32 protein-coding genes, 1 pseudogene and 1 riboswitch are annotated in these 41,981 nt (G+C 42.9%); of the genes and pseudogenes, 28 read left to right on the top strand and 5 right to left on the bottom strand.

Features of this window, described 5'->3' with window-relative positions:
* Window positions 1-171: 171 nt before the first annotated feature.
* Entirely contained in the window at window positions 172-366 is a 195-nt protein-coding gene (locus FTV52_RS11620) for a DUF3565 domain-containing protein (RefSeq protein ID WP_070155853.1), read from the bottom strand.
* A gap of 116 nt (window positions 367-482) precedes the next feature.
* Here FTV52_RS11620 and gshB point away from each other — a divergent pair, with 116 nt between their 5' ends.
* The 8 genes from gshB (at window position 483) to lpxC (ending at window position 9,842) form a co-directional block, all read left to right on the top strand.
* Window positions 483-1,427, top strand: a complete 945-nt coding sequence (gene gshB / locus FTV52_RS11615) for a glutathione synthase (protein WP_004974228.1) — start codon at window positions 483-485, stop codon at window positions 1,425-1,427.
* 319 nt (window positions 1,428-1,746) lie between these two features.
* Window positions 1,747-2,850, top strand: a complete 1,104-nt coding sequence (murG, locus tag FTV52_RS11610; protein WP_179990853.1) for an undecaprenyldiphospho-muramoylpentapeptide beta-N-acetylglucosaminyltransferase — start codon at window positions 1,747-1,749, stop codon at window positions 2,848-2,850.
* Window positions 2,851-2,853: 3 nt separating this feature from the next.
* Complete coding sequence (gene murC, locus FTV52_RS11605; RefSeq protein WP_179990852.1) at window positions 2,854-4,302, top strand: UDP-N-acetylmuramate--L-alanine ligase; 1,449 nt, start codon at window positions 2,854-2,856, stop codon at window positions 4,300-4,302.
* A 56-nt stretch (window positions 4,303-4,358) separates the two neighbouring features.
* The gene (locus FTV52_RS11600; protein WP_104852724.1) at window positions 4,359-5,288 is read left to right on the top strand and encodes a D-alanine--D-alanine ligase; all 930 of its coding nucleotides are present in this window, start codon (window positions 4,359-4,361) and stop codon (window positions 5,286-5,288) included.
* A 2-nt stretch (window positions 5,289-5,290) separates the two neighbouring features.
* A complete protein-coding gene (locus FTV52_RS11595) occupies window positions 5,291-6,145 on the top strand; it encodes a cell division protein FtsQ/DivIB (protein ID WP_004974235.1) in 855 nt (284 codons plus the stop codon).
* Between the two features lie 67 nt (window positions 6,146-6,212).
* Window positions 6,213-7,475 carry a cell division protein FtsA gene (gene ftsA, locus FTV52_RS11590; RefSeq protein ID WP_004974236.1) on the top strand — a complete coding sequence of 421 codons (1,263 nt, stop codon included), beginning with the start codon at window positions 6,213-6,215 and terminating at the stop codon, window positions 7,473-7,475.
* 159 nt (window positions 7,476-7,634) lie between these two features.
* Window positions 7,635-8,816, top strand: a complete 1,182-nt coding sequence (gene ftsZ / locus FTV52_RS11585) for a cell division protein FtsZ (protein WP_004974238.1) — start codon at window positions 7,635-7,637, stop codon at window positions 8,814-8,816.
* A 123-nt stretch (window positions 8,817-8,939) separates the two neighbouring features.
* Window positions 8,940-9,842, top strand: coding sequence for a UDP-3-O-acyl-N-acetylglucosamine deacetylase (gene lpxC, locus FTV52_RS11580; RefSeq protein ID WP_004974240.1), 903 nt, complete (start codon window positions 8,940-8,942; stop codon window positions 9,840-9,842).
* 97 nt (window positions 9,843-9,939) lie between these two features.
* Here lpxC and FTV52_RS11575 read toward each other — a convergent pair whose 3' ends face one another.
* Window positions 9,940-10,380, bottom strand: a complete 441-nt coding sequence (locus FTV52_RS11575; protein ID WP_004974242.1) for a DciA family protein — start codon at window positions 10,378-10,380, stop codon at window positions 9,940-9,942.
* A gap of 106 nt (window positions 10,381-10,486) precedes the next feature.
* Between FTV52_RS11575 and FTV52_RS11570 the strand changes: the two genes are divergently transcribed.
* The 10 genes from FTV52_RS11570 (at window position 10,487) to recJ (ending at window position 24,236) form a co-directional block, all read left to right on the top strand.
* Window positions 10,487-11,170 carry a M23 family metallopeptidase gene (locus FTV52_RS11570; protein WP_004974246.1) on the top strand — a complete coding sequence of 228 codons (684 nt, stop codon included), beginning with the start codon at window positions 10,487-10,489 and terminating at the stop codon, window positions 11,168-11,170.
* A gap of 368 nt (window positions 11,171-11,538) precedes the next feature.
* Window positions 11,539-14,241: a pyruvate dehydrogenase (acetyl-transferring), homodimeric type gene (aceE, locus tag FTV52_RS11565; protein ID WP_096901655.1), complete on the top strand. Its 2,703-nt coding sequence runs from the start codon at window positions 11,539-11,541 to the stop codon at window positions 14,239-14,241.
* 2 nt (window positions 14,242-14,243) lie between these two features.
* Complete coding sequence (locus FTV52_RS11560) at window positions 14,244-16,223, top strand: 2-oxo acid dehydrogenase subunit E2 (RefSeq protein WP_179990851.1); 1,980 nt, start codon at window positions 14,244-14,246, stop codon at window positions 16,221-16,223.
* Between the two features lie 98 nt (window positions 16,224-16,321).
* Window positions 16,322-16,481: riboswitch (yybP-ykoY riboswitch) on the top strand.
* Window positions 16,482-16,553: 72 nt separating this feature from the next.
* A complete protein-coding gene (locus FTV52_RS11555) occupies window positions 16,554-17,129 on the top strand; it encodes a TMEM165/GDT1 family protein (protein ID WP_004974251.1) in 576 nt (191 codons plus the stop codon).
* Between the two features lie 185 nt (window positions 17,130-17,314).
* Window positions 17,315-18,112 carry an MBL fold metallo-hydrolase gene (locus FTV52_RS11550; protein WP_179990850.1) on the top strand — a complete coding sequence of 266 codons (798 nt, stop codon included), beginning with the start codon at window positions 17,315-17,317 and terminating at the stop codon, window positions 18,110-18,112.
* A gap of 106 nt (window positions 18,113-18,218) precedes the next feature.
* Window positions 18,219-18,584 (top strand): YkgJ family cysteine cluster protein, encoded by a 366-nt coding sequence (locus FTV52_RS11545; RefSeq protein WP_004974255.1) that lies wholly within the window; start codon window positions 18,219-18,221, stop codon window positions 18,582-18,584.
* A gap of 328 nt (window positions 18,585-18,912) precedes the next feature.
* Entirely contained in the window at window positions 18,913-20,379 is a 1,467-nt protein-coding gene (guaB, locus tag FTV52_RS11540) for an IMP dehydrogenase (protein WP_179990849.1), read from the top strand.
* A gap of 142 nt (window positions 20,380-20,521) precedes the next feature.
* Window positions 20,522-21,853, top strand: coding sequence for a phosphoglucosamine mutase (glmM, locus tag FTV52_RS11535; protein WP_131261207.1), 1,332 nt, complete (start codon window positions 20,522-20,524; stop codon window positions 21,851-21,853).
* Window positions 21,854-21,865: 12 nt separating this feature from the next.
* Window positions 21,866-22,522, top strand: a complete 657-nt coding sequence (gene pdxH, locus FTV52_RS11530) for a pyridoxamine 5'-phosphate oxidase (RefSeq protein ID WP_096901662.1) — start codon at window positions 21,866-21,868, stop codon at window positions 22,520-22,522.
* Between the two features lie 13 nt (window positions 22,523-22,535).
* Window positions 22,536-24,236, top strand: a complete 1,701-nt coding sequence (gene recJ, locus FTV52_RS11525; protein WP_179990848.1) for a single-stranded-DNA-specific exonuclease RecJ — start codon at window positions 22,536-22,538, stop codon at window positions 24,234-24,236.
* A gap of 58 nt (window positions 24,237-24,294) precedes the next feature.
* On the opposite strand, the gene FTV52_RS11520 is transcribed toward recJ, so the two are convergent.
* Window positions 24,295-25,173, bottom strand: a complete 879-nt coding sequence (locus FTV52_RS11520; RefSeq protein WP_179990847.1) for a putative porin — start codon at window positions 25,171-25,173, stop codon at window positions 24,295-24,297.
* A gap of 173 nt (window positions 25,174-25,346) precedes the next feature.
* Entirely contained in the window at window positions 25,347-26,129 is a 783-nt protein-coding gene (locus FTV52_RS11515) for a putative porin (RefSeq protein ID WP_179990846.1), read from the bottom strand.
* 571 nt (window positions 26,130-26,700) lie between these two features.
* Here FTV52_RS11515 and prfB point away from each other — a divergent pair.
* From prfB to FTV52_RS11490, 5 genes are all read left to right on the top strand, one after another.
* Window positions 26,701-27,796, top strand: a protein-coding gene (prfB, locus tag FTV52_RS11510; RefSeq protein WP_096901669.1) for a peptide chain release factor 2 whose coding sequence is annotated in 2 segments (ribosomal slippage) — window positions 26,701-26,772 and window positions 26,774-27,796 — 1,095 coding nt in all. Because the reading frame shifts where the segments join, the coding sequence is not laid out codon by codon here.
* A 157-nt stretch (window positions 27,797-27,953) separates the two neighbouring features.
* A complete protein-coding gene (locus FTV52_RS11505; RefSeq protein ID WP_019837093.1) occupies window positions 27,954-28,253 on the top strand; it encodes a helix-turn-helix transcriptional regulator in 300 nt (99 codons plus the stop codon).
* A gap of 20 nt (window positions 28,254-28,273) precedes the next feature.
* The gene (locus FTV52_RS11500; protein WP_179990845.1) at window positions 28,274-29,353 is read left to right on the top strand and encodes an alkene reductase; all 1,080 of its coding nucleotides are present in this window, start codon (window positions 28,274-28,276) and stop codon (window positions 29,351-29,353) included.
* Between the two features lie 85 nt (window positions 29,354-29,438).
* Window positions 29,439-30,719: a 3-deoxy-D-manno-octulosonic acid transferase gene (locus FTV52_RS11495; protein WP_179990844.1), complete on the top strand. Its 1,281-nt coding sequence runs from the start codon at window positions 29,439-29,441 to the stop codon at window positions 30,717-30,719.
* A gap of 2 nt (window positions 30,720-30,721) precedes the next feature.
* Window positions 30,722-31,435, top strand: coding sequence for a 16S rRNA (uracil(1498)-N(3))-methyltransferase (locus FTV52_RS11490; RefSeq protein ID WP_154320190.1), 714 nt, complete (start codon window positions 30,722-30,724; stop codon window positions 31,433-31,435).
* On the opposite strand, the gene FTV52_RS11485 is transcribed toward FTV52_RS11490, so the two are convergent.
* Window positions 31,409-32,395: a mechanosensitive ion channel family protein gene (locus FTV52_RS11485; protein WP_131261199.1), complete on the bottom strand. Its 987-nt coding sequence runs from the start codon at window positions 32,393-32,395 to the stop codon at window positions 31,409-31,411. The genes FTV52_RS11490 and FTV52_RS11485 overlap by 27 nt on opposite strands.
* 468 nt (window positions 32,396-32,863) lie before the next feature.
* On the opposite strand from FTV52_RS11485, the gene acs reads away from it, so the two are divergent.
* From acs to FTV52_RS11460, 5 genes and pseudogenes are all read left to right on the top strand, one after another.
* Entirely contained in the window at window positions 32,864-34,807 is a 1,944-nt protein-coding gene (gene acs, locus FTV52_RS11480; protein WP_104852713.1) for an acetate--CoA ligase, read from the top strand.
* 192 nt (window positions 34,808-34,999) lie between these two features.
* Window positions 35,000-36,460: a DUF3375 domain-containing protein gene (locus tag FTV52_RS11475; protein WP_179990843.1), complete on the top strand. Its 1,461-nt coding sequence runs from the start codon at window positions 35,000-35,002 to the stop codon at window positions 36,458-36,460.
* 10 nt (window positions 36,461-36,470) lie between these two features.
* Window positions 36,471-37,304, top strand: coding sequence for a DUF4194 domain-containing protein (locus FTV52_RS11470; protein WP_167846398.1), 834 nt, complete (start codon window positions 36,471-36,473; stop codon window positions 37,302-37,304).
* Window positions 37,292-40,668: pseudogene (locus FTV52_RS14850) on the top strand (ATP-binding protein). Before FTV52_RS11470 ends, FTV52_RS14850 begins: the two are co-directional and overlap by 13 nt.
* Complete coding sequence (locus tag FTV52_RS11460) at window positions 40,661-41,857, top strand: Wadjet anti-phage system protein JetD domain-containing protein (protein ID WP_179990842.1); 1,197 nt, start codon at window positions 40,661-40,663, stop codon at window positions 41,855-41,857. Before FTV52_RS14850 ends, FTV52_RS11460 begins: the two are co-directional and overlap by 8 nt.
* The last annotated feature ends 124 nt before the right edge of the window (window positions 41,858-41,981 follow it).

Raw genomic sequence — 41,981 nt, 5'->3', positions numbered from 1 at the left:
GGATAATCTTTTTCAGATTCAATCAATAATTGAACCGCTCTTTCTCTGATTTCAGGGGTATATTTTGGTTTTGTCATTGGAACATTCTCTCAAGAAAGTTGGTCTCCGACAAACCCGGTACGGTTCATTTAAGCGTTTACACAGTTTTATTTACAGTCTCCCTAAGCGTATTCACTCAGTCTCCTCCTCACACTTCTTACACTCCAGCATCACCCCCAACTTTTCCTTGCGCCCTTGCTCTGTGATTACCCACGGGCGGTTTTGCCACGGTGGATTATGCCGCACATGCTGCCCGTGACCGCAGGCCAAATCTGCGACCCAATCATTTTCTTCATCTAAATGAAAACCAATAATTGCTTGTTGCATCGCATACTCCTAAGTGCATGATGATCGTGGATAAAGCGTTACGAAAATTGCAGCAAAACCAAAGCCAAACTCCGCTATACTTTTGCTTATTCAATTCTTCAAAAGAGCACCGAAATATGCGCGTACTTGTTGTGATGGATCCCATCGAAAGTGTCAATTTGAAAAAAGACTCAACCATGGCGATGTTATGGGCGGCAAGCCGTCGTGGGCATACCTTGGGCTATGCATTACAGCAAGACTTATATATTGATCAGGGCAAGGCATTTGGTCTGATTGCATCGCTCAAAGTCTTTGAAGATTATAACCATTATTACGAATTGGGCGAAAAACGCAAAGAATCCTTAGCTGATTATGATGTCATTCTCATGCGTAAAGACCCGCCTTTTGACATGAATTTCGTTTATACCACATATATTTTAGAGCAAGCTGAACGCGAAGGCGCATGGATCATCAACAAGCCGCAAAGCCTGCGTGACTGTAATGAAAAGCTGTTTGCGACTCAATTCCCAGAACTACAAGTTCCGACATTGGTCACTTCACAACAAAGCCTGATTCGTGAATTTATTCAGCAACATGGTGATGTGATCGTTAAACCGCTCGATGGCATGGGCGGCATGGGAATTTTCCGTTTGTACCAAGATGGGGTCAATATTGGCTCAACCATTGAAATTCTGACCAACAACGGCACTCAGCCAATCATGGCGCAGCGCTATATTCCAGAAATTGTAGATGGTGATAAACGCATCCTCATGGTTAATGGTGAGCCTGTGCCTTATTGTTTGGCACGAATTCCACAAAATGGCGAAGTGCGTGGCAACTTAGCTGCAGGTGGTTTAGGCGAAGCACGTCCATTGACTGAAAATGACAAAGCCATTGCCGCCAAAGTCGGGCCATTTTTACGTGAAAAAGGCTTGGTTTTTGTCGGATTAGATGTGATTGGCAACTATGTCACTGAAATCAACGTGACCAGTCCAACGTGTATTCGTGAAATTGATGCACAGTTTGGTACATCCATTGCCGATGATTTATTTACCGTACTTGAAGCAGGTCGTCCCAACTAAGTTTGGGCTTTATGCTCACTGTATCAATACAAAAGCCGTTTTCTATTTGAAAGCGGCCTTGTTTTTAGAGACGTGGATACAAAAAACAACTTAAACACTTTGCAAAATAGATCAATCAAAGCAGGTAAAATTGAATAAAACTTAACATTTTCCGTAGATTAATAATAAAACTAGTTTAAACTTGAAAATCTGTAGAAAAAAACAATCAAGCACTTGGTGAAAAAAAGTAAATAACCTTTCAAGCCCATGCGTTTGTGATTACAATTGATAGCTTATACAAGATTTTTATTTGCCTTATTTTGAGTTGAAGAATTAAACCGTGACTGACGCACAGCAACAACAGCCTAAACATGTCATGATGATGGCCGCAGGTACAGGTGGACATGTTTTTCCCGCTTTGGCCGTCGCAAAACAATTACAGCAACAAGGGATTCAAGTGTCATGGTTGGCGACCCCAACGGGCATGGAAAATCGTCTGCTTAAAAATCATAATATCCCAATTTACCAAATTAATATTCAAGGTGTACGTGGCAACGGTTTGATCCGTAAACTGGCTGCACCATTTAAAATTTTAGGCGCAACGCTCAGTGCTGTGCGTTACATGAAGCAATTAAAAGTTGATGCTGTTGCAGGTTTTGGTGGTTATGTGGCAGGGCCGGGTGGCTTGGCAGCACGTGCTTTGGGTATTCCTGTGCTGATTCACGAACAAAATGCAGTTGCGGGTTTTACCAACACTCAATTGTCACGTGTGGCAAAAACCGTGTGTCAGGCTTTCCCAAATACCTTTCCAAACAGTAACAAAATTGTCACCACAGGCAACCCTGTTCGTGAAGAAATCACTGCGACCTTAAGCCCTGCATGGCGCTATCAGGAACGTGAAAAAGCAGGCTTGCCAATTCGTATTTTAATTGTGGGTGGTTCACTAGGTGCACAAGCCTTAAATGAATGTGTACCTGAAGCGTTAAAGCAACTAAATGTCGCTTTAGATGTTTATCATCAATGTGGGCAAAACCATGCCGAAGCGACGCAGGCGCGTTATGCGCATAAGCCAGACAGCTTGCAGGTCAATGTACAGCCCTTTATTGAAGATATGGCACAAGCCTACAGTGATGCCGATTTAATTATTTGTCGTGCTGGTGCGTTGACCGTGACTGAGGTTGCGACTGCGGGTGTTGCGGCTGTATTTGTACCTTTGCCAAGCGCAGTGGATGACCACCAAACTGCAAACGCCAAGTTTTTAGCCGATCTTGGTGCAGCAAAAATCTGTCCGCAAGCTAGCATGACACCTGAAAGTTTAACAACATTATTAACCCCGTTAATGAATCGTCAATTGTTGTCTGAAATGGCGGTCAAAGCCCGTCAGCAGGCGCAGCCTGATGCAACTCAACACGTGGTTCGTCTTATTCAAGCATTGTTCGAGTAAAATATGTCTCCATCTACACCCGCTGATCAAGCGAAAAAATTAATCAAAGTGCCTGAAATGCGCCGTATCAAACACATTCATTTTGTGGGTATTGGTGGCGCGGGGATGTGTGGTATTGCCGAAGTCTTGAAAAACCAAGGCTATAAAGTGTCGGGTTCAGACATCAAAGCTTCAAAAACCACAGCGCAATTAGAAGAAAATGGCATCAAGGTTTATATTGGGCATGCGGCAGAGAATATTAAAGGCGCCAATGTGTTGGTGGTGTCTACTGCAATTGACCCAGAAAACCCAGAAATTAAAACAGCAATTGACACCCGTATTCCTGTGGTGCGTCGTGCTGAAATGCTGGGCGAGTTGATGCGTTACCGTCATGGTATTGCAGTCGCGGGTACACATGGTAAAACCACCACTACCAGTTTAATCACCTGTATGTTGGCCGAAGAAAACATGGATCCAACCTATGTGATTGGTGGTTTGCTAAACCGTACTGGGGTCAATGCAGCATTGGGTGCTAGCCGTTATATCGTGGCAGAAGCCGATGAATCTGATGCATCGTTCTTATTCCTAGAGCCAATGGCGGCTGTGGTGACCAATATTGATGCCGACCACATGGACACCTATGGTGGTAGTTTCGATACCTTAAAAGATACCTTTATTCAATTTTTGCACAAACTGCCATTCTACGGTTTGGCTGTGGTGTGTGGTGATGATGCCAATATTCGTGAAATCATGCCGCGTATCGGGCGCCCTGTATTGACCTATGGTTTTAATGAAGACAACGATATTCGTGCCATTGATGTCGATCAAGACGGCATGCGCACACACTTTACTGTACTGCGTAAAGACCGCGAACCGTTACGCGTGACGGTGAATCAACCAGGGCTGCATAACGTATTGAATGCCTTGGCTGCAATTGGAATTGCCACCGATGAAGGCGTTTCTGATGGTGCAATTTGCCGTGCTTTAGAAGGCTTTAGCGGTGTCGGTCGTCGTTTCCAAGTACAAGGTGAGTTTGAGGTAGCAGACGGCAATGTGAAATTGGTAGATGACTACGGACATCACCCGAAAGAAGTGGAAGCCACCATTAAAGCTGCGCGTCAAAGTCATCCTGATCGCCGTTTGGTGATGTTGTTCCAACCACACCGTTTTAGTCGCACCCGTGACTGTTTTGATGACTTTGTGGAAGTGTTGTCACAAGTCGATCAATTGTTATTGCTCGATGTTTATCCTGCGGGTGAAAAACCAATTGTTGGCGCAGATAGCCGTACTTTGGCACGCAGTATTCGTTTGCGTGGTCAGGTTGAGCCAATTTTGGTCGATCCAAATGACGGCAACCTACCGAATATTGTGAAACAAGTGTTACAGGCCAATGACTTGTTATTGACCCAAGGTGCAGGTAATGTGGGGGCGATTTCAATCGAGCTTGCACAAAACCATTTATATTTAAAATAATCACAACCTGTGATGTTTGAATTTGATCGACCAGTTTAAAGTTTAAGGATATAAACGTGTCAAATGCTTCAAAGTTCGGCAAAGTTGCCGTGTTATTGGGTGGAAAATCTGCTGAGCGTGAGGTTTCTCTAGACAGCGGTCAAGCAGTACTCGAAGCACTGCTACGTTCTGGGGTCAATGCAGAAGCATTTGATCCACAAACACGTAGCGTGACCGAATTGGTCAATTATGATCGTGCCTTTATTGTGTTACACGGGCGCGGTGGTGAAGATGGTCAAATTCAAGGTGTTTTGGAATGGTTGAATATTCCATACACGGGTACGGGCGTGCAAGGTTCAGCCATTGGCATGGACAAAGTGAAGACCAAGCAAATTTGGCAAGGTTCTGACTTGCCAACTGCGCCATATCGTATTGTTAGCAAAGATTCCAATATTGAAGACGTGGTTGTCGAATTGGGTTTACCACTCATCATCAAGCCTGTACATGAAGGTTCAAGTATTGGCATGAGCAAAGTCGAAAAAGTAGAAGACTTTGCCGATGCTGTAGCGAAAGCAACTGCACATGACGCTATTGTTATGGCTGAAAAATGGATTACAGGACGTGAATTTACCATCGTGCTGTTAAATGGTCAGGCTTTACCGATTATTCGTTTAGAACCACCGAAAGATGTGGCGTTCTATGATTATGAAGCCAAATATCAACGTAATGATGTGCAATACGGTATTCCGTGTGGTTTAAGCACTGCCGAAGAGCAACAGTTACAAGCTTTGGCATTACGTGCCTTCCAAGCCGTGGGTGCAAGTGGCTGGGGTCGTATTGATGCCATGCAAGATGAGAACGGCAATTTCTGGCTATTGGAAGTGAATACCGTGCCGGGAATGACCAGCCACTCTTTAGTTCCGAAAGCGGCAAATGCAGTCGGCTATAGTTTTGATGAGCTGTGTGTGGCAATTTTGGCACAAACCCTTACAGGTGAAGCACACTAAATATGGCTCAACTTCCTGCATCCTTGCGCCGTAAACGGGCAGCGATTACCTCGATTCATGACAAACCGCCAACAGCCAAAGAAAAGCTGATTCATTTTGGCGGTTGGGTAATGCTGTGCGTTGCGGTGCTCGTGTTGGCAGTGGGTGCGTACGGGCTATACAAAGTCATGACCGATGCACAAATTGCCAAGCTAGATGTAGTGGGTACACGTTCAGATGCGGAACACCGCCAAGTGATGACGCATGTGAACCCTGTAATGACCAAGAACTATTTCACCTCTGACCTAGAGCAAATCCGCGATACCGCTTTGGAGTTGTCTTGGGTAGATCGAGTGGTGGTTTCACGTGCGTGGCCGAATGCTATTCGTGTGCGGGTTATGCCGCGTCATCCAATTGCACGTTGGGGGACAGGTCGTTTGCTCAGTGACAGCGGTGAAGTCTTTACCGAGGTCACGCCACAAAATAATCAACATTTACCGTTATTACACGGGCCAACGCATCAATCTAAAATGATGATGCGTCGTTATAATGAAATTAACCAATTATTCTTACCCGTCAACGATCGTTTAAAAGAACTATATTTAACAGAACGTATGACGTGGTTTATGCAGTTTGATTCAGGTCTACGTGTTATTGTAGATAAAGATCAAACCATGAGTAAGCTGCAGCGCTTGGGGCATCTTGCACAAAGTGATTTGAAACCTGTATGGTCTAAAATATCCGCCATCGATTTGCGTTATCGCAATGGTTTAGCCATTCAATGGAAAAACTCAATTCCGCCAAAAATTGCAAATGGTCACTTTGTTGTAACGATTGATGACACAAGCATTGCAGAGGGAATAAGAGCAAAGCCATAATATTGGGCTTTAAAAAAATAGAGGCATTAAGCCATAAATTAAACATACTGGTAATGGTAGTGAATAAATGAGTGAAGCTGTTCCCTCGGTTGTTGCGATTGACATTGGGACGCACAAAGTTTCAGTTTTGATTGCTAAGGTCCATGCGCCAGACAATATCCAAGTCATTGGTATGGCCACCGCACGTAATCGAGGCATGAGTAAGGGAAAAATTGTCAGTCTCGATAAAGTGATTACTGCAATTAAAAATGCCGTGCAAGAAGCGGAAGATATGGCGGAATGCCGTGTGCATTCGGCATGGATTTCTATTCCTAGTGCAGAGCTAAAAAGCTTTTATGCTTCAGGTCGCACACCTATTGAAAGTAGTGATCACACCATTACCACCAGTGAAGTGGTACGCGCCTTGGACTTGGCCAAAGCCAGTCACCTCACCTCAGACCATTATTTGGTGAGTGCAGTACCACTCGGTTTCGATTTAGATGATTCGGGTGAATGGGTACAAAACCCAATTCGTATGTCAGCACATAGCATGACGGGGCATTATCAATTGATGATGTTGCCTATTAGCACCATGCAGAATTTAGACCGTGCTTTAAAAGGTGCCAATATTGGTGTCGAAAAAATGGTGGTGTCAAATTTAGCCACTGCAGAAGCCAGTCTGCTTAAAGATGAAAAAGAATACGGTGTGTGTCTGGTAGATATTGGCGCAGGTACGACCAGTATTGCAGTTTATTTAGATGGACGTTTGGCCTTGGCACACACTTTGCAGCGTGGTGGTGAGCATGTCACCCGCGATATTGCAGCGGTGTTACAAACCACAACTGAAGAAGCTGAACGGATTAAGCTATTGTATGGCTGTGTAGATATGAAAGTGGTCAAACCTGATCACATGATTCAGATTCAGGGCATTGATGGGCCGCAAACCATTAGCCGTATTGAACTGGCGGAAATTATTATTGCGCGTTATGAAGAAATTTTTGCACAAATTCGTCAGGAACTCGAAAAGAGCGGTGCCATTCATGGTTTATATCATGGTGTGGTTTTGGCGGGTGATGCCTCACAAATTGAAGGCATGATCAGCTTGGTACGTCGTATGTTGGGTGTTTCGGCACACTTGGGGAATCATCCTTCACAAGTTTATGCCGATGAACCGCATCAGGCCGCCTTACGCCGTTCACAATATGCAACAGCTTCAGGCTTATTGCTTTATAGTCAAAACTATACTCAAGACACGATTGTAGAACATGAAGACCCTGAAACCTTATCGGTTTGGGGGCGTGTCGGACGGGCATGGTCTGGCTTGAACGAAAAGTTAAAATCTATTTTTTAGTTGAGTTTTTTGGGAATATTGTTAGGAAGTTGTACGGATCATCACTGGTACTTGACAAGCGAGAAGTTGAACAGCATTCTTAAAAATAATTTTTATGAAGATCAAGGCAGTATACGGGCTTAAGTGACTGCCAATAACGTATTAGGAAATCTAAAGGTCATGGCCTCATTTGAATTTATAGATGATCAAACCGATAGCAACGGTCAAGCCCGTTTCACTGTGTTTGGTGTGGGTGGTGCAGGTGGTAACGCTGTGCAGCACATGCTTGAGTCGGATATTCAGGGTGTAAAATTTGTTTGTGCCAATACGGACAAACAAGCATTGGATCGCATGAATTCGCAATTCAAAATCCAGCTAGGTGAGCAAAGCACACGTGGTTTAGGCGCGGGCGGTGATCCTCAAGTGGGTCAAACTGCAGCGGAAGAAAGCCGCGAGCTGATCTGTCAGCAACTTGAAGGCACAGACATGGTGTTCGTGACTGCAGGGATGGGCGGTGGTACAGGTACAGGTGCTGCGCCAGTTGTGGCTGAAATTGCCAAAGAAATGGGCATTTTGACTGTTGGTGTGGTGACTACGCCATTTAACTTTGAGGGTAAGCGTCGCTTACTTTCTGCGGAAAAAGGGATTGCGGCATTAGAACAGCATGTAGACTCTTTAATCATTATTCCAAACCAGCGTTTAATGAAAGTTTACCGCGACATTTCAATGAAAGATGCGTATAAAAAAGCCGATGACGTTTTGTTGAACGGTGTACGCAGTATTTTTGATTTGGTGGTACGTCCAGGTCACATCAACCTAGACTTTGCTGACTTGAAAACTGCGATGAGTACGCGCGGTTATGCGATGATGGGTGTTGGTTCAGGTCGTGGTGAAAACCGTGCGCGTCAAGCGGCTGAACAAGCGATTCGTAGCCCATTGCTCGATAGCGTAACCATTGCCAATGCCAAAGGCTTGTTGATTAACGTAACGGGTGGTGATGATGTGACCTTCGGTGAAATCGAAGAGATCATGGACGTGATTCATCAACTTTCAGATACCGAACAAACCCAAGTATTCTACGGTACGGTATTTGATCCTGAAGCGCGTGACGAAATTAGCGTGACTGTTATTGCTACTGGTTTAGCGCGTAACACAGGCGATACACCAGAGCCTGCAAAACGCACCGTGACACAAACCACTTCTGCAGCACCAACAGCGGCAGTAGAAGAAGATGATGTGCCTGCAATTCAGCGTCAGCAGGCAGAAACTGCGCCTGCAATTAGTGCGACAACAACATCAGGCTCTGCGCGTCCAACGCCAATGAGTATTCAAGACTATTTGAAAAATCAGCAGCGTAAATAAGACAAGATCCTCAATTTCATTGTGTGATCGGGAAAAGGCAGTTTTAAACTGCCTTTTTTGTTTTTTATCAATGGCTAAATATGCTAACGTATAGCGGTTTTAAAATTTAGATGAATTGAGAACATGCTGAAACAACGTACCCTACAACGTGTCGTCAAGGCGAGCGGTATTGGTCTGCACAGTGGTCAAAAAGTATTGATCAACTTTGTGCCGCATCATGCCGATGGGGGAATTGTGTTTCGTCGTATCGATTTAAATCCGCCTGTCGATATTCCAGCCGATGCCATGCTGATTCAAGAAGCATTTATGTGCTCGAATTTGGTTCAGGATAATGCCAAAGTTGGCACTATTGAGCATGTTATGAGTGCAATTGCAGGGTTGGGCATTGATAACTTGATTATTGAAGTGTCTGCCTCTGAAGTGCCCATTATGGACGGCAGTGCAGGGCCTTTTATTTATTTGTTGATGCAGGGTGGTTTAAAAGAACAGGATGCTGCGAAAAAGTTCATCAAAATTTTAAAACCTGTAGAAGCTTTAATTGACGATAAACGTGCGGTGTTCAGTCCGCATGAAGGTTTTCAGCTCAATTTCACCATCGACTTTGATCATCCTGCCTTTAAAAAAGAATATCAGTCTGCCACCATCGATTTTTCTACAGAAACCTTTGTCTATGAAGTCAGTGGCGCACGTACTTTTGGCTTTATGAAAGATTTGGACTATTTAAAAGCCAATAATTTGGCTTTGGGTGCGAGTTTAGATAATGCCATTGGGGTAGATGATACAGGCGTGGTCAATGAAGAAGGTTTGCGCTTCTCGGACGAGTTTGTACGGCATAAAATTTTAGATGCTGTGGGGGATTTGTACTTGCTTGGACATCAAATTATTGCCAAGTTTGATGGTTATAAATCAGGACATGCCTTAAATAATCAGTTATTACGCAATGTTCAGAGCGATCCAAGCAGTTATGAAATTGTAACATTTGATGACATAAATTCTTGCCCGATCACTTTTGTGCATGTGACATAAGTCATTGTCTTTTCTTACTACGTTATAATGTAACAACAATAATATGTGAATTTCATCACAAATTTGAGCACGAGTTTTTGGTGTTTTCTGCAAACAATTATTTTTTATTGCTTGCCAAACGTAACAAAGCTTGGCTAAGCTTAGGGTCGCTCACAAAGTCAGCAGCACCTCGTAACATATCTTGAGTTTCTGGACTAAGTGTTCTTAAAGGCTTTTCGCTTTTTGGGGGCGTTTGAGATTCAACTCTTAAACGAACTTGAATTTTTTGTATGTCTTTCAGTTCATGCAGTTGTGACAGTTGAGTAATGTATTGCTTTTGCAAATAAGCAAGTTGACTGACCATCGCTTGATTCGTTCCAGTAATGGTTAAGACACCTTGTTGATAACAAACCACCTGCCATTGCTCTGGTTGCGGCAGTAAAGGTTGAATAAGTTTGCCAAGTTTCTGCCATGCAGCAACTTGGGTTGAGAGAAACGTTAGGTTTCCTGTTTTTATGTGTTTTCTTGTTTGTTGAAAGAGATTCACAGGTTCGGACATACATCATTCCTTCATGTTTATGCCCTAATCTTATGCGCTCCTTTCAGTAGATATCAAGGAAGAGATCACAAGGAACTTCAAGTAAGAACAGTTAAGAGGTTTTTTTATGCATTCGCGCCGTATTTTATTAGCGTTTTCACTGGCAGCTTCGGCAGCATCTGTCGCATTTGCTGATTTAGTTGAGTTAGATTCTCAAAATTCATCGACTGATCGTATTGAGCAATTAACCCGCACCTTGTCACAAGGTTCTTATACAGAAACACAAGACATTGATGTTCCTGCACAAACGCAGATGACCGTTAAGCTTCGTGAAAAGACTACAGAATTAAACAATGCGTCTTTAGCAAAAAAATACGGTACCAATACCAGCACCCGTTTTGCTTCTTCAAATCCTTATGCTTGGTTAGTGTCACATCCATTACCAAATGCACGTATTAGCTCGAACTATGGCGGTCGTGTCATGAGTGGTCGTGCTGAAAACCATTCTGGCTTAGACCTTGCTGCACCAAGCGGTACTCCAATTTATGCGACTGGCCCAGGTATTGTGACCAAGTCAGGCTGGGGCACAGGTTATGGTCAATATGTAGAAATTAACCACGGTAATGGTTATATCACGCGCTACGCACACGCTTCACGTTTAATTGCACGTGTGGGTGACCGTGTAGATGCAGGCGAACATATTGCCAACGTGGGTTGTACAGGTCGTTGTACAGGTCCTCACTTACATTATGAAGTAGTGAAAGATGGTCAACGTAAGAACCCTTCTACCTATTTAGCAATGTTGCCGTAATGTTTTGGCTAGAAATTCATGCTCTAGCCACACTCACTGTAAACTACACGCGAACTACAAATTAAAACATGAAATTAAAGCGGCAAAGGTCGCTTTTCTTTATACTCACGTTTTAGCTTTTAGCGAAATCTAGTGAGACATTTCAGACATCAACTTATCACCTAAAAAAATAATAACACGCAGTATCTGCTTTATTGTATAAAAAACCGCCTAAATTGGCGGTTTTTTGTTATTTGCTGTAAGAATGTGTCAATGACTATTTATTTTCTAAATAGTATGCAGGATATGCATTTAAGATTAGCCATATCTACTAAAGTCTAAATTATGATACATATAAAGCATACGATTAGGCTTAGGAATAGTGAATTATGGCGTTTTACGGTGATACGGACTCACAAGAAACCCAAGAATGGCAAGACGCCTTTGATGCTGTGTTACAACATATGGGTACTGAACGGGCAGCATTTTTACTCGAAAAACTGTACCAACGTGCAATTGCAAAGCATGTACCCATTCAGCGATTAAATACTCCTTACCTCAATACCATTTCAGTGGAAGAACAACCTGCCATGCCGGGCGATCAGGATATGGAGCGTCGTATTCGCGCCCTGATTCGCTGGAATGCGTTGGCAATGGTATTGCGTGCCAATAAAACAGGTGATGATTTAGGTGGTCACCTTGCAAGTTTCGCATCTTCAGCAACATTGTATGATGTTGGTTTTAACCATTTCTTCCGTGCCAATAGTGATCATTTTGGCGGTGATATGATCTACTACCAAGGTCACTGTGCACCCGGTATTTATGCCCGTTCATTTTTAGAAGGGCGTTTAACCGAAGATCAATTGAATAATTTCCGCCGTGAAGTGGGCGGTAACGGTTTACCTAGCTATCCACATCCTTATTTAATGCCTGACTATTGGCAGTTCCCAACGGTGTCGATGGGTCTGGGTCCAATCATGTCAATTTATCAGGCACATATTCAAAAATACTTAATGAACCGCGGTTTAATTAAAGAAGAAGACCGTAAAGTCTGGGCATATCTAGGCGATGGTGAAATGGATGAGCCAGAAAGTTTGGGTGCAATTTCACTGGCAGGTCGTGAAAAGCTAGATAACCTGATTTGGGTGGTGAACTGTAACTTACAGCGTTTAGATGGCCCTGTACGCGGTAACGGTAAAATCATTCAAGAACTTGAGTCGTTATTCCGTGGCGCAGGTTGGCGCGTGATTAAAGTGGTCTGGGGGCGTCATTGGGATGCTTTATTAGACAAAGACGACACAGGTGCATTAAGAGCCATTATGGAAGAAGCGGTGGATGGTGATTATCAGCGCTTGCAAGTGAAAGGTGGTGCATACGCTCGTGAGAAATTCTTTGGTAAATATCCTGAAGCCAAAGAATTGGTCAAAGATTTAAGCGATGAAGATATTGATAACCTGAACCGTGGTGGTCACGATCCGTACAAAGTATTTGCGGCGTATGCTGAAGCATGTAAGGCCAAAGGTCAGCCAACGGTCATTTTAGCCAAAACTGTCAAAGGTTATGGTTTGTCTGATGAAATTGAAGCGGTGAACAAAACCCACCAAATCAAAAAAATGCAGTTGGATTCTTTAAAATATGTACGTGACCGCTTCAACTTGCCATTTAGCGATGAGCAACTTGAAGAAGTGCCGTTCTATCGTCCAAGTGAAAATTCGCCTGAATTGAAATATATGAAAGCGCGTCGCGAAGCGTTGGGTGGTTATTTGCCTGCGCGTCGTAAAGACAGCGAAGCTTTACAAATTCCTGAATTATCAGTTTTCGATTCAGTCTTGGCAGGTTCAGGTGGCAAAGAACAATCGACCACTATGGTGATGGTGCGTTTGATTTCTGCCCTGCTCAAAGAAAAAGCCATTAAAGACCGTGTGGTACCCATTGTACCCGATGAAGCACGTACTTTCGGTTTAGAAGGCATGTTCCGTCAACTGGGTATTTATGCCGCACATGGGCAAAAATACACCCCTGAAGACCAAGAACAATTGATGCATTATCGTGAAGCCAAAGACGGTCACATGCTGCAAGAAGGCATTAACGAAGCAGGTGCAATGAGTGCTTGGGCAGCTTTGGGTACCAGTTATTCGACCAATAACTTACCAATGATCCCAATGTATATGTATTACTCCATGTTTGGTTTCCAACGTATTGGGGATATTGCATGGGCGGCAGGTGATGCACAGGCGCAAGGTTTCTTGTTGGGTGCCACTGCAGGACGTACCACACTCAATGGTGAAGGCTTGCAACACCAAGATGGTCACTCGCATATTTTAGCCAATACTATTCCAAACTGTGTGTCCTATGACCCATGCTTTGGTTATGAGCTTGCCGTGATTGTGCATGATGGTTTGCAACGCATGTATGTCAATCAGGAGCGCGTGTTCTATTACCTCACCGTAATGAATGAAAACTACGAGCATCCTGAAATGCCACAAGGTGTGGAAGAAGGCATTAAGCGCGGCATGTATTTACTGCAGGAAGATGAAAAAGCCACGGTTCAATTGCTAGGTTCAGGTGTGATTTTGCGTGAAGTCATCAAAGCGGCGAAAATCTTGCGTGAAGAGTATCAAATCCACTCGAATGTCTACAGTGTGACCAGTTTTAATGAATTGGCGCGTGATGGTATGGCGTGTGAAGAATACAACCGTTTGCATCCATTGGCTGAAGAAAGCAAAGAGCCGTGGATCTCACAACAGTTACGTGGCAAAGATGGCATTGTCGTGTCTGCTACCGATCACATGCGCGCCTATAGCGAGCAAATTCGCGGTTACTTGCCAGACAATCGTCCATTTGTTGCCTTAGGTACCGATGGTTATGGTCGTTCCGATACCCGCGGTAACTTGCGTAGCTACTTTGGGGTCGATGCTGCACACATTGTGGTAGCCACCTTGAAAAAACTGGCTGATGAAGGCGAAGTCGATGCGCGTTTGGTCAAAGATGCAATCTCGACATTTGAGTTAGATACAGATCGTCCTGTCGCGTGGGCACCGCAAGCGGTTCCTGAAGTACAAGCGGTTGCTGACTACAAAGAGGAGCACTGATCATGCAAATTCAAACGCCTGATATTGGTGTCGATAAAGCCACTGTTGCAGATATTCTTGTCAAAGTTGGCGACACGATTGCAGTTGATGACAGCATTGTCCTATTGGAATCAGACAAAGCCTCTGTTGAAGTACCCAGCACCGTTGCAGGGGTGGTGAAAAGTATTTTGGTACAACAAGGCGATGAAGTGACTGAAGGTGCGGTGCTGATTGAGTTGGAAACTGAAGCTCAAACGGCAGCTGCTACAGAAGTTGCTGCACCGCAAGCCCAAGTAGATGCTGCACCGAAGCAAGATGCTGAACCAGTGATCGCTGCAGAACCAAGCTCAGCGACATCAAACACTGCGCAAGAAGTAGATGTACAAGTACCTGACATTGGCGTGGAAAAAGCCGTTGTTGGGGAAATTTTAGTACAAGTCGGCGATGCGATTGATGTTGATCAAAGCATTATTGTGGTGGAGTCGGACAAAGCCACAGTAGAAGTGCCGAGTACGGTGTCGGGTACAGTTACCGCTATCCAAATCAATACGGGTGATACCGTAAAAGAAGGTGTGGTGATTCTGAAAGTGAAAACCGCCGCTGCTGCAGTCACACAGGTGGAAACACCTCAAGTGGCATCAGCAGAAGCGGCTGCTGCAACAGCGAGCGCAGCAACTGCATCGGCACCACAAACAACAGCATCAGCACAGGTTGAAGTCGCAGTGCCTGATTTAGGGGTCGATAAAGCCACAGTGGCAGAAATTTTGGTACAAGTGGGCGATACAGTCGCCGCTGACCAAAGTTTGATTGTGGTGGAATCAGACAAGGCTACGGTAGAAGTGCCAAGTACTACTGCAGGCGTGATTCAAGCGATTCATGTAGAATTAGGACAAAGTGTTGCGCAGGGCAATGCATTAGTGACGATAGTAACTGCAAGCGCAGCTGCACCAACAGCAGTTGCAGCAGCTCAAGTTGCCTCTGCACCAAGTACATCGCCAGCAGTCAGTGCTGCATCTACAGCACAAACCACAACGGTTGCAGCAAGTGCACATACGAATGTAGACAAATTGAGCAAGGCGCAAAATGAAGCCAATGCAAAAGTGTATGCAGGCCCTGCTGTGCGTAAACTGGCGCGTGAGTTAGGTGTTGTTTTAGCCGATGTAAACGCCACTGGCCCGCATGCGCGTGTACTCAAAGAAGACTTGAAGGCTTATGTTAAAGCGCGTCTTACTGCGCCGCAGACTGCTCCTGTCGCTGCTACAACACAGCAAGTTACAGGTTTGCCAAAGTTGCCTGATTTTAGTGCATTTGGTGGCGTGGAAGAAAAAGGTTTGACGCGCTTACAACAAGTGTCAATTCCGCAATTGTCCCTGAACAATTACATTCCACAAGTCACGCAATTTGATTTGGCCGATATTACTGAGCTAGAAGCGTGGCGCAGTGAATTGAAAGCTAACTTCAAAAAAGAAGGTGTTAGCTTGACCATTTTGGCGTTCATTGCCAAAGCTGTAGCGCATTTGCTGAAAGATGAACCGTATTTCGCTGCGCATTTGGCAGATGATCAAAAGTCTGTGCTGCTGCGTAAAGAAATCCACATGGGCATTGCGGTGGCAACCCCCGATGGTTTAACCGTGCCTGTACTACGTAATCCAGATCAGAAATCGATTAAACAAATTGCGATTGAACTGGGTGAGTTGAGTCAAAAAGCGCGTGATAAAAAGTTGTCGCCTAAAGATTTACAAGGTGCAAACTTTACCATCACCAGTTTAGGTTCGATTGGCGGTACGGCATTTACGCCGTTGGTGAACTGGCCGCAGGTTGCGATTTTGGGTATTTCACCAGCGACCATGCAGCCTGTCTGGAATGGTGAAGGCTTTGATCCGCGCTTGATGTTGCCATTGTCATTGTCGTATGACCATCGGGTAATTAATGGCGCAGATGCAGCACGTTTTACCCATAAACTGACCCAGTTGTTGGCAGATATTCGTAGCTTGCTGCTCTAAACTCAGAAAAGCTTTATAAAACCCTGCTGCGGCAGGGTTTTTTGTCACTGCCGTTATTCGGCTAAATTTGCTTAACCGCAGTATTCCGTTTAGAATAGCTGTACTTCATTGGGGAGTAGCCGCTTTTTACTAATTTCTGTTTCAACTGAATGTAGTAAAAAGGTGATGGTCAACATATTTGTTCCACAGAACATGGTCATCATAGCAAAGAACCAAGTCTGCTTTTTCAAGCTTTCTTTTGTTGGCAAGACCTTTGATTTATCACTCTGCAGATTTTGGCTAGCAGGAGGGATAGGTCATTGGTATGTGTGCTAGCCAGAGAAAAACATCATGTATGAATTCCTCATCTCGACTGCCATTGTCGCCTTAGCCGAAATGGGTGATAAAACCCAACTATTGGCTTTATTACTCGCGGCACGTTTTCGTAAACCTGCTCCAATCTTGGTTGCTATTTTACTGGCAACACTCATTAACCACGGACTTTCTGCAGTTTTAGGGCAGTGGATTACCACGGTACTTAGCCCAGAAATTTTATTGTGGATTTTGTCTTTAGGTTTTATTGGCATGGCGATTTGGATGCTTATTCCAGACCAGCTAGATGATGAAACTGAAAGCATCAACAAGTGGCAAAAATACGGTGTATTTGGCGCGACCTTTGTATTGTTCTTTTTGGCAGAAATTGGCGATAAAACTCAAATTGCCACAGTGGCTTTAGCCGCACGTTATGACAGCGTGTTTTGGGTCATGCTTGGAACCACTTTGGGGATGATGCTGGCCAATGCACCTGCGGTATTTATTGGCAATAAATTAGCGACCCGATTGCCAATTGCTTTAATTCATAAAATTGGTGCACTGATTTTCCTAATTATTGGTGTGTCGACTTTGGCGCAACATTATTTATTCTAAATTATTCATTAAAATGCATAAATCCTGAGCAAACTGCTCGGGATTTATTTATGTGAATGGTACTGCAATTCACTGATATTTCAGATAATCTGAGCCATTTTATTTATTGTAACTTTCCATAAATAGCTATATGTTATTCAGTGATAGAAAATCTATTTTTAAAATGAAAAAATTGGGGATTGGTTATGGCATTTGACCGTACAACATCGCAGGTCTTATTTGATAATGGGACACATAAATGTATTAGTTTTACCAGTTTGGTCAAAGGTGAAGGTGTTCAGGCCAACCAATTTCTGATCATTGATAATAACCGTGCCGCAGTGCTAGACCCGGGTGGCGACCTGACCTATGTACCACTGACCATGGAATTAAACAAATATACCCGTTTGACCAATCTTGACTATGTCATGGCATCGCACCAAGACCCAGACATCATCACTTCAATGCCACGTTGGTTGGTCTATACAGAAGCAAAAATCGTAGCATCAAAATTGTGGGCGCGTTTCTTGCCGCACTTAAGCTCATCTTTTATGAGTGATCGTATGAAAGGCAACTGGCTAGATCGTTTGGTGGAACTGCCAGATGAAGGTCAGGCAATTCCTTTGGGCGAGTCTAAAATTATTGCTGTGCCTGCGCACTTTTTGCACTCGGTCGGCAACTTCCAGTTTTATGACCCTGTTGCCAAAATCTTATTCTCGGGCGATATGGGTGCATCCATGGTGGAAGATGCTTCAATTCCACTGGCTGATTTTGCTGCGCATATTCCTGCCATGAAAGGCTTCCATCAGCGCTATATGTGTTCCAATAAAGTGATTCGCCTCTGGGTGAATATGGTACGCACCATGGACGTTGAAATGATTGTGCCGCAACACGGTACGCCATTTGTGGGCAAAGAACAGGTGAATCAATTCTTAGACTGGATTGAAACACTGGAATGTGGCGTCGATTTGATGGATGAACACGTTTTTAGCTGCCCTGAATAAGCGACAAAAAAAGCTGAAAAAACTGTAAAAAAAACTTGAGTGCAAAAACAACTTTTTTTAAGATTTTCGCCCAAAAACGATTTTTTTGATGACGAGAACTTAACGAATGTTGTCTCAAGTACCTACAGCCGATGCCTGCTTAAGCTGCGGCGCGTGTTGCGCTTATTTCCGTGTTTCATTTTATTGGGCTGAAGGCATGAATATGCCTGAGCACTACACGGAACCAGTAACAGCAGTCTATTCATGCATGTGTGGTACCAATCAGAGTCAGCCGCGTTGTGTCGCTTTAGAAGGTGAAGTTGGACAGCAAGTGAGCTGCGGGATTTATGAATTACGCAGCAGCTCTTGTAAAGAAGTGCAAATTGCCGATGATCAATGCAATAAAGCACGTCGTGCGCATAACATGATTCCATTTGTGCAAGTCGATCCAGCCATTTCTGTGAATGATGATGACTTCGATCAAGTGGTTTAATGGTGCTTTAAGTTGTTGATCGCAATCCAGATTGAAAAAGCAAAGCTGCGGCTTTGCTTTTTTTTACGGCTAATTTTGGATAAATAGCCAATCATGGTTCACATTGAAGCGGCTTTATCTGCCTGAAAAATGAAACATCGCAAGTTTTAAACCTGCACGGCTAAAAAGCAAACTAAGGATGAAAACTTCAATTTTTAGATGAAAATTACCGATTTTTTCATGTCGCATCCCCCAGAAGGGCAGAATAAAAAATATTTCTTAGAGAACAAATGAAATTTGTGCCCAGATTTGTTTATAATGGCTCACGGAAATTACCAGTGAGACTGTTATGCTGACCATCGTTCAAGAAGCGTTAACCTTCGATGATGTCTTATTACTCCCTGCCTATTCTACTGTTCTCCCAAAAGATGTCTCCTTAAAGACACGTTTTACGCGCGGCATTGACCTGAATATTCCTTTGGTTTCAGCAGCAATGGATACGGTGACTGAATCTCGTATGGCAATTGCGATGGCGCAAAACGGTGGTATTGGTATTTTGCATAAAAACATGGACATCGTTGCGCAAGCAGCCGAAGTGCGCCGTGTGAAAAAATTTGAAGCGGGTATGGTGAAAGACCCGATTACCGTAACGCCAGAAACTACAGTACGTGAATTGATTGCGCTGACTCAAGCCAATAATATTAGTGGTGTACCTGTGGTAAAAGATGGCAAAGTTGTCGGTATTGTGACAGGACGTGATACACGTTTTGAAACCAACCTTGAACAACCTGTCAGCAATATCATGACAGGTCAAGATCGTTTAGTGACAGTACGCGAAGACGAATCTAAAGAAAACATTCAAGCTTTATTGCAACAGCATCGTATTGAAAAAGTGTTGGTTGTTAATGAAAATCAAGAGCTTAAGGGCTTAATTACGGTGACCGATTTCCGTAAAGCAGAATTGTATCCAAACAGCTGTAAAGATGACTTAGGTCGTTTACGTGTGGGTGCTGCAGTGGGTACAGGCGCAGAAACACCAAGCCGTGTAGAAGCATTGGTTGAAGCAGGTGTCGATGCGATTGTGGTTGATACTGCACACGGTCACTCTGCAGGCGTAATTGAGCGTGTACGTTGGGTAAAAGCTAACTATCCACAAGTTCAAGTAATTGGCGGTAACATTGCAACTGGCGATGCTGCTTTGGCATTGTTAGATGCAGGCGCAGACGCAGTGAAAGTGGGGATTGGCCCAGGTTCAATCTGTACCACACGTATTGTGGCAGGTATTGGTATGCCGCAAATCTCTGCAATTGACGCTGTTGCCAATGCATTGAAAGAACAGATTCCATTAATTGCCGATGGTGGTATTCGCTTCTCTGGTGATATGGCCAAAGCGATTGGTGCAGGTGCAAGTACCATTATGGTGGGTTCATTGCTTGCTGGTACTGAAGAAGCACCGGGCGAAGTTGAATTCTTCCAAGGTCGTTACTACAAAGCATACCGTGGTATGGGTTCATTGGGTGCAATGGCGGGTGCAACAGGTTCTGCAGACCGTTATTTCCAAGACTCGAAAGCAGGTGCAGAAAAACTTGTACCAGAAGGTATTGAAGGTCGTGTACCGTACAAAGGCCCAATGGGCAACATCGTGCATCAGATGATGGGTGGTTTACGTTCATCTATGGGTTATACAGGTTCTTCAACCATTGAAGATCTACGCCAAAATGCTAAATTCGTGAAAATTACTGCAGCAGGTATGCAGGAATCTCACGTGCATGATGTGACGATTACTAAAGAAGCGCCGAACTATCGCGTTGGTTAATATGAACTATCGCGTTGGTTGATATTTAGTAGCATTTTCAAATAAAAGCCGTCATCAATGTGACGGCTTTTTCATTTTTGGTGTAAAGTAACTCGCAGTAAAAAAGTGATGATAAAGATCACCCCTAAGAAGTGAGAACAATATGAGTTATTTTGGTACAGACGGCATTCGAGGGAAGTTTGGAGAGTTACCAATTACACCTGATTTTGCATTAAAACTAGGTTTTGCAGCAGGTAAAGTTTTAAAAAAACACACCAAAAAAAATAAACCTATTGTGGTATTGGGTAAAGATACACGTCTTTCAGGCTATATTTTAGAAGCAGCATTACAAGCGGGTTTAAATGCCGCAGGTGTCTATGTGCATTTGCTCGGCCCATTGCCGACGCCCGCTATTGCGCACTTAACCCGCGCTTTGCATGCCAGTTTAGGCATTGTGATTTCAGCATCGCATAATCCGTATTTTGATAACGGGATTAAATTTTTCTCGGGCGAAGGGAAAAAGCTGCCAGATGCCTTGCAAGAAGAAATTAACCAAGAATTGCAGCAAGAATTAAAAATTGATGATACGGCCAACTTGGGTAAAAGTGTTCGTGTTAAAGATGCCAATGGGCGTTACATCGAGTTTTGTAAATCGACCTTTCCATATCATTTAGATTTAAATGACCTCACCATTGTGGTCGATTGCGCCAATGGTGCTGCCTACAATGTTGGCCCTGCGGTATTCCGTGAATTAGGTGCGAAAGTGATTGCCATTCACAATGAGCCAAATGGTTTAAACATCAACGAAAATTGCGGCTCAACCCATCCTGAAAGTTTGCAAAAAGCAGTGCTTGAGCATCAGGCGGATTTGGGTGTTGCATTTGATGGTGATGCAGACCGTGTGATTTTGGTGGATAGTCAAGGCAAGCAAATTGATGGTGACCACATTTTATATATTCTTGCTACACAAGGCTCGAAAAAACCTGCAGGTATTGTTGGGACGTTAATGAGCAATATGGCATTGGAATTGGCGTTAGAAAAAGCCCAAGTACCATTACTCCGTGCCAATGTCGGTGACCGTTACGTGCTACAAGGTCTGGAAGAAAATGGCTGGGTTATTGGTGGTGAGCCATCGGGGCATATTTTGACTTTGGACAAGAGCACCACAGGTGATGCAATTATTGCTGCCTTACAAGTGTTAACGGTGATGGTCGAACAAAATAAAGCCCTGCATGAATTGGTGGCAGATTTTAAACTGTTGCCAAATGTGCTGGAAAATGTGCGTTTAGCAAATATGTTTGACCCATATACTGTTCCTGCCTTGGTGGAAGAGTTTGACCGTGCTACGGAACAGCTGAAAGGTCGTGGACGCTTATTGATTCGTAAATCGGGCACTGAACCTGTGATTCGTGTCATGGTGGAAGGTGATGATTTGGCTGAAGTGAAGGCAATGGCGAAAGATTTAGCAGATGCTGTACGTCGTCATGCCGTCTAAAGGGAGTAAATCGTGAGTGATTTAATTAAAGATTTAAGTGAGCTGCGTTTAAGTTACCAAAAAGGTGAATTGCTAGAAGCACAGGTCAGTGCCAATCCGCATATTCAGTTTTTGAATTGGTTTAACCATGCCTTAGAAGCCAAGCTGCATGAACCGTATGCGATGTCATTGGCGACTGCCAATGCGCAAGGTCGTCCGCATGTGCGTACTGTGTTGCTGCGTGGAGCCACCGAAGCAGGCTATGACTTTTATACCAATTATGACAGTCAAAAAGGGTTGGATTTAGCGGCCAATCCTTATGCTGAATTGTTATTTTACTGGCCTGAACTGGAACGTCAGATTCGTGTCAGCGGTTATGTCGAAAAAATTGATGAGCAAGAATCGACAGCGTATTATCACAAACGCCCACGTGACAACCAAATCGCTGCGCATATTAGCACTCCGCAAAGTGGTGTGATTGCCAGCCGTGAAGAACTACAGGCGCGTTTCCAAGACTTGCATGCCCAAGTGGGCGATCAATCTGAATTGCAAAAACCTATATTTTGGGGCGGTTACCGCTTGCAGCCTGATTATTACGAATTTTGGCAAGGCCGTCCGAACCGTTTGCATGACCGCTTAGCTTATGAAAAAATTGAAGGTGAGTGGAAACTACAACGCTTGATGCCTTAAATCACTGGAAATTATGTCAAAAATTCTAATAAAGCAAAGACCTTTACTTACACGCCCTGAAAACTTTCAGGGCGTCTCTACATTTGTTGCCCAAATTTTAGCGCGCCGTGGCGTTGCGTCTGAGCAGGAGCTGGAACTTAAACTGAAGCACTTGCTTGCTCCAAGCATGAAAGGTCTACCAGAAGCAATTCAGCTGATGGATCAGGCGATTGATCAGCAGAAAAAAATTGTAATTGTGGGCGATTACGATGCCGATGGCGCGACCAGTACCACACTTATGATTTTGACATTGCGCGAAATGGGCGCACACGTGCAGTATTTAGTACCTGACCGTTTTAAATATGGTTATGGCTTAACCCCCGCCATTGCCGATTTGGCTTTTGAGCGTTATGCACCTGATTTATTAATTACGGTAGATAACGGAATTTCCAGTCATGCAGGTGTGGAGCGTGCGCAAGCTTTGGGGATGCAGGTCATCATTACCGATCACCACCTCACTACAAAAGCCACTCCAAATGCAGAGGCTGTGGTGAATCCGAATCAATTGGGTTGTGATTTCCCAAGTAAAGCTTTGGCAGGTGTGGGCGTGGCATTTTATGTGTTGGCGAACTTATCCAGTCAGCGTAAAAAACAGGGCAAATCTGCTGCAAATTTAACGCAATATTTAGATTTGGTGGCCTTGGGCACCTATGCCGATGTCGCTAGTCTGGATTATAACAACCGTATTTTGGTGGATGCAGGCTTGAAACGGATACAGCAGAATTTATGTCGTCCTGGGATTAGCGCATTGCTGGATTTGGCAGGACGTGAACCCGCACAGCTCAAAGCGCAGGATTTGGGTTTTGTCTTGGGGCCACGTATCAATGCTGCAGGGCGCATGGAAACCATGGACATTGGAATCGAGTGTTTACTGGCAGCGGATATGCAAAGTGCTTATGCTTTGGCGCGTCAGTTAAATGCTTTGAATCAGGAACGCCGTCAGGTTGAAGGGCAAATTAAACAGGATGCGCTGGCAGAGTTGGAAAAGCTGCAGTTAGATCAAAGCGATTTACCGCATGCCTTGATCATGTTTGAAGAACATTGGCACCAAGGTGTAATTGGAATTGTTGCAGGACGCTTAAAGGAACAGTTTCATCGCCCTGCGATTGTATTTGCTGCCGATGAAGATGGTGAGCATATTAAAGGCTCTGCCCGTTCAATTGAGGGGATTCACATACGTGACACCATTGAATTGGTTGCAGAGCAATATCCACATTTGGTGAGTCATTTTGGTGGACATGCGGCTGCGGCAGGTTTGACCATAAAAAAGGTGCACTTTGCAGAATTTAAACAGGTCTTTGAACAGATCATTGCGCAAATGGATGCGGATTTATTTCATGCTGTGCTATGGACAGATGGTGAATTGCCGCAAGAAGCTTTTGATTTACACACGGTAGATTTATTACAGCATTTGGCGCCGTGGGGACAAAAGTTTCCGCAGCCTGTATTTGAAGGGCGTTTTAAAGTGGTCGATTTTAGATGGCTTAAAGAGACGCATTTAAAACTGCGTCTGGTGTTGCAGAATGGCCAAGTGCTGGATGCGATTGCCTTTGGTGCCAAAGATAAATTTGACTTTAACCCAATGCTGGATCATGTGCGTTTGGTTTATGAATTAGAACGCAATGTGTTTAATAGCAATGTCAGTTTACAACTGCAGATTGTGCATTTGGAGTAGTAGCCCAAATAAAAATCCGCTCACATTTGAGCGGATTTTTTGCTTTTAATTTATGGAATTAGAAGCGGAATGTACCATTAATGCCATAAGAGTCCGCACCATCAGTTGTTGTGTAATTCACACCTACAGCAAATGCAGGGGTAAAGAATTTTTGTGCACGGACATTAAAGATAGTATCAGAGTCATCTTCTGTTGAATCAGCAAAAGCAACACCAACACTTAGAGTTGGGTCGATATAAAGGTCTGCACCTAGACGATATACTGTTTCATCGCCGAAATAAGAAACACCCTCAAAATTCGTATAATAGTTACCTATTTGAGATACATATTTTGCGCGTAAAGAAACAGCTGTTTCATCAACTACAGCCACCCCATAACCAAGTGTGCTTGCAAATCCAATTTTAGAAGCTAACATTGGATCGAAGCTGTCTTTTGCGACACCAACCGCTAATAGTAGACCATTTGTAGGTAGATAACCTGCTTCTAAAGAGTAACCAGTATTATCTTCAGACTCTTCTTCATGAAGTCCAGGGGTAGTTACCGAACCTGTATAGTCCAAACGGTTTAAGCTACCACCAATATAAAATTGGGTATTAGGGATATAAAACTCACCGTTAATACCAACAATGTCATATTCTTCTTCTGCCTTGACGTTACCTATGTTGAGTTCATTTTGGGCATTAAGATATCCTAAGCCAATATTGCTCGCTTTAGCTAAAAAAGCAGCTTCAGCTAAAGGTACATTTTTGACTTGAACACCATTTAGGTAATATTTACCATTAATAAAGAATAAGTCGCCATCAGACTCAAGTTCTACACCACCTAAATTATTATCAAAATCAGTGTTTTCATACCCACCATTGATTTCAAATTGATACGCATGAGCAGTACTTAAACCAGCAAGAAGAGCAGTTGCAAGCGCAAGTTTTTTAAACATTATTGAGATTCCCTCTGTTGTAGAAATATGACTGTTTTGTTACAGTTGTTGCTGATTGTACGGAAAATAAACATACAGTCAATGCACTATTTCTACCTAACTGCTTTATTTTGAGGCATAAAAAAGCACCCTTCCGAAGAAGAGTGCTGTTTGAATATCTAATTAGGCTAAACTCAGAAGCGATATTTTGCAGCGACACCAAAGCGGTTATAGTCATTGTTGCCAACTTCACCAAAGCCAACACGGCCTTCGAGGCTGATTTGCGGGGTAAAGAATTTACGTGCATTGATACCAAATTCGTTAGTATCACCGTAGTCACGATCTTTACTGTAGTAGTCTACACCTAGACTTAAGGTTTTATCGATGAAGTAATCTGCCGCAAGGTTATATTCGTCTAAATCACCAAAACCTGCGCCTGCTTCTAAGTTGATATCTTTACCATTGCTTAGAGAAGTGACATATTTAGCGCGAAGCGTAGGATCGACACCGTCGTCATAATCGTTGTCGTAGCCTTTTAGACCTGCAGCAATTAATAAACCTGGTGCGGGTAAATAACCGACTTCAGCGCCATAAACAGTCTCATCAAAATCGCCACCGCGGTCAAATTTCATATCGTCGCGACCAACATTACCACTCACATAGAAATCTGAGTTAGGAATGTAAACTTCAGCACCTACGCCGTAACGATGACGTTCATCATTACCGACTTCGTCATATTGGTATTTGGCATTTACGTTGCTAGCACGATCAAGGAACGCTGCTTCTGCCAAAGGTGCATTACGGGTTTGTACAGGGTTAAAGTAATAAGTACCATCAACACCGAATGAACCGCTTGAACTGTCGTTGTCTGGATCAATCAGTCCTGCTGATGCACCAATTTCAGCTTGATATGCGTTCGCAGTACCAGTAATAGCCAAAGCTGAAAGTAGGGCTGATGCGATTGCTAATTTTTTCATGGAAAGTACCCCTCTGAAATCTGGTTAACAGTTAAACTTTTTGTTACAACTTTCAGTCTAGGCGAAAAAAAATCAGCGTCAATCACAGGAAAGTTACCGCATTGTTTCAAGCGTAAGTTTGTGTAATTTTTTTTATTTAAGTGATTGAAATAAAAATGAAATAATTAAATGTTTTGTTTTATTAAAACTATGTAGGTTTTGTGAATTTTACTAAATTTGATCATTAAATCATCAAACTTGTTTCATCTTTGTTTTATTTGGCGGGTTGAAGCAATTGCCAAACACCACTTTTTAAGCATGTTTTCAGCTGAATGTGTCAGGCAAAACATTAGCGCGATAGATCAGCCATTAAGATAAACATCCGTGTTAATCGGGCATGCTATTTTAGGTTGGCTATCATCAGGCTTTCACTTTAAAAGTTGAAAGTAATCTTTATTTTTAACCACATTTAGCATTCAACCTATAAAAGCTGAAAAGTTATGCTGGAATTTACAGCAGGGTAGAAATGCTAGAACAGGTCTGTGCTACAATTATCAGCTAATAAGCTTCATTGTTAATTGAGAGAATTTACGTGGAAATTAATCCTTATCTAAACCAATTAAAAGACTTGAACGAACGTAGTCAAACACTACGGGGGTATCTTTGACTACGATCTGAAAAAAGAGCGTTTAGAAGAGGTTCTCCGCGAGTTAGAAGATCCTGCAATCTGGAATGATCAAAGTCGTGCGCAAGCCATGGCCAAAGAAAAGGGCGAGCTTGAAAACGTGATTCATGTCCTAGAAGGTTTGGCGACCCAGTTAGAAGATGCCCAAGCCATGCTAGACTTAGCCGTTGAAGCCGATGATGAAGATTTATTGGTGGATGTACAGTCTGAATTGACTTCTGCAGAAGAAGAACTGGCGAAATTAGAATTCCGTCGTATGTTCAGTAATCCAATGGATCCAAACCCATGCTATGTTGAAATTCAGGCAGGTTCGGGTGGTACAGAAGCGCAAGACTGGGCATCGATGCTGTTGCGTATGTATATGCGCTGGATTGAACGTCACGGCTTTAAAGCAGAATTGATGGAAGAATCGGATGGTGATGTGGCAGGGATTAAATCTGCGACCATTCGCGTAGAAGGCGAATATGCCTATGGTTGGTTGCGCACTGAATCGGGTGTGCATCGTTTAGTGCGTAAATCGCCATTTGACTCAGGTAACCGTCGTCATACGTCATTTTCTGCAGTGTTTGTTTCACCAGAAGTGGATGACAATATTGAAATTGATATTAACCCTGCCGATGTTCGTACCGATACGTATCGTGCATCGGGTGCGGGTGGTCAGCACATTAATAAAACCGACTCTGCGGTACGTTTAACCCACGCACCTACAGGTATTGTGGTTGCTTGTCAGAACCAACGTTCGCAACACGCCAACCGTGACCATGCGTGGAAACAGTTACGTGCCAAGTTGTATGAACTGGAAATGAGTAAACGTAATGAGGCGGCTCAAGCACTGGAAGACTCGAAGTCTGATATTGGTTGGGGAAGCCAAATTCGCTCTTATGTATTGGATGATTCACGTATTAAAGACTTGCGTACAGGCGTGGAAACTTCAAATACAGGTGCGGTTTTAGATGGTGATTTAGATAAGTTTATTGAAGCCAGTTTAAAACAGGGTCTATAAGTTAGGGTCTGTAAGATCATAATGAGCCTGCCCAATTCAGTTGAGTTGCTTAAAAATTTATATAAATCGTAAAAAAACGATATTAATATCGAAAAAATACGATATATTAAAAGCAGCTGCTGAATTGGGCTTATATTTACGAATATGTGTCTGAATGATGGATGTCGATTTAATCTTTAAAGCCTTAGCCAATCCTACCCGTCGGCAAATTTTAGAATGGTTAAAAGCACCAGAACAATTTTTGTCGGTAGATGAGTGTGGCGACTTTAAGCGTGGCGTATGTGCAGGACACATTGAGCGTTTGGGCAACGTGTCGCAATCGACCATGTCAAATCATTTATCGGTACTGCAACAGGCAGGTCTTATTCGTGCAGAAAAATATGGACAATGGTCGTATTTTTCTCGTAATGAAGCACTCATTCAGCAATATGTCGAATATTTAAAACACTCACTTTAACTGTGAGATTAGAGGCAAAAATGGCTGAATTAGACTCTCCTTTAGTTTTGGGTGATCTGCATCTAAAAAACCGTGTGGTGATGGCACCTTTAACCCGTAGCCGCGCCAGCGATGACCGTGTTCCAACGCCAATGATGGCAGAATATTATGCACAGCGTGCCAGTGCAGGTTTGATTCTTTCAGAAGCAACGGTAATTTCTGAAGAAGCCAATGGTTATTTAAATACCCCAGGATTGTTTACCGATGCTCAAGTGCAGGGTTGGAAATTGGTGACCGATGCGGTGCATGATAAAGATGGTCTGATTGTCGCGCAATTGTGGCATGTAGGTCGTGTTTCACATCCAGATTTACTCAATGGTGCAACACCAGTATCGGCAAGTGCGGTGCAACAAGCGGGTCATGTCAGTTTGTTACGTCCAAAGCGTCCTTATGTATTACCACGTGCTTTGGAAATCTCAGAAATTCATGCCATTACCGAGCAATATAAACAAGCCGCGATCCGTGCCAAAGAGGCAGGTTTTGATGGTGTTGAGCTGCATGCGGCAAATGGTTACCTGATTGACCAATTCCTACAAAGTAAGACCAACCAACGTGAAGATGAATATGGCGGTGCTGTGGAAAATCGCGCACGTTTCTTGTTGGAAGTTGTAGATGCCTTAATAGAAGTATGGGGCGCAGGTCGTGTCGGTGTACATTTAGCACCACGTGGCGATGAGCATGACATGGGGGATGATGATCCACGTGAAACCTTTGGCTATGTGATGCAGCAATTAGGTCAGCGCAAAATTGCTTTTTTCTTTACCCGTGAATACTTGGCTGAAGACAGTATTTCTGAAGAAATGAAAGCACGTTCAGGCGGTGTACCGTACATTGCCAACATGCGTCTAAGCCGTGCCGATGCGGTGGAATTATTGGCATCAGGCAAGGCTGATGCAGTGTCGTTTGGTAAGGCTTATATTGCTAACCCAGACTTATATGAGCGTTTACTGGCAGATGCTCCTTTAAATGAACTCAAATTGGAAACTATGATTGGTACTGCTGTTGCAGAAGGCTATATCGATTATCCAACTTTGGCTGAAACACAACAATCTGTAGAATAAAAGCCCGTACAGCGCCACATGCAATTAACATGCGCGTGTGGCTCTGTTATATTTTGCCGACAGTCTTTCTTTTGGGGCGCATCTTTTGGCTACTCCATTTTGGTATAACGCAGCTTTAACACTGCTAAAACCGATTTATCAGTCACGTATTCGTAAACGTGCCGAACATCCTGAGCAATTACAACAAGAACTGCTTGAGCGTTTTGGCCCATTTCAGCCCGCTAAAAATTTACATGCCATTTGGTTTCATGTGGTGTCGGTAGGTGAAACCAATGCTGCACAACCATTAATTGAATATTATTTAAAAGCAGGTCACCCTGTTTTAGTCACCAATACCACCAAAACGGGACAGGCTCGTGCCAAATCTTTATTTTTAAAAGCACCCTATTTAAATTTATTTCAGGCCGTGTATTTACCTGCCGATCAGGTGCATTTAATTCGTGAGTTTTATCAAAAATATCAGCCTAAATTATTGGCCTTGGTCGAAACAGAATTATGGCCAAACCTGATTGATCAGGCGCAGCATTTTCAAGTGCCATGTTTGCTCATTAATGCACGACTTTCAGAAAAATCGGCCAAAGGCTATGCCAAAGTTAAAGGCCTGACACGTGGCATGTTGCAGGGGTTGCAACAACTCTTGGCACAAGACCTTGCAACACAGCAACGTTTTGTGGCTTTGGGTATGCCCGAAGCACGTACGCAGGTGTTGGGTAATCTTAAATTTGACATTACTGCACCTGAGCATTTTGTGCAGCAGGCAGCACAGCTACAGCAAGAATGGCAATTGGCACAGCGTAAAATTGTGGTGCTGGCCAGTACCCATGCACCCGAAGAACAACAATTATTGACTGCTTTAAAACCGTACTTTGAGCAACATCCCGAATTATTGTGCATTGTTGCGCCACGTCATCCAGAGCGTTTTGATCAAGTTGCACAATTGGGACAAAGGTTGCAACTTAATATGCAGCGTCGTAGTTTGGCTGAAGCGATTCAACCTGAAACACAAGTGTATTTAGCCGATAGCATGGGTGAAATGTGGTTGTGGTACGCCTTAAGTCAGGCCTGTTATGTCGGTGGTTCGCTGAATGAACCTGGCGGTGGGCATAATATTTTAGAGCCTTTGGCCTTAAATGTCGCCACGGTATTGGGCAAAAATTATTTTAACTTCCAAAGTATTGTGGATGAGTTTGTTGCAGCAGAAGCCGTGTATGTGGTCGAAAATGCTGAACAAGCTGTAAATACGTTAACGCAATTGTTGTTTGAACCTGCGTTACGTGCACAGCTGAATCAAAATGCTCAAGTGATTATGTATAAAAATCGTGGCTCTTTAACTGAGCATATTCACGTGATTAATCAGTATCTTTAAATATGAATATCGTTTTGCTTGACCCGCGACAGACCACAAATGAAGTGTGGTCTATTAGCGCCCAGCGCCAAGTGCAGCATTTACACACGCATGTCGGTGTACAAGTCGGTGACACCTTGAAAGTCGGGATTCGCGGTGGCAAGCGTTATTTGACCGAAGTGGTGGACGTTAGTGAGCAGCGGATTCAAGTCAAAGCCCTGTATGAAGAAGCTGTACCGAAAAAACTGCCTGTGACCCTGATTGTGGCTTTACCACGCCCTAAAGTATTACGTCGTTTAATTATGGATAGCGTGACGCTAGGTGTGGAAAAAATTATTTTACTGCACAGCTATCGAGTCGATAAAAGCTATTGGCAAACGCCTTTTTTACAGCAGTTGGATCAATATGTGACGTTGGGTTTGGAGCAAGCAGGCGATACCATTGCACCTGAGATCCAACTTTATAAACGCTTTAAACCCTTTGTGGAAGATGTTTTGCCCGGTTTGATTTCTGCCGATTGTTCTGCTTATGTGGCGCATCCTTATACCGATCAAGCTATGCCACATGCCATCCAACATCCATGCAGTATTGTGATTGGCCCAGAAGGTGGATTTATTCCCTACGAAATTGATTTGCTCGAAAAAAACGGCTGCCAAGCGCGGCACTTGGGCAACCGTATTATTCGTACTGAAACTGTGATTGCTTATGTTTTAGGGCGTTTGTTTAGTGCGGGCTGAATCATCTTCATTGACTGCTGCATCACCACGATAAACTTTCACTTCCTGCACAGGATAAGGAATCGAAATGTGATGTTCGGCAAACGCGGCAATCACCCGTTCCTGCACTTCACTGATGGATGCTGAAGTGGTGGTTTCCGTCGTATTTACCCACCAACGCACATTTAAATTAATCGAAAAATCGGCCAAGGCAGTGACATTGACGCTAAATGCAGGTTGGCTCAAGATTTTTATGTCACGGTCTAAAATGGCCAAAATAATATCTTTGGCTTTTTGTACGTCATCTTCATAACCAATACCGACCACAAACTCGCAACGACGACGGGTATAAGCCGTATTGACCGTTACGGCACTGGTATACACCGTAGCATTTGGAATCACGATTCGACGCCCATCGGGAGAGCGCAGGAAGGTGGCACGAATCTGAATATCTTCTACCGTACCTTCCATATTATTCACGATGATGTCATCACCAATTTTAAATGGTTCTCCAATCAAAATGAGCACACCCGATAATAAATTCTGGAAAATATCTTTAAAAGCAAAACCAATTGCCACGGAGCCTAGACCTAAAGCACTCATCAGTTGGCTTGGGGTAAAACCTGGAATTGCAATCACCATCGCAATTAGAAAACCAAAGAAAATAATTGCAGAGCTACCGACCCGATTCAGCACCAAAACCAAATTTTGTCGGGTATAGGAACGATTGTTCAGGGTCTTGCGAATAAACCATTTAAACAGTCGGGCAAGCAGCCAAAACAGAATCAGCACCACGGCTGCAATCATCAAATACGGCACACGTTCCCAAAATCCTTCCATAATTTTGTCGATGGTGGAGTAGGCGTCATTGTACTTGGCCGTATGATTGATCACGGTTTGCGTGGTTTTTTCAGTGGCTTCCTGCAACAGCTGACTGGTGTTTTCAGAAACTTCACTGAGTGAGGGTTTGGATTCTGCCACGATAATTCCGAATTCAAAATGAAGCGACTATTTTGCCTGAAAAACTCAATTTGGTTAATGAGCAATGCTTACTTGCCAGTATTTTAGACAACTTGGATAGAAGTGATGAGCGTACTATTTTGTAGCATTTAAACTGCGAGTTGTATGTGGTTTTATCTGTAAGACAGGGTCGCAGGTATGAATGATTGGCTGCGTAAAAAAATGTTAATACTCACGGTTATTAGACGATATTTTCTTTAAAAATAATGCAATGCGCAGTACAGTGGAATGTAAACCTGAAAGTATGAATGCAAGAATATGGCATTCGATCAACGCTTTGGCATGCTATTGTTTGTATAAAATTTATGCGACTAAAGCCGAATGGTGAGCCATAAAAAAGAAAGTTCATACTGTGAATATGCAGAAATAATAATCAATAACGTGGCATACATCTCGTGATGAGATGCAAGAACATCAAGGAAGTAGCAGATGAAAGACGTATATCCTGTTCCAGATGAATTTAAAAAGACTGCCCGCACCACTGAGGCAGAATATTTTCAACGCTATCAACAATCTATAGATGACCCTGATACTTATTGGGCAGAGCAGGCCCAACGCTTAGATTGGATTAAACCTTTTACCCAAGTCAAAAATACCAACTTTGACCCCGAGCATTTTAAAATTGAATGGTTTGCCGATGGGCAACTGAATGTCAGTGCCAATTGCTTAGACCGTCATTTAAAAGAACATCCGCATAAACCTGCAATTATTTGGGAAGGAGATCATCCATCTCGGCATAAAGTGGTTTCTTTTGCTTCTTTGCATGATGAAACCTGTCGTTTTGCCAACGTGCTGAAAAAGAACGGGGTGCAAAAAGGTGATCGGGTGGTGCTGTACATGCCAATGGTTTCCGAAGCTGCGATTGCCATGCTAGCCTGCGCGCGGATTGGTGCAGTGCATTGTGTGGTTTTTGGTGGTTTTTCTCCCGATGCTTTGGCTAGCCGAATTGAAGACTGTCAGGCCAAGTTAATTGTCACTGCAGACTCGGCCATGCGTGGTGGCAAGCCAATTTATTTAAAAGCCAATGTTGATGCTGCTCTAAAAGTAGCAGGTACCGACTGTGTGCAAAATGTGATTGTGGTGCATCGTACAGGGAATCCGATTGAGATGTTACCTGAACGCGACTTGTGGTATCACATGGAAATTATGTCGGTCAATGACATCTGCCCACCCGAGCCGATGAATGCCGAAGATCCACTATTTATTTTATATACCTCGGGTTCGACTGGAAAACCCAAAGGCGTTTTGCATACCACAGGCGGTTATTTGACCTATGTGAACAGCACGTTTCGAGAAGTCTTTGACCTGAAACAGGATGATGTATTTTGGTGTACCGCAGATGTAGGCTGGATTACAGGGCATTCCTATGTCTTATATGGTCCGTTGTCGAATGGCACATCTACCGTGATGTTTGAAGGTGTACCGAACTATCCAAGTTGGGCGCGCACAGGGCATATTGTCGATAAACACAACATCACCATTTTATATACTGCACCGACTGCCATTCGCGCCATGATGCGGGAGGGAGATCGTTTTGTACGTGAAAGTGACCGCAGCAGCTTGCGTTTACTCGGTTCAGTCGGTGAGCCGATTAATCCCGAAGCGTGGAACTGGTATTACAACGTGGTAGGCGAAGGACGTTGCCCAATTGTAGATACATGGTGGCAAACCGAAACAGGGGGCATATTAATTTCAGCATTGCCTGGTGCAACGCCACTGAAACCCGGTTCGGCAACCCGCCCATTATTTGGCGTGCAACCTGCTATTGTCGATGCCGAAGGTAATGAACTGGAAGGCGCGACCGAAGGCAATTTAATTATGAAAGATTCATGGCCAGGGCAAATGCGCGGTATTTGGGGCGACCCTGCACGTTTTATTGAAGCGTATTTTTCGACCTATCCGGGTGCGTATTTTACAGGAGATGGTGCACGCCGTGATGAAGATGGCTATTACTGGATTACAGGGCGTGTGGATGATGTCTTGAATATTTCGGGGCACCGTTTAGGTACTGCGGAAATTGAAAGTGCCCTAGTAGCGCATGAAGCTGTGGCTGAAGCGGCAGTGGTGGGTATGCCCCATGAGATTAAAGGACAGGGGATTTGCACCTTTGTAACTTTGCAAGTTGGTACACCCGAGTCAGAGGAATTGCGTGAAGAATTAGTCAATTGGGTTCGCAAAATTTTGGGGCCTGTGGCAACGCCTGATGCGCTGCATTGGGCACCTGCTTTACCTAAAACCCGCTCAGGTAAAATCATGCGCCGTATTTTGCGGAAAATTGCAGCGAATGAATTGGATAGTTTAGGAGATACTTCGACTTTGGCTGAGCCGCAAGTGGTGGAGCATTTGATTGCAACGGTGTATGGGGAGAGGTAGGTTAAGGTTGCTGTCACTGTACACAAAGAAGTTAGATAAGGTTTGTTTTTTATTTTTTTCGATGAAGTAAGGTGATTGTTTATATCATCTTACTTTATGCGACAACTCGTGTCGTCTTGCTTGGTAATTTGCTTGGGTGATTAAAAAATAACTGTAGAATAAATAACCATCATACAGATGATGTGGAATGGCATGAATATTCTAGGGTTACAGGCCAAGTATCGGCGTTTATATCATGAAAACTCAATTTGGAAATTATTAAGAGCAGATAACGCACCACATATTTTAGCGTTCATTGTTGACTTATTTGCAGAACAAAATGAAGTCCCTTATGGCCGTGCAAGAAATGTCTTGGATGAGTTGATTAAATCTAGTCGTGAGCAGGGTATTTGGCAGACAGAAAATAATGCAGCGCATTATTTAAATCATTGGATTCATACAGGCTGGCTCAGAGAAATAGATGGCAAGCTGAGTAAAACGGATATTAGCGAAACCGTATTACGTTTTTGTCAGGGCTTGGATGAGCGAGCAACCCATACCACAGCATCACATTTAAGAATTGTGCAGGATGCGGTTCGTGATTTTGTGGTCGCATTGAGTGAAAATATTGAAGAACGAGTGGAGTTGCTCGAACAAAAAAAATTAGTGATTCAAAATGAAATAGATGCTTTGTTGGCGGGTGTTGTTACACAATTAGAAGAATCAGAACAAAAAGAAAGAATACGAGAAATTTATCAACTTGCTTCCATTCTTACAGGCGATTTTAGACGGGTCGAAGATGAGATTCGTCTACGAGATAAAGAGTTGCGTCTAGATATGATTAGTGGTGCTTATTCACGTGGAGAAGTATTGCTGAGCTTAATGGAAAAAGAGCAGTTGCTTGCCCAAAGTGATGCAGGCAGTGCTTTTGATGGGTTTTGTCAATTACTTCAGGATCAAGATCGTTCTACTGAGTTTAGAGAGCAGTTACGCAGTATTTTGAATCATCCTATTGCACAACAATTAAGCGAATCTCAACGTAAATATTTAGGTCAGTTAATGCGTGAGTTAGGACGCGAAAGTAGCCGAGTTTTCCAAGTCCGACGTCGTACAGAAGAAGGTTTGAGAGCTTATATTGAAAGTGGTGCAGCATTGGAAAACCGTTTGATTGATCAGTTGTTGTCGGAATTAGAAAAAAATGCAGTGGCATTGTTGGAATCGGAGTGTGATTTAAAAACAGAAGTACAAGTGGATTTAGCCGTGGGTTCCATCCAGCTGAATTCGCCTGAAAGTCTTGCTTTAAAAAGTCCCACAGAACATATGGATACACGTGAGGTCGAAGAACAACAAAACAAGACTGAACCTAGTGATCAGATGCTGAAGTACTTAGACAATGTACGGGTTCGTGCTGTTGCTGAAAAAGTATATCAAACGCTCGCACAGAAAGGAGTGATGAGTATTGCCCACTTAACACATGAACATCCTTTACAAGCGGGGCTTGAAGAACTTGTTGCTTATTTGCGTATAGCAAAAGCCATTAAAGCACCACAAATGCAGCATACCGAGCAAGTTGAACTTAAGGATCGTTCAGGTGTGCATTTGCAGGCCAGTATTCCAGTGTATTACTTGAGTGCAGATTTATTTCCCAAAAATATAGATGAGCTGGCACTTTAAGGAGATCGAGATGCAATCAGAAAATAAGATACAACAGCATGACAACTTCTTTGAAATGGTACGCAGACCATCTTCAAATTCAGAGAAAAATATAGAAATCCAAGCTAATCAGCCTGTAGAAGATTCGTTTCCTACAACTGGGGCAGAGGAACAACATGCAGATAATCAAACAGAGATGGAGCATGCTCAGGATCGTGATACAGATGCGCTTATGCCACATGCAGCCCGACGCGTATTGGTCTATCTCATGCGTCAAGGGGTTATTCTTGCAGCAGAAAACTTAAAACTTTTTGATTTATTGTGCCGATATGAAGCGGAAATTCGTAGACATTTGGCAGAGGTTTATATCCAGTTGGTTTTGGATGCCAAGCAAGGGGTGGCTTATATCATCAATCTCAAAAGTATTCAGGATGAACAGGAAGATGAGAACCAGCCTTTGGATGATTTTCCTGTACTGATACGAAAACGAACTTTGACTGTATATGACACCTTAATTTTACTTATTTTGCGGAAGTATTATCAGGAGCGGGAAACTGCGGGTGAGCAAAAAATTATTATTGATGTTGAGCGAATCCAGAGCAGTTTAATTCCATTTATTCCTTTAACGAATCATGACAGCAAAGATCGTAAAAAGCTAAATGCAGCATTAGAAAAATTTATTGAGAAAAAAGTATTAACGGGACTGCGTGGTGAAGAAGGGCGTTATGAAATTACGCCAATTATCCGCTATGTCGTGAATGCCGAGTTTTTACAAAGTTTATTATCTGAATATCAACAATTAGCAGCAAAGGCCAAGTTGCAGCAATCCGAACAAGAATATGGAGAATCATCATGCAAGAAATGACCCTCTCAACTTTATTTGCACAAGGCCAAATTCGCTTGTCAGAAATTTCAGTATTTAACTGGGGCTCCTTCCATAACTTGCATACCGCACGTATTGATCCTGAAGGGACACTTATTACGGGAGATAATGGTGCAGGTAAATCTACCTTTATTGATGGTTTAATGGCATTGTTACAACCTGCAAGTAAAGCTAGTTTTAACGTAGCAGCTGCGCAGGGCGATCGCTCAGACCGTACATTACTCTCTTATATGCGTGGTAGTTTTGGTTCAGAACATGATGGGGCTGGAACGCGAGTAAAAAATAAGCGTGAAAAAGCAGTGACAACAGCATTAAGAGCGCTATATACCGCTGATGACGGTTCGATGATTACTTTAATTGGATTGTTTTGGGTTGGACAAGGTCAACATTCGCTGAGTGAAGTGAATCGTTTATATATGATTGCAAGTCGTAATGTGCAACTGACTGAAGTGTTAGAAAAATTTGCAGACGGTAATACTCGCCAGCTAAAACAACATTTTAATCCTAAAACAGATGCACGCGTGCATTATTTTGATAGCAAATTTGAAGACTATCAGGAGATGTATCGTAAATATTTATTTATGGATAATAAAAATGCACCTGCGTTGTTATCACGTGCTTTAGGCTTAAAGAAAATTGATGATTTGACTAAATTAATTCGCGAGTTGGTTTTAGAACCAAGCCAGGTTCGTGCTTTGGCACAGACTGCAGTAAATGAGTTTGCTGACTTAGAGGCAAACTATAAGCATTTGGTAGATGCGCGTGAACAAGTCCTACATTTACAGAAATTACCTGAGTTAGCTGTTCAAATAACAGCGTTAACTCTGCAACTGAATAATCTACAGCTCGAAAAACAAGCTTTTCCTGCATATTTAGGTGAATTGTATGTTCATTTTGGACTGAAAAAATACATCAGCTGGAGCAAGAGATACAGCGATTACATACGCAGTTTAAGCAATTAGAACAACAAGAACATGATGCGGAAAAACGACAAGAGCGCTGCCATGAAGACTATTTACAAGTAGGCGGTAATCGGATTGAAAACTTACAAAAAGAGCTAGAACTGATACAGCGTCAGTTAAAGCAATTAACCATAGAGGCATCGCGCTATCAGGAAGATGCTCAGCAATTACAATTGCAAGATGATTTAACCGAGCAAAATTTAATTGATAACCAAAAAATAGCCCATGAGCAGCTTCTAAATATTGGGCAAGAGAAAACCCAACGACAAGATGAGTTTGCTCAAGTCAGTAGCAAATACGCACAAACGCAACAGCAACTGAAAGAAACTCAAAGCGATATTCAGGAAATAGAAACCAGACCTAATAGTAATATTCATGATGTACATTTATTGCGTTTAAGAGATGAGCTTAGACAGCACTTAGATTTTGATGAACATGAATTAATGTTTATTGGTGAGCTCATTGATGTAAAAGAGGCTGAAAAAATCTGGCAAGGCGCAATTGAACGAGCATTAGGTGGTTTAAAAACAACGTTATTGGTGCCGAAAGATCGTTATTCGATGGTCACTCAATGGGTGAATGCGCGTCATAATAAAACCCATGTGCGTTTACAGGTGATCCATCTTGATGCTACAGAAAGTGTGTATTTTAAAGAAAATGGTTTTCTGCGGAAATTGGTTTGGCGAGAGCATCCATATCGTGATTGGTTAAAACAACATCTACTTCGCTTTGATCTGCAATGTGTGGCAGATACAACAATCATGAATACAACGCCTTTTTCTATGACACAACAGGGCTTAATTCATCGTGAGCAAGGTCGTTTTGAGAAAAAAGATCAACAGCGGATTGATGATCGAAAAATTTGGTGTTTGGGATTTTCCAATACTTCACGTTTAAATTTATTAAAGCATGAAGCGAAACAACTTGAGGTACAGTTGGAACAGTATGCCTTGAGTGTTGCACAATCGCGTAAGGTGTTAGATCAGGTAACACAGCATAAGAGTTTGTGGGAGCGAATGTTACGTTACCAATGGGATATGATAAATATTCCTTATTGGACAGAGCGCCAGCAACAGACCAGCAATGACTTGCAGCATTTACAACAGGCAGATACCAATATTGAACAAGCTCGACAACGTTGGGAGCTTGCAAAAGAGGAATTAAAACAACTACAGGAACAGAAAGGACAGTTACAACACACTTGGGGGAAACTCAAACAGAAATTCAGTGATGCAGAAAAACAACAACAACAAGCGCAAAAGGCAGCAAACCAAGGTGTTCCAGAACAAGCCAGAGAACTGTTGCTACAGCGTATAGGAGAAACACCTCGGTTGGAGGATGCTTATCTTACTGCTGTGGAAAAAGAGCTAGAGCGTTTAATTGAACATACCAGCAACCAAAATACCTCAGCAAAAAATAGCGCAACGTACATTATTGGTCAGTTTCGTGGCAAGGATAAATGGTCACATATTGCATTACAACGTGAATGGGCAGTTGGTTTGGCCGCATTGGATGATTGCGTTGCCTATTTTCATGAACTAGAAAAGGAAGGTTTGCCTGCCTTAGTTGAACAGTTTGAACAGCGTCTGCAAAAACATACCATGCAGTCTTTAAGTGTGATTCAGAATCGCCTTGAGGCAGATAGAGAAGAAATTACTGACCGTATTGCCATAATTAATCAGGTTTTACGGCGTACAGAATTTAAGTCTGGCAGCTATCTAAGACTAGGATACAAAAAGGAAAAGTATCCACACGTCATAGATTTTGAGCAAAAACTAAAATGGGTCATATCTAGTATTAATAGTATTGAATATGAACAACGTTTTAAAAAGTTAGCTGAATTAATTTCTATTTTAGAAAAAGCGAGTAACTCGGTTACAGCGCATACTTTTGAAAGCCAGCGTTTACTTGATCCTCGTCATCAAATGTCTTTCTATGCAGAAGAAGTCGATTTGGCTACAGAAGAAATACGAGATGTTTTGGAGTCATCGAGTGGTAAATCTGGCGGAGAAAAAGAATCTTTTGCTGGAACCATTGTGGCAGCGAGTTTGGCTTATGTATTAACACCAGACGGCTATGATTATCCAATCTACAGTACAGTGTTTTTAGATGAAGCTTTTTCAAACACAGCTGAAGCGGTTAGTCGTCGAGTACTCAAAGTATTTAAGGCGTAGAAAATTCATGTCAATTTAATCACACCTTATAAAAACTTGAATTTAGCGCGTGAGTCAGCACGTTCTTTATTAATTGCCGAGCGTGATATTGAGAAACATGAAAGTCATTTATGTGAAATTACTTGGCAGGAAATTGATGAAAAAATGGCGCAAAAACAACAGCAACTGCATAGAGAGGCACAACAGTTTGGGGTGCAGTTAGATGCCTAAAATTGAGAAGTGGGGATTACTTCCAAATACCGTTTTGGGTATTTTGCATAAAAAAGAATGGGAAAATCGTCGAAATTTAAAGCAGCGGTTGTTAAATCAACGTCCTTTTCCAATCGAAATTTCACTGAAAGTGCCCACAGACCAACAAGCTAGAGATAATTTGGGTCATTTTCATGCTTTTTTTAAAGCGTGGACAGATTTTGCTTATCCTGAACTGGTTGAATGGCAAGAACGGCAGTATCGACAACTTTCAGAACAACGTGTTCCTGTAAAATTGAGAATTTTTTCTTTACAGCAGCTTACTGAGCTTTTAGGAACGGAGCAACAACTTGAAAACTGGTTGGATAAAATATCCAGCTTTTTGCAGCAGTCTTTTGTGCATGATCGTCATCAGCACCGTTTATTTCAAACTTTAATTCATCATTTAGAGCAGATAGAACGCTATAGCCAACAAGAATGGCAATGGTTGATTCAGCTGATTGAACAGCTTAAACCGAATATGGGGGCAGGGCTTTATTTAAGGGCCTTGCCATTAAGCGCTGTAAACACGAAGTTTCTTGAGCAGAACTTATTGCTGATGGAGGCAATTTGCAATGTACTTTATGATGATGAGATCGTACAGGCTGGAGGGTTGTTGGCATGGTTAGATTGCTTAGACAGCCCTAAAGGTTGGTTGACGATCAAACCCGTCTGCCCAAATGTGCAGGAAAAATTGGGAGGACTCCCCATTTTTCAATTGTCCACAGAGGTGCTAGATCAATTTGAGTTACCTGCGGAACGAATAATTGTAGTTGAAAATATTCAGTCAGGTTTAGCATGCCCTAATTTGGAAAATAGTATTGTGGTTTGTGGTGGAGGTAAAAATATTACATGGATGAAGGCCAAATGGTTACAGCATAAACAGGTTTTTTATTGGGGAGATATCGACTCTGAAGGCTTAAATATTTTAAGTATGGTTCGGCAAAAAATTCCACACGTGATTGCTTTAATGATGGATGAAGCCACAGTTTTACAGTTCCAAAATCATATGGTGGATGAACCAGACTCTATTTTTAGTGAGCCACAATATCTCACTGCTGACGAGTTAAAATTATTTCATAATTTGCGTGCACAGACATTTAAAAATAGGCGTTTAGAGCAAGAGCGCATTTCGGTTGATTGGGTGCATCGTTATTTAGAGTTACTTTGAACCGTACCGGGTTTGTCGGAGACCAACTTTCTTGAGAGAATGTTCCAATGACAAAACCAAAATATACCCCTGAAATCAGAGAAAGAGCGGTTCAATTATTGATTGAATCTGAAAAAGATTATCC

Source organism: Acinetobacter sp. YH1901141 (genome assembly GCF_013416935.1).
GTDB classification, from domain to species: domain Bacteria; phylum Pseudomonadota; class Gammaproteobacteria; order Pseudomonadales; family Moraxellaceae; genus Acinetobacter; species Acinetobacter towneri.
Note: the sequence above shows the minus strand (reverse complement) of the source record. Positions and strands in the feature narration are given on the sequence as shown.

Excerpts from the sequence above, each read along its gene's own strand:
- FTV52_RS11620 (WP_070155853.1), bottom strand. The coding sequence starts at position 366 with ATGCAACAAGCAATTATTGGTTTTCATTTAGATGAAGAAAATGATTGG.
- gshB (WP_004974228.1), top strand. The coding sequence starts at position 483 with ATGCGCGTACTTGTTGTGATGGATCCCATCGAAAGTGTCAATTTGAAA.
- murC (WP_179990852.1), top strand. The coding sequence starts at position 2,854 with ATGTCTCCATCTACACCCGCTGATCAAGCGAAAAAATTAATCAAAGTG.
- FTV52_RS11595 (WP_004974235.1), top strand. The coding sequence starts at position 5,291 with ATGGCTCAACTTCCTGCATCCTTGCGCCGTAAACGGGCAGCGATTACC.
- ftsA (WP_004974236.1), top strand. The coding sequence starts at position 6,213 with ATGAGTGAAGCTGTTCCCTCGGTTGTTGCGATTGACATTGGGACGCAC.
- ftsZ (WP_004974238.1), top strand. The coding sequence starts at position 7,635 with ATGGCCTCATTTGAATTTATAGATGATCAAACCGATAGCAACGGTCAA.
- lpxC (WP_004974240.1), top strand. The coding sequence starts at position 8,940 with ATGCTGAAACAACGTACCCTACAACGTGTCGTCAAGGCGAGCGGTATT.
- FTV52_RS11575 (WP_004974242.1), bottom strand. The coding sequence starts at position 10,380 with ATGTCCGAACCTGTGAATCTCTTTCAACAAACAAGAAAACACATAAAA.
- FTV52_RS11570 (WP_004974246.1), top strand. The coding sequence starts at position 10,487 with ATGCATTCGCGCCGTATTTTATTAGCGTTTTCACTGGCAGCTTCGGCA.
- aceE (WP_096901655.1), top strand. The coding sequence starts at position 11,539 with ATGGCGTTTTACGGTGATACGGACTCACAAGAAACCCAAGAATGGCAA.
- FTV52_RS11560 (WP_179990851.1), top strand. The coding sequence starts at position 14,244 with ATGCAAATTCAAACGCCTGATATTGGTGTCGATAAAGCCACTGTTGCA.
- FTV52_RS11555 (WP_004974251.1), top strand. The coding sequence starts at position 16,554 with ATGTATGAATTCCTCATCTCGACTGCCATTGTCGCCTTAGCCGAAATG.
- FTV52_RS11550 (WP_179990850.1), top strand. The coding sequence starts at position 17,315 with ATGGCATTTGACCGTACAACATCGCAGGTCTTATTTGATAATGGGACA.
- FTV52_RS11545 (WP_004974255.1), top strand. The coding sequence starts at position 18,219 with ATGTTGTCTCAAGTACCTACAGCCGATGCCTGCTTAAGCTGCGGCGCG.
- guaB (WP_179990849.1), top strand. The coding sequence starts at position 18,913 with ATGCTGACCATCGTTCAAGAAGCGTTAACCTTCGATGATGTCTTATTA.
- glmM (WP_131261207.1), top strand. The coding sequence starts at position 20,522 with ATGAGTTATTTTGGTACAGACGGCATTCGAGGGAAGTTTGGAGAGTTA.
- recJ (WP_179990848.1), top strand. The coding sequence starts at position 22,536 with ATGTCAAAAATTCTAATAAAGCAAAGACCTTTACTTACACGCCCTGAA.
- FTV52_RS11520 (WP_179990847.1), bottom strand. The coding sequence starts at position 25,173 with ATGTTTAAAAAACTTGCGCTTGCAACTGCTCTTCTTGCTGGTTTAAGT.
- FTV52_RS11515 (WP_179990846.1), bottom strand. The coding sequence starts at position 26,129 with ATGAAAAAATTAGCAATCGCATCAGCCCTACTTTCAGCTTTGGCTATT.
- FTV52_RS11505 (WP_019837093.1), top strand. The coding sequence starts at position 27,954 with ATGGATGTCGATTTAATCTTTAAAGCCTTAGCCAATCCTACCCGTCGG.
- FTV52_RS11500 (WP_179990845.1), top strand. The coding sequence starts at position 28,274 with ATGGCTGAATTAGACTCTCCTTTAGTTTTGGGTGATCTGCATCTAAAA.
- FTV52_RS11490 (WP_154320190.1), top strand. The coding sequence starts at position 30,722 with ATGAATATCGTTTTGCTTGACCCGCGACAGACCACAAATGAAGTGTGG.
- acs (WP_104852713.1), top strand. The coding sequence starts at position 32,864 with ATGAAAGACGTATATCCTGTTCCAGATGAATTTAAAAAGACTGCCCGC.
- FTV52_RS11475 (WP_179990843.1), top strand. The coding sequence starts at position 35,000 with ATGAATATTCTAGGGTTACAGGCCAAGTATCGGCGTTTATATCATGAA.
- FTV52_RS11470 (WP_167846398.1), top strand. The coding sequence starts at position 36,471 with ATGCAATCAGAAAATAAGATACAACAGCATGACAACTTCTTTGAAATG.
- FTV52_RS11460 (WP_179990842.1), top strand. The coding sequence starts at position 40,661 with ATGCCTAAAATTGAGAAGTGGGGATTACTTCCAAATACCGTTTTGGGT.